The organism is Trinickia sp. (assembly GCF_051954495.1).
GTDB lineage: Bacteria > Pseudomonadota > Gammaproteobacteria > Burkholderiales > Burkholderiaceae > Trinickia.
In genome coordinates this window covers 1-57671 of the sequence record NZ_JBQCHR010000196.1, presented here as the reverse complement: position 1 = coordinate 57671, position 57671 = coordinate 1, and the positions used below count along the sequence as shown (strand labels likewise).

Below are 57671 nucleotides of genomic sequence, written 5' to 3'. Positions count from 1 at the left end.
AGACGTTGCCGGGCCTCGAAGTGTCGGTGCTCGTGCCGAATTTGAAAGGGGCGGAGCGCGCCTTCGAAGTCGGCGCGGATGCGTTGCTCGTCCCGCTATCGGCGAGCCACGCGCATAGCCTCGCCAATTTGCGCAGGACTCCTGATGAAGTGATTGCAGAGGTAGCGCGTATCCGGGCGGCGCGCGACGCATGCGGCGCTCATACGCGAATCGAAGTCGGCATCAGTACGGCTTTCGGCTGCACGATCCAGGGCGATGTGCCGCACAGCGAGGTGTTGCGGTGCGTGCAGGCCGTGCTCGATGCGGGCGTCGATCAGGTCGGGCTGGCCGACACCGTCGGTTACGCGGGGCCGGGCGACGTGCGCGATCTGTTCGAGAAGGCCCGGCGCGTGGCGGGTGAACGCCTGGCATGCGCGCATTTCCACGATACACGCGGGCTCGCGCTGGCCAATGCTTATGCCGCGCTCGAAACGGGTATCGTGCGGTTCGACGCTTCGCTCGGCGGCATCGGGGGCTGTCCGCACGCCCCTGGCGCGAGCGGGAATGCGTCCACCGAGGATCTCGCGTTCATGCTGGAGGAAATGGGCATCGACACCGGAGTCGATATCGCGGGCCTGCTCGCGCTGCGCGCCGAGCTCGCCGGCTGGCTGCCGAACGAAGCGCTGCATGGCAGCGTGGCGCGTGCCGGGCTACCCAAGACCTTCGTCGCTCGTTCGGGTCTCGTCGGCATGGCGGAGCGCGCATGAGCGCGCCTCTTTCGCTTCCGCTCGAGGGCATTCGCGTCGTCGAATTCACGCACATGGTCATGGGGCCGACGTGCGGCATGATTCTGGCCGACCTCGGCGCCGAGGTCATCAAAAACGAGCCGCCGGGCGGCGACAAGACGCGTCGCCTGCCGGGCCTAGGAATCGGGTTCTTTCGCTCGTTCAACCGCAACAAGAAGAGCGTCGTCATCGATATCGCAACGGCCGAGGGCCAGGCGACGGCAGTCGATCTGATCGGCGAATGCGACGTCGTGATCGAGAATTTTCGGCCGGGCCTCATGCGCGAGTTCGGGCTCGACTACGACACGCTGTCGCAGCGCTATCCGCGGCTCGTCTACGCATCGCATAAAGGCTTTCTACCGGGCCCCTACGAGAAGCGCCTCGCGCTCGACGAGGTCGTGCAGATGATGGGCGGCCTGGCGTACATGACGGGGCCGGTGGGGCGTCCGCTGCGCGCCGGCGCATCGGTGAACGACATCATGGGCGGCATGTTCGGCGCGATCGGCATTTTGGCCGCGCTGCGCGAACGCGACCGGACGGGCCGAGGGCAGGAAGTGCAAAGCGCGCTGTTCGAGAACTGCGTGTTCTTGTGCTCGCAGCACATGCAGCAGCACGCAATGACGGGCGAGCCGTTGCCGCCCATGCCGGCGCGTGTGTCCGCGTGGAGCGTGTACGACGTTTTCACGCTGGCCGAAGGCGAGCAGTTGTTCATCGGCGCGGTGAGCGACAAGCAGTTCGTCGCGCTATGCGGGGTGCTGCAGCGTCCCGACATCGCGGCCGATCCTCGTTTCGGCAGCAACGCACAGCGCGTCGCGACGCGGCCCGAGTTGATGCCGCTTTTGTCTGCGGCGTTGCAGGAGCAGCGCGTCGACGCGCTCATGCCGAAGCTCGAAGCAGCGGGCATCCCTTATGCGCCGATCGTTCGACCGGAGCAGTTGCTCGACGATCCGCACTTGAAAGCGAGCGGCGGTCTAGCGCCGATGACGACGGAAGACGGCGGTACGGCCGACGTCGTGCTATTGCCGCTTTCGATGGGCGGGCGCCGTCCGGGCGTGCGGCGAGCGCTGGCCAAGGTCGGCGAGCACACGCAAGAGATCCTTGGGCGGCTTGCGCGGCGCTCGCGCGGCTAGCGACTCGTTAGGCTTTGGCGACGACCCGGATCTGCAGCGCTTGTCCGCCTGCGGCGATGCCGAGCAGGCGGTCCACGTTCGGATGCGCACCGGGACGGGTGCGGGCGTCGGCCGTATGCTCGGCGAACACCGCTAGGCCGTGCTCGGCGGCCCGCGCATCGAGCGCGCCGAACGCCTGCTGAAGATAGTGATACACGGCAAGCGAGCCTTGCTTGCCAGGCATGTTTTCGATGCTTGCCACCACGGTGTGCTGGCCGTCGACGAGATCGATCCGCTCGACGGCGTCGATCGCGGGCAGCAGCGCGAGGTTCTCTTTGAATACGTTGGTCGGATCGATCACTGAAGGCTCCGTTTTCCTGATTGGCTTGGCGGGGCCGACATGTTAGCCGATCGTCGCGGGGAACTGGGCGAAGTCACGGCACGCTGCCTTCCATGTGCGCGGCCACGCCGAGGTCGGCCGCGCCGTTCGGCGTCAGGTAGCGCGGCAACGAAGACACCTGGTGCTTGAGCAGCGGCTTACTGTAGAGGAAGCCTTGCGCCACTTCGCAACCGTGGATGTCGAGGAACGCGGCCTGTTCGAGCGTTTCGACGCCTTCGGCCACGACGCGATGCCCCAGGCAGCGCGAGATGGAAAGAATCGCTTTCACGAGTTCGGCATGACGTGGATCGGTCGATACCTTTTGCACGAAGGATCGGTCGATCTTCAACGTATCGATCGGGAAGCGGGCGAGATAGCTCAATGCCGAGTATCCCGTGCCGAAGTCGTCGATCGCAATCGACACGCCCATGCTCTTGAAGGCCGAAAGCGTTCGCGTGACCGAATCGTCTTCCTCCAGCAGCAGGCTTTCGGTGATCTCGAACTCAAGCCATTCGGGCCTGCAACCGGTTTCGGCGAGCGTCTTTTCGACCAGCTGTACAAGGCCGCGCGCCTGAAACTGTCTGGGCGAAAGGTTGATCGCCACCGTGTGAGGCGATCGGCCTTGTGCGTTCCATTCCGACGCGGAGCGGCAGGCCTCGCGGAGCACCCACTTTCCGAGTTCGACGATGAGTCCCGTTTCCTCCGCGATCGGCACGAATTGATCTGGCGGGACATAGCCCGAGCCGGGCCGATTCCATCGCAGCAACGCTTCCGAGCCGATTACCTTGGCGTCGCGGAACGCCACCTGCGGCTGATAGCGCAGTTCGAGCTCGCCCTGATCGATGGCGCGTCGAAGATCGGATTCGAGCTGCAGGTTCGCGGCGGCTTCGACGGTCAGGTCGTTTGTGTAAAAGCGGAATCCGCGACGGCCCGAGCGTTTGGCCAGATACATGGCCGAATCGGCATACTTGAGCAAATCTTCGGGATCGGTGCTGTCGATCGGGCACAGCGCGATGCCGAGGCTGCACGATACAAACACTTCCTTGCCGTTCAGCACGAAGCGCTCGGCGAGCCGATTGAGGATCGTCGTCGAGATCTGCTCGAGCGTACGACGGTTCAGCGCGTCGGGCAGCAGCACCGCGAACTCGTCGCCGCCGAAGCGCGCAACGATGTCGCCCGGCCGCACGCTCTCGCGCAGTCGCGCCGCGGCTTCGCGCAGCAACTCGTCGCCCACCGCATGGCCCATCGTATCGTTGACGCACTTGAAGCGATCCATGTCGATCATCATCACGGCTGTCAAACGACCGTTCGCGCCCGCGGACGTCATGCGCCGCAGCGTCTCGTTGAACGTCGTGCGGTTCGGCAGCCCCGTGAGCGCGTCGAAATACGCCATGTGCTGGATCTTTTCTCGCGATGCATGCAGTTCCGTGATGTCCCGGCCCACGGCCAGCACGGTTTCCACCGTTCCGTCCGCGGCGAGTTCGGGCGTCAGGCGGATCAGATGGCATACGGGCTCGCCGGCGGCGGGCTGCCACTTCAATTCGAACTGACGGTCGGTCCCGGTGGCGAACACCGCTTCGATCTCGCGTTCATACAACAGCGCGTTGGGGCCGCCCGGATATTCGGAGGGCTTTTGACCGAGCATCGCAGCCGCGCCGCCCGGTGAAAATGCCGCGAACGTCGGGTTGACGTAGAGACGGCGTATTGCCTTGTCGTAGCGCGCAACCGTATCGGGCGAGTGTTCCACCAGCGTGCGGAATTCTCTTTCGCGTTGAGACAGTTCACGCGCCTTGTCTTCGAGGCTCTGATTGAGCTGAACGATTTTGTCGTATTGCTCGCGCAGTTCGGCTTCCGCCCGCTTGCGTTCGGTGATGTCCATGATCGCGCCGATCAGCCCAGCCTGACGGCCTTCGGCGTCGTGAAAAACCGCCTTGGTGAATTCGACGTCGCGGTCTTCCTTCCGCGCATTGCGCGCCCGGAATTCGTATCGCTGAATGCCTTCGTTCGCGAATAATTCTTCGTCCTTTTCGAAGTAGGTCTGCGCCAATTCGTAAGGGTTGATTTCGAACACGGATTTACCGACGAATTGCTCTTTCGGAATACCGAGAAAGTCTTGGAATGCCCGATTCAACTGGAGATAGCGTCCCCGCCTGTCTTTCGAAAAGACAGGGATCGGTATCGTATCGAGCAGCGATTCGAGGAACGACTCGCGCTCGCGCAACTTCGTTTCGGCATGTTTGCGCGCCGTCACGTTAAAACAGATCGCGAGCACGCCTGGATCGCCGTCGCGAACCGGATCGGCCGCCAGTTGAACGAGGTAATGCTGACGCTGCGCGGCGGGCATGCCGTCGAACGCTAGTTCGATCTCGCGTGCGACGCCATCGGCCGCCACCGCGGCGATCATGGTCAAAAAGCGTTCGAACGTCCCTGGGGAGAGCAATTCCGCTTCGGTCAACACGATGCGCGAACTGCCGAATAGGGCGCTCATCATGGCCGTCGCGGCGCGGTTCATGTAACGCCGCCGCCCACGTGCGTCATAACGGATGACGGCCGTGTGCAGATCGCCGACCGGCACGCGGTACTCGTCTTCACTTTCGATTCCAGGGTTTTCCATGCCTTCCAGGGCTGTTTTGTCGATGCATTGCCGCCCAGGTTCGGTTCTTGAACTCGGCGATGTCGTGCGCGCGCGCGAATGCGCGCCATCAATAGGGATAACGGCGGAAAGCGATGAATTCTGAAGGATGGGGTCGGACCGGATGGCGTAGCGCGGCGGTTTGGAGCAGGCGAAACCGCGAGGCGGAGCCCGCGGCGCGCCGGACTGCTAGAGGGGTGTCGACGCGGTGTCGATGCGGTGTCGATGCGGAGTCGGTAGGCGCTGGCCGTCGAACACAGGCTCTACGGCACGGCTTCTCATCGAGTTTTGGCTTGCGTCGTCCTCAGTTGTCGAACGTCCCGCGATATTCGGGCGCGGCATCGGAGCGCGTATTGAGCTCGAACATCAGGCCTTCCGCCGTGCGGCAAAAGAAGCGCGAACCGCGGCCGTTGTTGAACACGTCGGTCTCCATATGAACGCCGTCCGCTTTTAGCCGCTCGTAAAGGGCTTGCACCTCATCTAAGTTCGGCAATTCAAACCCTGCATGAAAACTGCGAGGCCACGACGGTGCGTCTTCGCCGATGTATTCGATTACCACGTCGAAGCCGGGGCGCTTGAGGATATAGGATCTTTCCCAATGGCCGGCGATCGTGAAGCCCAGGTGTCGCTCGAAGAAATCGGCGGTGGCAACGGGATTCGATGAGGGGAAGCTCAAATGATTGAGCTTCATGGTTTTCAAAAATGCAGTCATCTTCAGTCTCTCGGTGAGTGGCAACGGCCCCGTGCGGTGGCCGTTGGAGGACTTCAGAATATAAGTAAAAGCTCACATTCAACAACTCGCATTCTAAGGCTGGCCATTGCTCGCGAAACGCATGCACGGGTGGGGCGATCCGCGCATTGCGCCGCTTCCTGCCGATCGTTGCTCGCATTTGCGTGGGGCGCTTAGCCCTTCTTCACTCTAGACAGGTAGCCGAAAACGGCCGCCCGCAGGCGGTGCTCTAGGCTTTCGATGTCGGTTTCGCCTCGCTGGCCGGCCGCATCGACCATCCCGCGAACGATGGCAAATAAATCGGCCGCAGCGATGTCGGGATTCGGGTGCTTGGGGATGGCCCGTTTGACGATCGTGGTGCAAAGCTGCTCCAGCTCGGAGCCCCCGATCTCGCCGCGCATGGCCGGGCGGTCCTCCTCGATGTCGAGCAGCCGCGCCAGCATTGGCCGCCGCAGCTGTTGCCGCACGGCCGCGCTTATCAGATACTCCAGCGCCGCCTTTGCGCTTCTTTTCGTGAGCGCGACTGCCATGTCGTCATAGAAGCGCTTCGTTTCCCGATGAATGAGCGCGACGGTCAGCGCATCCTTGCTCGGGAAGTATTGGTAGAGTGACCCGATACTCACGCCGGCTCGCCGCGCGACCGCATTCGTATTGAACCCCTCGAACCCCTGCGTTTCGAGTGTCTGCGCGGCCGCTTCGATGATCGAAGCCACCGTCTCTTCAGAGCGGGATTGGCGTGGCGCTTTTCTGGGGCGAAGTTGTGTTTGTGGTGTACGTCGATCTGTCATGCTTGTTTTCCGCGGCCGAATCGACACGTCGTCGGGGGATGAAAGCGGGCGACGAAGCGCGTTACGGCTTAACTTTCTTCGGTTTGGCGGGTTTTGCTTTTGCTTTCGTCTTGACGTTGGCCGCATTGAGTTCGACCGCTTCGCGGATCAACGCCTTGAACGCGCTCGCGTCGATGAGCTCGCCTTCGCGGATATCGATCGCCCGTCGGGCATTGCCGTCGAGGCTCGAATTGAACAGTTTGGCCGGATCCTTCAATGAAGCTCCCTTCAGAAAGGTCAGTTTCACCACGGCCTTATACGATTCGCCGGTGCAGACGATCCCGTTATGCGACCACACGGGGGTTCCCATCCACTTCCATTCCTCGACGACATCCGGCTCGGCCTCTTTGATGAGCTGACGTACTTTGCCGAGCGTTTCGCCGCGCCAATCCGCTAAATTGGCAATGCGCTCGTCGATCAGTTCGGAGGCCGATCGCTGCCCGGGCAAGGTGGATTTGTCGTTCATTTTCTTGTGCGAACCCTACGAGTTGTAATGAGGTGCAACGTCGATGCTAGGGCGTATCTATACGTAAGAAGGTCTGGACTCGTCAAGCCGGGAACAGGGCGGATCATCAGCCGCCCGCTCTACCGCGCGTGCGGCTGACCGAGGGCTGCTGCGCCGCCTCTATCAGCCGCCGCACGAAGTCGAGCACCTCCGGCCGCGTTTCGCGCTTGGCCGTCAGTACGTGGTAGGCCACCGGCGACTCCACTTCGAACTGGCCGACCCGCACCAAGTCGCCGCGTGCTAGCCACGCATCGGAAAACGGCTCGCGCGCGAGTGCGATACCGAGCCCCGCCTGCGCGGCCGCCAGCACCGACCCGTAATCCTCGAATCGCTTGTCCTTCGGCCGAGGCTTCAACGTCACGCCTTGCGGCGCGAACCATGCGCGCCAACCCGCCAGATCGGAATCGTGCAGCAGCGGCCAATCGAGCAGCTCGATGCATTCGCGCGTCTTCAACTTGGCGGCGACAGCCGGAGCGGCCACGGGATACAGCGCTTCCGGCACCAGCGGCTGCGAGTCCAGGCGCGGCCAATAACCCGCGCCGCATCGCACCGCCACATCGACCTCGCCGGCCGCGACATCCGCATTGCGATGCGTGATGTCGAGTTGCACCGCGAGCGGCGGGGGGCCTGTCTCGATCGCGTTCAGGCGAGCAAACAGCCAAAGCTGAGCGAATGTGGGGGTCACGCTGACTTTGACGATGCGAGGCGCGCGCGCAGGACGCCACTGATCGGCGGCGCCGTCGATGATCGAAAACGCTTGTTCGATGCGACCCACGAGCCGTTGCCCATCCGGCGTCAAGCGCACCCCGCGCCCGTGACGCTCGAACAGAGGGTACCCGAGCCAGTTTTCGACAGCGCCGATCCGGCGGCTGATTGCGCCGTGCGTGACGCCGCACGCCTGCGCCGCGGCGCTGAACGAGCCTTCGCGAGCCACGATGCATACCGCCTCGAGGCTCGCCAGTGGCGGGCGAAGCGTTTCCGTGCTGTGATCCATGCTCACATCTCGATGTCTGTTTGTGCTGTAGCTTAACAGCACGAAAAGATCGATGATCAATCCTATGAACAGTTCCTCTTCCACTACCACGCGCTTGTTTCCGTTCTCTGCCTCCGCGCTGGCGGCAGCGGCGGTGGCCGTGACGATCGCCTCTTGGGCCAGCGCATTCCCGCTCATCCGTATCGCGCTGCAGGGTCTCTCGCCGTTGCATCTGGCGGCGGCGCGGTTCGCCACGGCCGCGCTGCTTGCCGGCGCATGGCTCGCCTATCGCCGGCCGAAGCGGCCAACGGCTCGCGATGCGCTGCGTTTCGCGTTGTGCGGTTTCTTCGGAATCGGCATCTACAACGCGCTGCTGAACACGGGAGAGATGACCGTGGCCGCCGGCGCGGCCAGCTTCATCGCCAACACGCTGCCGATCTTCACGGCGCTGCTGGCCACCGTGTTCTTGGGCGAACGGTTCAATCGATGGGGGTGGCTGGGGTCCATCTTCAGCTTCGCGGGGATCGGCGTCATTGCCAGCGGTCAGCCGGGCGGGATCGTGCCGGGCGCCGGCGCGAGCCTGATTCTGTGCGCTGCGATATGCGCGGCCGTTTTCTTCGTCATGCAGCGCCGCTTGATTCCGGTTTATGGCGCCCTAGCTTGTACGGCCTATACCTTGTTGGCCGGCGCACTCTGGCTGGCGCCCTGGTTGCCCGGCGCACTCATCGAACTTACGCACGCGCCGGCCCGGACGGTCCATGCCGTGGTCTTGCTGGGCGTGTTTCCCGCCGCGCTCGGCTATGCCACCTGGGCCTATGCGCTCGGGCACTTTGGGGCGGCGCGCGCGGCGAACTTCCTTTATTTGTCTCCGGCTGTCGCCACCGCGCTGTCCATGGTTCTGACGGGCGAGCAACTGAATATGTCGACGGTGGCGGGCGGCGCGATGGCGATCGCCGGCGTGGCGTTCGTTGCCTGGCGCGGTCGAACCTGATTTTTAGCCATTGCTTAGACTTTTTATTTTGTAGGCACGTATTGAATACGTCGGCACTACGAACTAACCCTCCCTGCAGAATTGCCGCTGCGCGCCGTTAATCAACGAGGAACTATTCGTTGATGACGTGCCGGTCGCATCGCTCGCTTAGCGAGCGGCCGAATTTGCTTGCGGGGGATGTGTGGATCGATTGACGCTCGGAAAAAAATTAGGATTGGCCTTGCTGGTCATGTGGCTGGGCTTATTGTCCTTCGGCGGATTCGCTGCTTGGCAGACGCGCGAGACGATGCTGGCAGGGCGCCAGGCGGCCGTGCGAAACATCGTGGAGGCCGGGGTCGGCGTCATCGCGCAGTTTCAGCAAATGGCCGAACGCCACGAGATTTCGGAGGACGAGGCCAAACATCGTGCGATGGCCCGCGTCGCGGCGATGCGCTACCCGGGCAATGGGTATCTGTTCATTACGGATGCCAAACCTGTCGTGATCATGCATCCGGTGTTGCCGGACTTGGTGAACAAAGACCAAAGCAACTACAAGGACGTCAACGGCAAGCTGCTGTTCGTCGAGATGGTGAAGGTCGCCAAGGCCGACGGTGCGGGCTTCGTCGATTACATGGCTCGGCTACCGGGCAAGTCGACCGAGGTTCCGAAGATTTCCTACGTGAAACGCTTCGAGCCGTGGGACTGGTACATCGCATCGGGCGTGTACATCAACGATATCAATGCAGCCTTTCGCGTACGTCTCGTCGGTTATCTGCTGACGATTCTGGCCATCGGCAGCATCAGCTCGTTCGTGCTGTTCATGATCATCCGCAACGTCCAGCGCAGTCTGGGCGGCGAGCCCGCCTATGCCGCGGCCGTGGCCGAATCGATCGCCGAGGGCGATCTGACGCGCGACGTCGACGTGCGGGAGGGCGATCACAGCAGCATGGTGTTCGCCATGCGGCGAATGCAGCATCGCCTGGCCGAAACGATGCATCGTATCCATGGCGGGACCGAAACGATCAAGGATGCCGCGCAGCAAATCGCGGCCGGCAACCTCGATTTGTCCTCGCGCACCGAGCAGCAGGCGGCCTCGCTGGGCGAAACGGCGGCAAGCATGGAGCAGCTGACGGCCACGGTGAAACAGAACGCCGACAACGCGCGTCAGGCCAATCAGATGGCGGCCGACACGTCGCGCATCGCGGGCGAGGGCGGCGAGGCGGTCCAGCAAGTCGTGGCGACGATGCAAAACATCGCGGCCAGTTCGACGCGCGTCGTCGACATCATCTCCGTCATCGAAGGCATCGCGTTTCAAACCAATATCCTGGCGCTGAACGCCGCCGTTGAAGCGGCGCGTGCGGGCGAGCAAGGGCGAGGGTTCGCGGTGGTCGCCGGCGAAGTGCGCAACCTCGCGCGCCGCAGCTCCGATGCGGCTAAGGAGATCAAAGGCCTCATCGAGGAATCGGTCGGCAGCGTCGAAGACGGCAAGACGCTCGTGGAAAGCGCAGGCGGCAAAATGCAATCGCTCGTGCATTCCGTCAAGCGCGTGACCGACATCATCAGCGAGATCTCGGCAGCCTCGGAAGAGCAAAGCCGCGGCATCGAGCAAGTCAATATCGCGATCGCGCAGATGGATCAGACGACGCAGCAAAACGCGGCGATGGTCGAGGAGGCAGCAGGCGCCGCGCAGTCGATGCAGGAGCAGGCGCGTGTGCTGGCCGAGGTCGTCAGCACGTTTCGCGTGCGCGGCGCGGGGCGTTGACCGGCGCGGGGCGCGGGCGCGGCCAGGCTCGGGTCGACGCCCGGGCCCGCCGCGCCTCGGGCTATCCGGTTTCGATATTCAAGCGCGCCAGTAGTGCGTGCGCCTGCTCGTCGATGTCCGCGTCGTTGGGACGCAGCGCGAAAGGCGTCGCGCGCGGCAACTCGGTGAAATGTCCGGCGCTGCTGCGCGCATAGGCCGGATCGTAATGCAGCTCGATGAGCTCGGTGAACAGCTGGGCCCGAGCATCTTCGTCGATGAATCGGCACCACCGGTTCACTCGCTCTCGGCTGTGCAGGCCGATCAGCTTCATCAGCTGTGCTTTGAACCCTTCGGGTGCGTCGAACAAGTGCCCATAGTCGTCGAGCAAGAACGCGATCCTCTCATCGCGTTGCGCCTCCACGGACACGCAGCGCCCGCGGTGCATCGCGCCGAGCAAGGCGTCGGGCAGCATGACACGGCCGATTGCGCGGCTTTCCGCTTCGATGAAGACGGGGCGATCGGGCGAGAACGCGCCAAGCGCCGCGACAAGCGCGGTGTCGAACGCCTTTTGCGAAGGCTGCGGCTCGCCTTGCAGCGCGCCGAGCAGCGAGCCGCGATGCGCCGCCAAGCGTTCGAGATCGAGCGCTTGCGCCCCCGCGCGACCGAGTGCGCGCAATAGACGCGTCTTCCCGCTGCCCGTCGATCCCGTCAATACGATGTACTTGAACCGTCGAGGCAGCACGGTCAACGTATCGAGCACCGAACGACGATAGGTCTTGTACCCGCCATCGAGCCGCCGCGCCTGCCAGCCCATGAGATTGAGCCAGACGGCCAGCGATTCGGAGCGCTTGCCGCCGCGCCAGCAATAGACGAGCGGCCGCCACCCGCGCGGGCGATCCGCGAACGTCGTCTCCAAGTGCCGCGCGATATTGCGGGCGACCATGGCCGCGCCCACGCGCGTGGCTTCGAACGCGGACGTTTGCACGTACAACGTGCCGACCACGACGCGCTCCTCGTTGCTGAGCACGGGCGCGTTGGTCGCGCCGGGGACATGGTCTTCGGCGAATTCGAGCGGGGTGCGCACGTCGACGACTTCGTCGAAATCGGTCAATCGCTCCAAGCCGACGCTGAGGTCTTTCAAGGCGAAATGAGAGTGCGGGATTGCGGCGATTATGACATGGGGCAGCCGCGAATTTCGGCTGCGCCGGTGGAATGACTGGCGAGCATGGCCTATGCTTAGCGGTTCGTGTGGGACGCCCGTATGGCGTCGCCTCGCAATCGGCCTTGAAAGGAGCAGCGATGCGCCAAGCGCTCGAACACTTACACGTCGACGTCCGCGGGCGCGGGCTCGTCGAAATTACCGACCGCGTGCGCGAATTCGTCGCGGCACAATCGATCGAGACGGGGGTGCTGACGCTATTTTGTCGACATACATCGGCTTCCCTGTTGATCCAAGAGAACGCCGATCCGTCCGTACGCCGCGATCTCGAACGCTACTTCGCCGAAATCGCGCCCGAGGATGCGCAGCGCTACGAACACGATACGGAAGGCATCGACGACATGCCTGCGCACTTGCGTACCGCGTTGACGCAAGTGCACATGTCGGTTCCGGTCGAAGACGGCGCGCTCGTGCTCGGCACGTGGCAAGGCATTTACCTGTTCGAGCACCGCCGTCAGGCGCATACCAGAGATATCGTGCTGCATCTGATAGGCGAGTGAAGCGCGCACGGCGATGACGGCGATATCGAAACCGATGATGAGCGATACCGCCGCCGTCGCATCAACCGAGGTCGAGCGCGCCGGTCAAATCGCCCGGTGGCGTTTCGCCTCGCGCGGCGAACGCTCGGTTACGTGCCGCCACGCCGTCCAAAGGCGCGAGACCGTGGACGCGATCGATGAAGCGCAAGATCGAGTTCGTGTCGTAGAACGTGTGATCGACGTAGCCCTTCTTGGCGAACGGTGCGATCACCAGCGCGGGAATGCGCGAGCCCGGCCCCCAGCGATCGCCCTTGGGCGGAGCGACGGGATCCCACCATCCCCCGTTCTCGTCGTGCGTCATGACGATGACGGTATCGGCCCATTGAGGGCCGTTGCGAATATGGTCGATCACGTTCGCGATGTGCCGGTCGCCCGATTCGATGTCGGCATAGCCGGCATGCATGTTCAGATCGCCTTGCGGCTTGTAGAACGTAACGGCCGGTAGGCGCCCCGCATCGATGTCGGCGATGAAGCGATTCGTCGACGCGTCGTTCCCCATGCCCGCGTCGCGCAAGTGCCGCGCGCGCGCCGCGGTGCCCGGCGCGTAGTTCGCGAAATAGTTGAATGGCTGATGATGGTATTGGAAGTCGGGCGACATGCCGGTGTCGCGATGCTCGAGCGCATATTGCCAGGCGCCGCTGTACCAGGCCCAGTCGACACCCTTCGCCGAAAGCCGATCGCCGATGGTGGCGTAGGCTTGCGGCGGCATGACGCGCGGGTTGGACGGGTCGGCCAAATTCGGGTCGCCGTTGGCGCTTGGTGCGACGTAGCTCGGCTGGTAGGGCGGCGCCATGGTGTTGACGGCATAGCCATCCGGCGTGAACAGACCGTCCCGCACGAATTTCGGGGGCGCGTCGAGCGCCGACGGCTTGCTGCTGGGCGCCACCTTGAGCCGTGTGCCGAGCGGATCGTCGCCTTCGAGCACCGAGATGAACTCCTTGGCCGGACTATTCGCGATGTTCGGATAGAACGGCGCCTGCGCCGAGATCAGGAAGATGTGATTGAGCCAAGACCCGCCGAATGCGGCCATGAAGAAGTTGTCGCACAACGTGTACTGCCGCGCGAGATTCCACAGCCGCAGCGTCTGCCCCGAATTGCGGTAATGCCCCATCACGAGTGCGCCGGAATCGGCCCATGCAACGAACTGATCGTTGCGCCCGCCGTTGATCTGCATTTGGTTTTGATAGAAGCGATGCCACAAGTCGCGCGTGATGACCGCGTTCGGCAGGGGCCGGCCCTGCGCATCGGACACGACGAACGGCCGATTCGGCAGCTTGGCGATGTCGTCCTGCCCGATCATGTAGCGCGTCACGCCGACTTGCTGCGCCTGAGGCACGAGACCGCCCCAGATTTTCGGGAGGTACGGCAATACCGTCTTGCCGTCGCGGTCCAACTGCGGGGGGGGCTCGGCCGATGCCGTGTCGATCGGATACTGCACGCCCGGGAAATGCCCGTACAGGTTCGCGAAACTGCGGTTTTCCGCGTAGATGACGACAATGTGGCGCACGCGGGCGCGTAACGCCGCATCGAGCGCTTCGGCGCGCGCCGATCGCGCCGTCGGCCCGGCGGTTGCGCCGTCGGCTCCCGTCGCCGTGGTACAAGCGGGCAGCGCGAGGCCCATCCCCATGGCGGCTAGGCCGCCCAGCACGCGGCGTCGTTCGGGGTTTTGCGGTTGATCGGAGTCGCTGCCCGGCAGCGCTTGGGTTTGCGGGACATGCGGCGCTTCTTTTTTCATAGGCTCGTCTCCGTCGTAGCTCGCGCAGACGCGCAAGCGCGCAGGCATGGCGTTGGCCATTCGCGCGGTGGTGGCTGCCGCGCGAAAGGGCGCGACCCTCGTCGTCACGCGCGACATGGTAACGCGGCGATTCGCTCGCGGCGGTATTTCTAGGCGGGGCCTATCAGTCTTGAGTGGGGCCGCGAAGGGGACGGGCCCGCGCGATGCTAATAAGCTTGTCTTAAGGAAAAGATGGCGATAATGCGACGCATTTTCATTCACCACCTCACTAGACAACCCGGAGGACCGACAGCATGACGGTACGCACCCCGATCGCCGCGCAGCAGGAACGCGACAACGATTTATGGCTCAGCAAGGTGCCGCAGGCCACGGCCGTGTTTTGGCTCGTCAAGATTCTGGCGACGACGGTCGGCGAAACGGGCGGCGATGCGCTGTCCATGACGCTCAAGCTCGGCTATGCCGTGGCGACGCTGATCTTCCTCGTTTTTTTCGTCGTGACGCTTGCCGTTCAGGTGCGCTCGCGCAGCTACCACCCGGCCGCCTACTGGGCCGTGGTCATTGCAACGACAACGGTCGGCACGACGACCTCGGACTTTCTCGATCGCACGGTCGGCCTCGGCTATGTGGTGTCCTCGGCGTTGCTGCTGCTGGCAGTGTTGATCGTGCTCGCGATCTGGCGCGCCGTGGCGGGGCGCATTGAATACGACCGCATCGTGAGGCCGCGCGACGAAGTGTTCTACTGGGTAACGATCTTGGTGTCGAATACGCTTGGCACGGCGCTCGGCGATTTCGCCGCCGACAACGCCGGTTTAGGCTTCGAGCGCGGCGCGCTCGCGTTCGCCGCGTTGCTGCTCGTGGTCGCTTTGGTATGGCGCTTGGCGCGTCGCGTGCCGGTAGGCGTGCTGTTTTGGGCGGCTTACGTGCTGACGCGTCCGCTCGGCGCGACGCTGGGCGACTCGCTGACCAAGCCGGTTGCCGACGGCGGACTGAATCTGAATCGCATTTCCGCATCGCTCGCGATCTTGGCCGCCATGGCGGTGGTCGTCGTCATTCAGCATGTTTCGGGGCGAGGCAACCGTCGCGCGGCGGTATCTTCATCGGCTCGATGACGGCCGCGACGATCAACGTTGCTTCGGGCGGCGGCGCGCGGACGGCGCCGTCTTTGTGGCGCGTGCAGTCTTCCGGGGCGCGGCTGGCTTTTCCGCGGGTTCTTCTATCACTGCTTGCCGTTTAGCCCGCGGCTTCGCGGCCGATGGCAGGGCGCCAGTCTTTCTCGCCTTCTTCGCCGCCGTCGCGCGGGCGGCGCCGGTTTTTGCGAGCGGCACGAACTCCGTCTGATCGTCGTCGAACAGCGGCAGCGTTCCCACCACGATCAACTCGGCCGCGCCGGGGCCGTCGTTCACCACGCGGTGGCGCTCCTGCGCATTGAAATGAAGCGAATCGCCCGCGGCCAACAGGTAGTCCTTCTTACGCAGCGTGTAGCGCACCTGTCCCGACAGGACATAGACGAATTCGTCGCCGCCGTGGGCGACCCATTCGGAACTGTACCCCTCCAGCATTTGCACTTTGACGGCGTTCAAGAGGCTGCCGTCGAACGTCGTCGACAACCGTTCGTAGCGTTGGCGCATCGGGCCCACTCGATACGATTCGCGCCGGCCTTCATGGGAATCGGGCTGCGCTTGCCGCGGGTGTTCGAGCAGTGCGCCGAGCGGCACGCCCAACGCCTTGGCCACATTGACGAGCGAAGAAATGGAAATGCCGGTGAGATTGCGCTCGACCTGCGATAAAAAACCGACCGACAAGCTCGATGCCGTCGCGACCTCGAGCAGCGTCATCTTCGATTCTCGGCGCAGGCGCCGTATGCGCTGGCCGATGTGATTGATATCCGAATCCATGAATCCTCTTGGGGGCGATCTCCACGGCGGGAGAGGGCCGACCCGGCGCGCCGGCGGGATCGACTCCCGGCGCGAACACCGGTATGCCGGCTGCGCGCATTGTACCGCGCCCCGTCGGCGGACGTTGCTAGCGCTTGAGCGGGTTCGCGCCGATTTTTTTAGTCCCACCTAAATTTTAGCTTGACGTAAATTCGGCTCGACGGTAGCTTTTGCGGAACATGGCACGAAGACCGCGTGCATCCAGAGAAACACAAAGAACGAGCGCATCCGATGATCGATCGACTCCGATACAACTTTTCCGACTTACCGCCCTACGAACCTTCGGTGGCGGATAACCACGCACGCTTGAGCGCGCTGCTCGAGCGCATCGAACTCGATGCGCTCGTGGTGACTTCGCAGGACGAATTCATCAGCGAATACGTGCCGCGGCGCAACAGTCAGCGCTTCGCGCTGTCGGGGTTCGACGGTTCGGCCGGATCGGGGATTTTCCTTAGCGAGGCCGCGGCTGCTCGTATCGGCGTGCCGCGGTTCGTCTTGTTCGTCGACGGCCGTTATCACTTGCAAGCGGAATCGCAGTGCGACGCGGTGCATGTGCGCCTCGAAAAGCTCGAACTCGGCACGCCGATCTGGTCGGCGCTCGTGGCGTGGCTGGCAGCGCATGCCGACGCCCTTCGCTCGGTCGGCTACGATGCGCAGCGCGTGAGCGTTGCTCAACGCGATCGGCTGTTCGAGGGCACGCGGCACGACGCGCTGCGCTGGAAAGCGCTGGCGGCGCGTGAAGTCGATCGCGCGATCGCGCTGCCGGGGTGGCAGGTTGTGCGGCCGATCTTCGAAGTGCCTGAAACATTGACGGGCGCATCGGCCGCGAGCCACATCGTCGCACTCGGCGATCGACTGCGCGCACATCTGCATGCGCCGGCGTCGAGCGTGTGCTGGTTCACCTGCGCGGCCGACGATATCGGCTATCTGTTGAACTGCCGCGGCTACCATATGCCGAACGCTTCCTCGCCCTTGGGCTACTTGTTCGTGATCGGCGATCAAGTCGCACTTTACCTGCCCGAAGGATGCGAAGACTGCCCGGTCGAACTCGACGCTTATCCGAAGCTGCAAGTGTTTCGAAACGATTTGGCGGCGCTGGGGCGCTTTCTCGCGCTGTTCGACGTCGATCACGTTTGCTATGGCGCCGATGTCGTCAACTGCGCGATGCCGGACGCGCTTCGCCGAGTCTGGCCCGTTGCGCGCCACACGAGCTTCAGCCCTGTCGAGGCGATGCGCGTGGCCAAGACGCCTCGAGTACTCGACCACTTCCGCGATGCGTTCGCGCGCAGCAGCGCGGCGATCGCGCAGACCATGCGATGGGCGAAATACGGCGAACCTGGGAAGCAGCATTCCGAATACGATCTCGCGCGCAAGATCAACGATGCCTACGCCGAACGCGGCGCCGTGGGCCTGACCTTTACGACGATAGCCGCGCATGGCCCCAATAGCGCATTGGCGCACTATGCCGCTGCAAGTCCGGAAGTCGCGCTCGACGACGGCGAGCTTGTGCTGCTCGACAGCGGCGCTTACTACGAGGGCGGTTTCGCCACCGACTGCACGCGCGTCGTTTTGCGCAAGCGCGATGCTTCGGTGAATGCGCAGCCGTGGCAGCGCGAGATCTACACGGTCGCGCTCAAAGCCTGCATCAAGGGACTCGTCACGCGTTTTCCCGCCGATTTCACGGGCGAGCAGGTCGACGATGCCGTGCGCGGCGTGTGCCGTTCGCACGGCTACGATTTCAATCATGGAACGGGCCACGGCATCGGCATCCATGTGCACGAAGGCGGCGTGCGTTTCGCGCCGGGTTCGACCTACGGCCTCGTGCCGAACGCCGTAATCTCGGTCGAGCCGGGCATCTACGTGGGCGGTAAGGGCGGCGTGCGGATCGAGAACGTCGTCATCATCCACCCGAGCGCCCATGAACTCGGAAAAATCGAATTCGAAAACCTCGTCACCGTCGGCTACGACTGGGATCTCATCGACATCGACATGCTCGACGATGCCGAGCGTTCCTACCTGCGCGACTACGAACGGCGGTGCGCGGAGCTTGGCAACGACGTGACGCCGTGTCCGCTGCTGTAAGACTTGAGCGACATGAGGAGTGCGAGGCGCTGACAGCGCACTGATGCAGTGCGCGCTGCACCACGTCGATTCGCGCCGTACGGCGCTCGCGGGCGAGGCACGGTGCGACCACGGCCGTATTGCCCAAGAATGATCCGACATGGCGAGCCATGCGCCTCGATCGCGCACATGGCATACCTATTGCGTAAGCAGGCAGGCGAATTCCGGCGAGGGCATAACCTTCGCCGACATCGCCATGCCGCGGCGCGAGCGAGGGACCGAAGCGGCGTGCCGTCAGTCAACGTACGGCGGTCGAGTCATCGGCCGCGTCATGCCATGATCAAATCGCAGCCGAACAGCGCGCATCGCGCGCACAACAATAAAACCGAAACCGTCTCTGGCGAAACGATAGGGGAACTCATCAATGTCGCGGGGCGCCAGCGTATGCTGTCGCAGCGCATCGTGCTGCATGTGTTGTTGGCCGCGCAAGGACAAAAGGCCGCCGCGGGCGTCGCTCAGGACTGCTTGACGACGTTCGCCGCCGCCCATGCGGATCTCGTCAACGGCAACGACCGTCTTCCGGGCGCGTTTTCCGACGCGTTGCGCGAGCTCTACTTTGGCGCTCACCGGGCCGACGAACGCATTCGTTCCTTCATCGACGATGCGGCGCGGGCCGTTTCCCTGATGTCCGCTCACGCGCACGACGCAGGCCGTGCGCAAGCGGCCGCCGATGCGCTCGTCTCGCAGGCGTCGCCGCTGCTCGAACTGCTGCAGGGCATCACGCTCGCCTACCAGAGCGAGATGCGCAATGTTGAACGTGCGGCCTCTGAACGCGACGCGCGGCTCGCCGAGCAGCTTGGACGTATCTCGATGCAAGCGAACATCGTGGCAATCAATGCGCGCATATCCGCTGGACGGGCCGGTCCGTATGGGCGCGAGTTCGCGGTCGTCACCTCGCTGCTCGCCGACATCGTCAAAGAGATGGAGCACATGATCCACGGCGTCGTCGCCGCGCGCGCAATGTCGCCGCGCTTGCGCTGAACCTTGCGTTGCGGGTGGGCCGCGCGTATCTTGGTTGGCCTTGTCACCGATGCGCGACCCACGCGTCGCGCCAAGCGCCATGACGACTCGCCCGCTTGCCGAACGCCGCACGATCGATTACGTCCCCGAAAGCGAACGGCACGGCACCCCGTTCAGCCAGTTCACGCTATGGCTCGGTGCGAATCTGCAAGTGACGGCCATCGTCACCGGCGCTTTGGCCGTGGTGCTCGGCGGCGATGTGCTTTGGTCGCTCGTCGGGTTGTGCATCGGCCAGATGCTCGGCGGGGTCGTCATGGCGCTGCACGGCGCGCAAGGCCCGAAACTCGGCTTGCCGCAGATGATCTCGAGCCGCGTGCAGTTCGGCGTGTTCGGCGCGATGCTGCCGCTTGTCCTCGTGTGCCTGATGTACATCGGTTTCTCGGCGGGCGGCGCCGTGCTCGCCGGCCAAGCCATCGCCCAGCTGACTGGGCTCACTGCTACGGCGGGCGTGCTCTCGTTCGCATCGCTCGTCGTCGTTTCGACCTTGCTTGGCTATCGCGTCATTCACGGGTTGGGGCGGGTGATGAGCGTCGTCGGCGTCCTCGCGTTCGCTTACCTGTTCGCGCGGTTACTGGTCGATCACGATATCGGCGCGTTGCTGGCGATGAGGCATTTCTCGCTCGCGCAGTTTCTGTTGGCCGTGTCGTTGTCGGCTTCTTGGCAAATCGCCTACGGGCCCTACGTGGCCGATTATTCGCGTTATTTGCCGCGCGACACGTCGGGCTTCACCACGTTTTGGGCCGTTTGGCTCGGCTCTGTCCTCGGCTCCCAGGCATCGATGACGTTCGGCGTGTTCGCGGCGGCGCTCGCGGGCCACGCATTTTCGGGGCACGAGGTGGCGTTCGTCGTGAGCCTTGGCGGCAGCGGCGTGGCCGCGGCGCTGCTGTACTTCGCGATCGCGCTGGGCAAGCTCACGGTGACGACGTTGAACGCCTACGGCTGCGTGATGTCGGCCGCGACGATCGCGACGGGGCTGGCCGGACGGCGCAGTATCTCGGCGCTCGCGCGCACCGCATGCATCGTTGCGATGGTCGCGATCGTCGCATGGCTCGCGCTGGCCGGGCAGCATGCGTTTCTCAAGGCGTTCTCGTCGTTCATCCTGTTCCTGCTTGCGTTCTTTACGCCCTGGAGCGCGATCAATCTCGTCGACTACTACTGCGTGACGAAGGAGCGCTACGACGTGCCGGCGCTTTACGATCCGCGCGGCCGGTATGGACGGTGGAACGCGGCCGGGCTCGTGGCCTACGTCATCGGAGTGGCCGTGCAGATGCCGTTCATTGCGACGGGCTTTTATACGGGGCCGCTCGTCGATGCGTTGGGCGGCGCCGATATTTCGTGGATCGTCGGGCTCATCGTACCCGCGGTGCTGTACTACGCCGCGGCGCGGCGCACTAGCGCGCATGCGCCACGGCAACTCGTCTTGCCGGGCGAGGACCGTCAGGGCGACGAGCAATCGTGGGCCGAGCAACCGTTAGCCGGACAATCTGTAACCGGGCCGGCCGGCGAGTCGCCGCGCTGATACGGCGGCGCGACGAAACGGACCGTCGATCGCCACGCGCGCCGCATGGCGGACGGTCACGCGTTCATGCCGTCCAGCGACGTCAAGAAGCGCCGGGTGTGCTCGGCGATTTCATCGCAAGCCTCGTCGAGCGCAAAGTGCCCGGCATCCAATATATGGACCTGCGCGCCGGGCACGTCGCGCCGGTAGGCGTGCGCGCCTTCGACGGTGAACGACGGGTCGTGCTTGCCCCACACGACGAGCATCGGCGGCCGATGCTCACGCAGATAATGCTGCCACTGCGGATAACGTTCGACGTTCGTGCGGTAGTCGTAGAACAGCTCGGTTTGAATATCGATTTGCCCGGGGCTCGACAGGAAAGCGAATTCGTCGTGCCACGCATCCGGATTGTAGCGTTCGGGATGCGGCGTGCGACCGACGTGGCGCAGCCGCGTCGCTTCAAAGGAAAGCAGATTCGTGCGCAGCGCAGCCTCATGACGGTGACGATCGGCCCAAAACGCCTTGCGTGTTTCCCACAGCGGGCCGAGTCCTTCTTCGTGAGCGACGGCGTTTTGCACGACGATCGCGCGAATACGGTGCGGCTGTGCTTGCGCGATGCGAAACCCCACCGGTCCCCCGTAATCTTGGACGAACAATGCGAATCGATCGAGTTCCAATCGGTCGACCAATCCCGTCATTACGTTTGCAAGACTATCGAACGTATAGGCAAATTCGTCGGGGGCGGGCGCGGCGCTATGGCCGAATCCCGGATAGTCGGGCGCGATGAGGCGGAATCGATCGGCAAGCGGCGCAAGTAAGGTTTCATACATGCGCGAGGACGACGGAAACCCGTGAAGGAGCAGTATGGCCGGTGCTTCGCGCGGGCCCGCTTCGCGGTAGAAGATCTCGAGGCCGTCTACATCGATGGTCCTATATCTGACGCTGGCGCGAGTCCAATTCATTTCGTTCTCCTAATGAATCGCATGTGGATCGGGACTGCGGTCGATCGCGATCCGTCTGATGAAACGGTGCGGCGACGACGAACGACGACATCTGTCACTCTACACACACCGAGCCGTGGTTTCATGAAGCAAGCCTCGGACCGGGCAGTGTCACGCAGCGGGCGCGTGCGCGGCGATCGGCGTAGAATGCGCGTCGTCGCCTTCCGCGGTTCCGGAGATCGCCTCGTTGTCGCGGTAAGCGGCAGCGTCGTACATCGCCGGCCTCGCTACAGGAGCTGCCCCACATCATGACCGAATCGTCCGTTTCGGTTCGATTGCCCGAGCCTTCGTTCGACGAGCCTGTGCCCGGTTCCGCCGCGCTGGATGCGCTGGTCGAATTCACCCGTCGGCACGAGCGGCTGTTCGTGCTGACGGGCGCCGGGGTCAGCGTTGCATCGGGCATCCCCGGCTACCGCGACACCAAAGGCGATTGGATGCGCGCGCAACCGATTCAATGGCAAGCGTTTCGCGATTCCGAGCATGCTCGGCGCCGATACTGGGCCCGCAGCATGGTCGGTTGGCCGATGCTCGCGGCCGCTCGGCCCAATGCTGCCCATCGTGCGCTGGCGCATCTCGGCGCGGCGGGGCGGATTGCGCGGCTGGTGACGCAGAACGTCGACGGGCTGCATCAGCGGGCCGGCAGCGCCGACGTGGTGGAACTGCATGGCAGCATCGACGATGTCCTGTGCCTCGCTTGTGGCGTTCGCCACGCGCGCGGTGCGATTCAAGCCCAGTTGCTGCATGACAATCCTGCCCTTGCGGACATCACGGCGGCGGTATCCGCCGACGGCGACGCGCACCTCGAGTGGGATGCGCTCGATGTGTTTCGCGTGCCGACCTGTTCGTTCTGTGGCGGCATGCTCAAGCCCGACGTCGTATTCTTCGGGGAGAACGTGCCGCGAGCGCGCGTCGAGGCTGCTTCGCAGGCGCTGAAAGGGGCGGACGCGATGCTCGTCGTCGGGTCGTCGCTGATGGTGTTTTCCGGCTATCGCTTTTGCATGTGGGCAGCGAGCGCTGGCACGCCGATTGCCGCGATCAACATCGGGTTGACGCGGGCCGATGCGCTGCTCTCGCTGAAAGTGGAGGCGCCATGCGGCGATGCGTTGACCGCATTGGCCGCGCGCGTGGCGCCTTCTTCCGGTTTTATCGTTGACGGCCGTCCCTTGTAGAGGCCGTCGTGACGCGGGCGGCGGGCCGTGCCGCCGTGTCGGTATCTTGGAGAAATTCTACAAATGAGCAAACCTGCCATCGGCGTGATCGGCCTTGCGGTGATGGGCCGCAACCTTGCCCTCAATATCGAGAGCCGCGGCTATAGCGTCGCGGTCTACAACCGCAGCCGCGAGAAGACGGACGAACTCGTCGCGCAGTGTCCCGATCGCAAGCTCGTACCCGCGCACTCGCTCGAAGCGTTCGTCGATTCGCTCGAAACGCCGCGCCGAATTTTGATGATGGTCAAGGCCGGCGCCGCGACCGATGCGACGATCGCCGCGCTCAAGCCGCTGCTCGACAAAGGCGACGTGCTGATCGACGGCGGCAACACGCATTTCACCGACACGATCCGCCGCAATCAAGAACTCGCGCAGGCCGGCCTGCATTTCATCGGCACGGGCGTGTCCGGCGGCGAGGAGGGTGCGCTCAAGGGGCCGGCGATCATGCCGGGCGGCCCGCGCGATGCCTACGAACTGGTGGCGCCGATTCTCACCCAGATTGCCGCGAAGGCGCCCGACGGCGAACCGTGCGTGGCCTACATCGGCCCCGACGGCGCGGGGCATTTCGTGAAGATGGTGCATAACGGCATCGAGTACGGCGACATGCAATTGATCGCCGAAAGCTACGCGGTGCTCAAGCAAGTGGCGGGACTGACGAATGCCGAGCTTGCCGACGTGTACACGCAATGGAACGAGGGCGAGCTCGATAGTTACCTCATCGACATCACAGCGAAAATTTTCCGCAAGCGGGACGACGAAACCGGGCGAGACCTCGTGGACGTCATCCTCGATCGCGCCGCCCAAAAGGGGACGGGCAAGTGGACGAGCCAAAACGCGCTCGACCTGGGCGTGCCGCTTCCCCTCATCACCGAATCGGTATTCGCGCGGGTGCTCTCTTCGCTCAAAACGCAGCGCGTGGCGGCCAGCAAGGTGCTCTCGGGGCCGCAAGGCAAGCCTTTGCCCGGCGATCGCGCGGCCTTCGTCGAGGCGGTGCGCCGCGCGCTGTATCTGAGCAAGGTCATTTCATACGCGCAAGGCTTCGCGCAATTGCGCGCGGCTTCGGAAGAATACGGCTGGCAGCTCGATTTCGGCGGGATCGCCAAGATCTTCCGCGCCGGCTGCATCATCCGTGCGCGATTCCTGCAGAAGATCACCGACGCTTACTCGCACGATCCGGCGCTCGCGAACCTGTTGCTCGACCCGTATTTCCGCAAGATTTCCGAGGACTATCAAAGCGCGCTGCGCGAGATCGTGGTGGCGGCCGTGAATGCGGGCGTGCCGGTGCCCGCGTTCGCTTCGGCCGTCGCGTACTTCGATGCGTACCGGTCGGAGCGCTTGCCCGCGAATCTCGTGCAGGCTCAACGCGACTTCTTTGGCGCCCATACGTTCGAACGCGTCGACCGCGAGGGCAGTTTTCACGCGAATTGGGCATAGTCCGAGCACGGGGAGTGCAAAAAAGGCGACGATTATCGTTTCTTTCAATGTGAAAGCTTCGTAACAAGCGGTGATTATTGCAGGTTCGGAAAATCATTTTGATCGAATTAGTGGTTTCCCCTAGGTGATCAGCTGACTAGACTGTGGTTAATCGCTGCGGCACATCGCATGCGGCGAATCACATCATCGGAGGTTCATCATGAAATCACTCGTTTATGCAATGGTTGCGGCTTCCGCCCTGTCGATCCCGCTCGCTTCGTTCGCCCAATCGTCGAACAACGGTCCTGTCACCCGTGACCAGGTGAAGCAGGAACTGATTCAGCTGGAGCAAGCAGGGTACAACCCGGCCGCGCACGACGATCCGTACTACCCGAACGACATCCAAGCGGCTGAAGCCCGCGTGCACGCGCAAGACGGTCAGGCGCTGGCCACAGCCGATACGAGCTCGGGCACGAGCACGAGCGGGTACGGCGGCGTCGCCCCGGGCTCGGTGCAATCGGGCTCGCCTAGCGAAGCGCATCCCATCAACGGTTCGCAATCGCTGTACTTCGGGAAGTAAGCCGCTGATCAAGGCGGTTCGATGGAACGCGATCGCGCACGCTTAGTCAGATAGTAGCGATCGCCTGGCTGGACCCGCTGGCCCGCGGCCCTCGCAAGAGGGCGCGGGCCAGTTTCGTTTTGCCTTTCGGCGCAGGTCTGTGCGATGCTCGGCGGATACAATCACGATCGACGAATGACATTCGACGTGAACCGACCAAAGAGTCGTCCGGGCGACCCGTGGCATGCCGCTTGATGGGCCTTGCGCGGGTTGATATTCGCAATGCAGCATCGCATCGATCGAGGGCCGAGAGTGAAGAAGCAGAGCATTCGTGCAGAACAACCACAACGACAGAGCCGAGCCTTAGCGCAGGCCGCTCTTGCATTGGCCGGCGCGGCGCTGCTCGGCGGCTGCGCCACGGGCGATTGGTTCGGCCAGTCGCAGTTCGGGTCGCAGCAGCCGTCGCCGCAGCAGCGCACGGGCGTGCCGGCCGGCTACTATCGCGTGAACCCGGGCGACACGCTACCCGGCATCGCGACGGCTTTCGGCCAGCGCGTCGACGATTTGGCGGCCTGGAACAACCTGCCACGCACGGCCATGCTCACCCCGGGGCAGGTGCTGCGCGTCGCCCCGCAACCCGTCCCCAACGCGGCGGCCGGCGATGGGCTGGTCGTACGCCCCGCCTGGCCGGCCTATGGGCAGGTCGTGCGAGTGACCGACGCGGGCAATGTCAAAGGCATCGTCATCACCGGCAAGCCCGATGAAGCCGTCAAGGCGTCGGCTGACGGCAGCGTCATCTACGTCGGCGCCGGCATGGATCAGTACAAGTCGCTCGTCGTCGTCAAGCACGGGGGCGATGTCGTCTCGGGCTACGCCGTGAACGGCGAGGTTCTCGTGAGAGAAGGCGACACCGTCAAGAAGGGCCAGCCCCTGGCCGAAATGGGCGTCGATTCCTCGGGGCGCGGCACGCTCGAATTCGAAATCCGCCGCGCGGGCAAGCCCGTCGATCCGCTCGCCTATCTGCCTCGTTGAACGGATGACGCGAGCCGGCTGCCGAACGTCGGCCGCCGGCTCGCGCCGATCGTTCGTCACTGCGTAGGTACGCTTAGCGCGTATCGGCTACCGCCTACCGCCCGCCGCGTCATCGCTCAGGATACCGAAGCAAGCAAAATCGCCAGCCGTTTCACATGCGCTCGGAATGCCTCGAGCGTCTCTCGCTCGGCGGGCGTACTCGGCTGCGGGTGCGTCGCGAGTTCCGCTTGAGCCTTCAATTCGTCGGCGATCGCGCCGCGTGTATCGGGCGGCAGGCAGCGGATCACGGACAGGGACAGCAACTCCTGCGCGTGCAGCATGCCGATGACCGCAGGAATGTTCGTTTGCGTGGTCATGTCGGGATCTCCGAAGGACGCCGGCGGTCTTTTCATACTAGGCCGCGATCGTCGGTAAGCCAACGTCGGGCGGGCACGCGATGTGCCGCCATATCGGCATCGCATTCGTTCAAAAAAAGCGTAACCTGCATATTCCGCGGTAGGCGCCAAGCGCCGCTCGACAGCAAAGCGCATGCCGCTCGCTTGCACGAGGAGGAGTTGATGACAGCCGTCGATCTGGATTTCGACCAGCTCAACAGTACCGTCGAAGCGCTACGGCGCTCCATCTCCAATCGGTTGATGTACGGGGTCGGCAAGGATGCCGTCACCGCCAGGCCGCAAGATTGGCTCAACGCCGCGGCGCTTGCCGTGCGCGACCGGCTCGTCGCCCGCTGGATGAAAACCACGCGGCAGCAGTACGAGCAAGACGTGAAGCGCGTCTACTACTTATCGATGGAATTTCTGATTGGCCGCACGTTCACGAACGCGTTGCTTGCGCTCGGCATTCACGATCAGATGAAGGAAGCGCTGGCGAGCCTTGGGGTGGATATGGAGGCGGTGACGGAGCTCGAGCCCGACGCCGCGCTCGGCAATGGCGGCCTTGGGCGCCTGGCCGCGTGTTTTCTCGATTCCATGGCGACGCTGGCCATTCCGGGGTTCGGCTACGGCATTCGTTACGAATACGGCATGTTCCGTCAGCAAATCGTAGGCGGCGAGCAGGTGGAAACGCCCGACTATTGGCTGCGCGCGGGCAACCCGTGGGAGTTTCAGCGGCCCGAGGTGCAGTACGTCGTTCATTTCGGCGGACGTACCATCGTGCGCGATGGACGTACGCAGTGGGTCGATACCGAGCATGTCAACGCGATGGCGTACGACACCGTGATTCCCGGGTATGGGACGAGCGCGACGAATACGCTGCGTCTGTGGTCCGCGCGCGCGACCGAGGAGCTCGATCTCTCCGCGTTCAACCAAGGCGATTATGGCCGCGCGGTGGAAGCGAAGGAGCATTCGGAAAACGTCTCGCGTCTGCTGTACCCCGACGATTCGACGCCGGCGGGGCGAGAGCTGCGATTGCGCCAAGAGTACTTCTTCATTTCGGCGACGATGCAAGACCTGATTCGCCGCTATCAGCGTACGCACAGCACGTTCGGGCGTTTCGTGGAGAAAGTGGCGATCCACTTGAACGACACGCATCCGGTGCTGGCAATTCCCGAGCTCATGCGGCTGCTCGTCGACGTTCATCACGTGCCGTGGGACCGCGCCTGGAAAATGGTGCATCAAGTGTTTTCGTACACGAATCACACATTGATGCCGGAAGCGCTCGAAACATGGGATGTCGACATGCTCGCGCGTTTGCTGCCTCGGCACTTGGAAATCATTTTCGACATCAACGCCGATTTCCTGAAGGAGGCCAGCGAGCATTTCGGACACGACATCGACGTAATCCGCCGCGTGTCGCTCGTCGACGAATTCGGGCAGCGGCGCGTGCGCATGGCTCATCTCGCGATCGTCACGAGCCAAAAAGTCAACGGCGTGTCGAAGCTTCATTCGCAACTCATGGAGCGCGAGTTCTTCAGCGAATTCGCGCGTGTCTTCCCCGAGCGATTCACGAACGTGACGAACGGGATCACGCCGCGGCGCTGGCTCTCTCAAGCGAACCCGCCGCTATCGGCGCTCATCGATAAGCACATCGGCACGCATTGGCGCACCGATTTGTTCGAACTCGGCAAACTGCGCGCGCTCAAGGACGATCCGGCTTTCACGTCGGCGTTTCGCGCGGCGAAGCGGCACAACAAGATCCGACTTGCGCAGCGCTTGCTGCACGAGACGGGCTGCACCATCCATCCCGATGCGCTGTTCGATCTCCAAGTCAAACGTATCCACGAGTACAAGCGGCAACTTCTGAACATTCTCCATGTGATCGTCCGCTATAACCGCATTCGTGCGCGGCCGAACGATGATTGGGTGCCGCGTGTCGTCATCTTTGCCGGCAAGGCGGCATCGGCCTACAAGATGGCGAAGACCATCATCAGGCTGATCGGCGATGTGAGCGCGAAGGTCAATCACGACCCGGTCGTGGGCGATCTATTGAAGGTCGTGTTCGTGCCGAACTATGGCGTGAGCGTGGCCGAGCTCATGATCCCGGCCGCGGATTTATCGGAGCAAATTTCGATGGCGGGCACCGAGGCGTCGGGCACGGGCAACATGAAGCTCGCATTGAACGGCGCGCTGACGATCGGCACGATGGACGGCGCCAACATCGAGATTTGCGAGGCCGTGGGGCGCGAGAATATGTTCATTTTCGGCCACACGGCCGACGGCGTCGGCGACTTGCGCGCGTCGGGGTATCGGCCGCGGGAGATCTACGAGCACAACGCGGAGCTGCGGCTCGCACTGGATCAGATCCGCACCGGATACTTCTCCGACGGCGACCCGCATCGTTTTTCCGACATCTTCCACACGCTTGTGGATTGGGGCGATCACTACATGGTGTTGGCCGATTTCGCCGAGTTCGCGGCGGCGCAGGATGCCGTGGACGCCCGTTTCCGCGACCCGCGCGCGTGGACGGCGAGTGCGATCGAAAACGTCGCGGGCATGGGGCGATTCTCGTCGGATCGTACGATCGCGGAATACGCGGAGCACATTTGGCGCGTCAAACCGCTGATCGTGGATTGATCGAGGCGGCCGGCCGCTATGGCTATTGCGCCGCGGTGCTTTCGAGCGCCGCGAGCGCGCGCTGCAGGGCCTGTTCGACGCGGCCGACGAAGTCGGGATCGGGGCTTGTAAACGCTTCTCGATCGCCGGTGGGCGTCGTGACCATGAGCCGATGCGCGATGTCCTGTGTGTACCACGCGAGGATGCCGACCACGATGAGCATGACGCCGATCGTCAGGGCGGCGCCCGAGGTCCAGATGCCGCCGGCGACCGCGACGGCCACCCCGGCCAGCGATAGCGAAAGCGGGAGGCTTCGGTTCTTTTGAATCGTCTCGACACGCGCGCCGCGTATCTCGCGCAATGAAAAAATCTGGCCGCCCGCGCTCAGCCCATTGCGCGTGATCATGACGCCACGCTCATTGAAAGTGTTGTCCATCGAGAAACGTCGAATTGGAAAGGATTGGCTCGTCAGCCTAGCAGAGAACGGGCCGACGCGTCACGAGACGCGTGGCCGCGGTTCACATTGTGGATCTAGCAGGCTTCGCTGACGTAAAGCCGACCCGGTACATGTGCCGCGACTAGACGGGCAATGTCGGTATCGGTGAATTCGGCGGGGACGACGCAGCGGTGGGATGGGGCATCTTTATGCATGGTCCATTCGACCAGCCGATAGGTGCGCCCCCAGGGACGCTGCACAGGCGTCGACACGCGGCAGCTTTGAACCGGCAGCGCGTGTTCGCGCTTGAGCATCGTGCGCAGATGCTTGAACACCGAATCTTCGATCATCGCCGTTTCCGTTTCCGGGGGCCGCAAGGGCCGCAGCCGCCACGTGAAGGAGAATAAAAAGGCGCCGCCGATGCTCCGGCGGCTCAACAGGGGTGGTATGGGTGCATAGTGGCAGGTCAGAATTAAGCCAAACTTAAGAGGGATGTTTCGGCGTGTTACGGCGCCTCGCCGCCGGCCGAAGATCAGAAAACATGCCGAATGCCGACGCCGTACGTGCTGCCCGACGGATGCGCGGACAGCTTGTCGTACGAGTACACCGCGTAGACATCGGTGCGCTTGGACAGGTCATAGTCATAGCCGATCGACGCGGTGCTGCGAGTCGTATCCTGCGACCGTGGTGCGCTTTGCTTCGTGAAGGCCCACTCCGCCAGCACTGCCGACACGGGGGTGACCGGCACGGAGACGCCGAGTTCATAGGTGTGCGAACCCACCTCGGTCGTGGTGTTGTCGGTCGTTTGCATGGCCGCGTAGAACTTCGCGAACGACGCTTTGTAGGTCGCCCCGGCCAAGTACAGATACTGGGACGAGGCGGGCGTCGTCGCAGCGGCGCGAACCCGCTGCGCGGACAACGCAATTTGGAGCGCTCCCGCGCGATAGTTCAGGTGCAAGCCCAGATTATCGCGTCCCTGATGCCCTGTTATGCCGCTGACGGAATACTGGACGGCGCCCGAAAATCCCCCGATAGATGGCGAGAAATAGCCGATCGCGTTGTCCCAGACGGTATCGCCGAGTTCCGTTCCGTTGTAGCCCGCCACGTACGACTGAACGATGAGCGGCGAGAACACCACTGACGATCCGAACGGGTTGAGCAGGATCTGGTTCACGTAGGTTTCGTTCGTCTGCAAACCGAATTTGACCGTGCCGTAGGCCTTGTTCGAGAGTCCCACATAGGCGTTGCGCGAGAAAAGCCCGTCCGTCGTGTTGCGTCCCATCTGCCCCGTGTTCGGGCGAAAGAAGCTTTCGAGTCTGAAGACGACCTTATTGCCGCCGCCGATGTCTTCTTGGCCGCGCACGCCCCAGTACGAGGTGGTCAAACCGCCGCCGCCCTCTTGGACAGTCCCCTGCTGTGCCGAACTCGTCTTCGCGTGATCGACATACATGCCGATCAGGCCGTACATCTGCACCGACGATGTCCCGGCGCCGGCTACCTGGGCGTGCGCGACCCCGCAGCAGAGGCACGCCGAAACGGCTGCGACGGCTTTCATTCGAACGGCTAAATTGGCTCCGAACCTGTGGGCATGCTGCATTGCCTGATCTCCTAAATTGGTTTTTGAGTGCGACATGTCCCACCGCGAGCATGCATGCGGGCATGCGCGGAGGGGGGCGTTGCGGGAAACGAGGGTGGGCAGTGAAATGCCCGATGCGCCTTATTCGCGCAAGGCGCTTTGGCCTTAGCGCATCACGCCCTTCGTTTCCGGCGTGAACAGGGCCGTGGCGAGATAGACGAGGCTGACCGCTGCATTGACGGCTGCCAGCGTCATCGGCAGGGTGCCGACTTGATTGGCGAGTAGGGAAACGAGCGTCGGCATCGAACCGCCGATCGCGAAGCCGATGTTCCAAGAGATCGCCGTACCGGTCGAACGGATTTCAGTCGGAAATCGTTCGTTGAGCACGATGAGCAGCGGCGCGTAGCAGAACGTGCCGATGGCGCTCAGTGCCGCCGTATAGAACGCGATCGCGCCGACGCCATGCGCGTCGCTGAGGCCGAGATACAGCGGAGGAATCGTCACTAGCGAAACGGCGCCGGACAGCAGCATGCCGCGACGGCGTCCGATGCGATCGGTCAGCGCGCCGGACAGCACCGACGCCACGATGACGCACAGGGCCGAGCCGCTCAGAATCAGGCCGAGCTCGGTGTGCGGGACATGGTTGACGATCTTGAGGAACGTCGGCAAGTAACCCGAGGTGAGATACGAGGAGCCGCCGCCGGTCAACGTCAGCAACACGCACCCGAGCGTCACACCGACAAAGCCGCCGCGGATCAGGCTGAGCGAGCCGCGGCGCGGGGCCTGCCCATGCTTGCGCTCGGCGGCCAGCGCAACCCATAGCGGCGATTCCTGCAACCGCGTGAACACGAACAAGCCGAGCAGCGAACTGGCGAGGCCCGAGAAGAACATGACGCGCCAGCCCCACTGTGCGAAATCCGGACCGGGAATCAAAGCGCTCACCAGCACGAAGACGAGCGAGGCGAAGAGCTTGCCGATGCCGGAGCCGCCGCCCGAAATGATGCCAGAGGCAAGGCCGCGGTGCGCGGGGCCGATCGACTCGGTGCCGAGGGTATGCGTCGCCGCGACCATGCCGCCCATGAATACGCCCTGAACCAGGCGCAGAAGAAGGAAGACCAGCGGCGCGGCGATGCCGATGGTCTGGTACGTCGGAATCAAGCCCATGAGGGCCGTCGAAAAGCCCACGCCTACCGAAGCGACGACCAGCGTCCGCTTGCGGCCGTGACGGTCCGAGTAGTGGCCGAAGACATAACCCCCGACCGGCCGCATCACCAAGGTGGCCGTGAAGGCGCCGTACACGGCCGCGAGCGAGAGCATCTGGTTGGACGAGTCGAAGAATGCATGGGCGAGGATTGGCGCGACGTAGAGCAGGATGAACAGGTCGAATAGATCGAACGCCCAGCCGAGGCAGGATACGGCGACAGCGTATGCCCTTTGCCGTGGCGCGAGGACAAGGCCGGATGCGTGAGCGGGCGGGGTTTGCACGAGGGGAGTCTCCTTATATTTTCGAATCGCTGAGCGGGAGCCCGATATGCGCTCCACGCCAATTTATGCCCGGCATCATCGCGCAACGGCGCTCGATATCCAAGGAAGTCGCCCATATAGCAGATATGCCGGACCGGCATATGCCCACGGCGCGCGACCGGGCAGGCCGCCGGGCGTCGATGCGGCGCTCCGGCCGCTTTCGCCCGTTCCTAGGCGAGGCGTCCGACCGCCTCGGGCCAGTACAGGCGCATCGGATTGTCCACCAGCAGCTTGCGCTGCAACTCGGCGGTCGGTGCGATGTGCGGGATGAAGTCCACCAGCAGGCCGTCGTCGGGCATGTGATCGACGAGATTCGGATGCGGCCAGTCGGTGCCCCACAGCACGCGCTCGGGAAATGCTTCGACGACGCGGCGCGCGAACGGCACGACGTCGCGATAGGCAGCGCTTTCGCCTTGGCGCGCGGGCGGTCCGCTGTGAGAAAGACGTTCAGGGCAAGTCACCTTCGACCAGACGTTCGTGTTTTCTTGCATGAAGCGCAGGAACAACCCGAACTCGGGGCCGTCGACCGGCTTGGTCACGTCGGGGCGCCCCATGTGATCGACGACCACGACGGTGGGCAAAGAGGTGAAGAAGTCCCACAGTTCTGGGAGATCGGGCGCCTCGAAGTAGATGACGACATGCCAGCCCAGCGGTGCAATGCGGGTGGCGATGTCCATCAACTCATCGGCGGGCGTGAAGTCGACGAGTCGCCTGACGTAGTTGAAGCGCACGCCGCGCACGCCGGCCGCATGCAGGCGCTGCAGCTGCGCATCGGTCGGTTTGCCGCGCAGTGTCGCGACGCCGCGGGCACGGCCCTCGGAACGTTCGAGCGCATCGACGAGCGCGCGATTGTCGGCGCCGTGGCAGGTGGCCTGCACGATCACGTTGCGCGCGAAGCCGAGATGGTCGCGCAGGGCGAACAGTTGCTCGCACGAAGCGTCGCACGGCGTGTATTTGCGCTCCGGTGCGTAAGGGAACCGCTCGCCTGGGCCGAACACATGGCAATGTGCGTCGACGCTCCCCGCGGGCAGCGCAAACCGGGGCTTCGACGGGTTCGCGTACCAGTCGAGCCATCCGGGGCTTTTTTCAAAAGGCATTGCTTTTCGTCCTTGTCGTTGCAGGCATCGGTCAATCGCGGTACCGATTATTGCGACGGCAAGGCCGTGATCCTAGGTGGCGGAGGCGCTAGCTGTTATGCCGGATCGTTATGGCGGCGCGCGCTCACGAGTTCGCGCAGCATAGCGCGGGCATGGCGCATGAGCGGCGTGGACGGCTTGAGCGCCGATGAGGCGAGGAACAGGCGGCTGCGAAGCTCCGGCCGCACTAGCGGCCGCACGCTGAAGGCCTCGGGGTTGCCGGAGCCGTGGACAGCGCCCGCGGGCAGCACGGCATGACCAAAACCGTGGCGCACGAGGTCGAGAATCGACGGCACGCCGGACACCTCCCAGTCGATCCGCAGGCGCAGTCCCGCCAAGGTGGCTTGGGCTTCCACGAGCTTGCGCACCGTGTGCGCGCGTTCGGGGATGATGAGTCGCAGATTTTGCAGGTCGGCAAAGACCACCGGCCCGCTCGGCTCGCCGGCGGGCCCGATGAGACACAGAGGCTCTTCCGACAACGGCTCGAGTTCGATGGCTTGATCTGCTTCGGCATTGAGCACGAGTCCCAGATCGACTCGGCCTGTCGTGATCCATTCGGCGATATGCGTCGATAGACCTTCGACGATGGCCAGCTTGGCTTTGGGCAGTTCGTCGCGGAAGCGTTTGACGAGCGGCAACGTTAGCAGACGCGCGGTGCTCGGCGGCAGCGCCAGCACGACGCGCCCCGTTGGCTCGTCGCGGCGCGCCTCGACATCGTCGACGGCCAGCGCGACGCGCTGCAGGATATCGACGCCGTGCTCGAACAGGCGACGGCCCGCCTCCGTCAAGGCTACGCCGCGCCCGTTGCGTTGCAGTAGGGAGCAGCGAAGCTCGGTCTCGAGCATGCGCACTTGGCGGCTTAGTGCGGGCTGCGCGATATCGAGAATGCGAGCGGCTTGGCTGAAGCTGCCGAGTTCGGCGACGCGGACGAAGTATTCGAGCTGCTTGAGGTTCATCGTGGCGGGCGGCTCAAGGGTAGCGCGGCGCGCAAGTGAGAGGCGGGCCGCCTGAGCCTAAGCCGCCGATGGTAGCCGAGCCGGATATGGGACGTCTAGCGTGGGCGGGTGGGGCGGGAGGAACGTATCCGGTTCAACGCGTCGCCTCATCAAGCCGACAACAAACTCCCGCTTCGCAACGGCGTGGCGCCGGCGATTCGCGCCACTTCCATGCCCGCCGTAGCGAAGCGCGTGCGATGGCGCGCGTATAAAACCCCCGCCGTCCCGCTCCTGATCGTTTCCACCCGATCGGTCAGCGGATCGACGATATCGGCCACTTCCTGGCCTTTTTCGATCCAAATACCGGCCGGCGTGCGAAATACGAGCACGCCCGAAATCGGTGCGATCAACGGCTCGGTGCCCGCCAGCGGCGTGGCTGGGAAAGCGAGCGGCGGCAGGTGCGCCGGTGTGCCGTCGATGAGCCCGCGTTGGGTCAGGTATTCGACGATCGCTTGCGAATCGTGTTCGGCGTGGGGGTACGACACGTCGGCTTGGCCGCGCAGTTCGACGGTGACCGAGATCGAACCGTTCGGAATCGGATAGCGGTGGCCGAAACGTGTACGCAACTCCGACCAGCAGAAGCTGTGAATTTCGTCGAACGGATTGCCGATCGAATTGAGCGCGAGCAGCGAGGCCTTTGCATCGAGGTAGCGGGCGAGCGGCTCCACGTCGTGCCACAGCTCGGGGTTCGTGTAGAGGTGCATGGCGCCTTCGAAGTCGCAATGCAGGTCGAGCACGATGTCGGCGTCGTACGAAAGGCGCTGCAGCGCCAAGCGCTGCGATTCGAGTTCGGTGCGCGGTTTTTGCGCATCGAGCGCTTCGCGCATGGCGCCGCGCACGGCGCGCAAATTGGCCTCGGGCTCGCCGGTCAGGAGACCTTCGACGCTCGGCATGACGAGCGCAGCCAGATCGTGGAAATTGCGGTTGAAGTTCGTTGCCGTGTTCGCTTCGAAGCGGCCGATCATCTGCCCGAGCACGTGCTGGTTGAGCCCGATCGGGTTCGGCACCGGCACGACCACGAATTCGGCGCGCAGTTTGCCGGCGGCTTCGAGCGCGGCCAGCTTACGGCGCAGCTCCCACGCGACGAGCATGCCCGGCAGTTCGTCGGCGTGCAGCGACGACTGCACGTAAACCTTCTGCCCGCCCGCGGGGCCGTAGTGAAAGCTCGTCAATGTGCGCTCGGTGCCGAGCGACGGGGAAATCAGAGGATGGAGCTTCTTTTGCATGGCGATTGGCGGCGCCGCTCAAGCACGCCGCGCAACGAGTGGACGATTTTCGATTGTACGTCCGCCGCCGCGTGGCGGCAGCCAAAACGTCATGGGGCGCACAAGTAAAAAAGCCCCGCTTCGTGCGAAGCGGGGCTTTCCGTATGACGGACGGGCGATAGACCCGTGGGCGATCAGCCCTTCGGTGCGACGTCGAAGTCGAAATACTTCTTCTCGATCTTCTTGTACGTGCCGTCCTTCATCATGCCGTCGATCGCGCCGTCGACTGCCTTCTTCAGGTCGGCGTCTTCCTTGCGCAGGCCCATGGCGGCGGCGCCGCTCTTGATTTCATCGCCTGCTTGCTCGAACTGCGCGCCACGCGGTTGCTTCAGGAAGCCGACTTCGGCCTGCACCTTGTCTTGCAAGGCGGCGTCGAGGCGGCCCGAGATCAAGTCTTGATAGACCTGGTCCTGGTTTTGATAGGGGACGACCTTCACGCCCTTCGATTCCCAGTTGTCCTTCGCGTATTTTTCCTGCGTCGTGCCTTGCTCGACGCCCACCGATTTGCCCTTGAGCGAATCAGCCGTCGGCTTCAAGCCCGAACCCTTCTTCGCGACCAGCGCGGTGGGCGTGTCGAACAGGGGCTTGGAAAAAGCGATTTGCTGCTCACGCTCCGGCGTGATCGTCATCGACGACAGCACGCCGTCGAACTTCTTGGCCTTCAGGCCGGGAATCATGCCGTCGAAGTCGTTTTCAACCCAGACGCATTTCGCGTGCAGGCGCTTGCAGATCTCGTTGCCGAGGTCGATGTCGAAGCCGACGAGCTTGCCGTCGGACGACTTGGATTCGAAGGGGGCGTAGCTCGCGTCGACACCGATGCGGATTTGTTTCCAGTCTTTGGCTTGCGCAACGCCGGCCGAAACAGCGAGCGTGGCGATGGTCACGGCGGCTAACAATTTTTTCACGTTGACTCCTCGAGTGGTTCGATCGACCCCGACACGACGGCTCGCGCGTCGAGGCGCCGTCCTGCCAGGCAGGCGGCCGGTGATTTTACAGGCTGCCGTAGGCCGGCAGCGCGGCGCACAGCATACCAAGCCAAAATAGGGCGTTGCTAGTAAAACACCGCTCGGCGACGAAATGCAACAGATCGATATTCACGCATTGCACGCTCAATCGAAGTCGCGGCATTGCGTCGCCGGTTTTCGAATCATTCCTCGAATGCCGATGGACGTTTCACATCGATTCAAAATGCTTCGACAAATCAATGTGTTAAATCGATTAACGACTTAAACGCCCATGCACAGGTACTTGACGACGACGTATTCGTCGATGCCGTAATGCGAGCCTTCTCGCCCGAGGCCCGATTGCTTCACGCCGCCGAACGGGGCGACTTCGTTCGAGATCAGGCCCGTGTTGATGCCCACCATGCCGTACTCGAGCGCTTCCGCCACGCGCCAGACCCGGCCGATGTCGCGGCTGTAGAAATAGGCGGCCAGGCCGAATTCGGTGTCGTTGGCGAGGCGCACGACTTCCTCGTCGCTGGAAAACTTGAACAGCGGTGCGACGGGGCCGAACGTCTCTTCCTTCGCGATCTTCATGGCCGACGTGACGCCGGTCAGCACCGTCGGTTCGAAGAAGTTATGGCCGAGTGCATGCCGCTTGCCGCCGGTAGCGATGCGGGCGCCCTTCGAAAGCGCATCATCGATATGCGATTCGACTTTCAGCAGGGCCGCTTCGTTGATGAGCGGGCCTTGCGTGACGCCGGGTTCGGTGCCTTTGCCGACCTTCAATTGCTGCTCGACGGCCGCGCGCAATTTGTCGGTGAAAGCTTCGTACACTTTTTCATGCACGTAGAAGCGATTCGCGCAGACGCAGGTCTGCCCGCTGTTGCGGTACTTCGAGGCGATGGCCCCCGTCACGGCCGCGTCGAGATCGGCGTCCTCGAACACGATGAAGGGGGCGTTGCCGCCCAGTTCGAGCGAGAGCTTTTTCACCGTCGACGCGCATTGCTGCATCAACAGGCGGCCGACACCCGTCGAACCCGTGAACGAAAGCTTGCGCACGAGCGCATTGCTCGTCATCTCGCCGCCGATCGCCTTCGGGTCGCCCGTGACGATGCTCAGCACGCCGGCCGGCACGCCCGCGCGCTCGGCCAGGACGGCCAGAGCCAGCGCCGAGAGCGGCGTGGCTTCGGCCGGTTTGACGACGATCGGGCAGCCGGCGGCCAACGCTGGACCGACCTTGCGGGTGATCATGGCGGCCGGGAAGTTCCACGGCGTGATGGCGGCGCAGACGCCCACCGGCTCTTTGACGACGACGAGCCGCTTGTCGGCGGTCGGGCTGGGAATCGTATCGCCGTAGACGCGCTTCGCCTCCTCGCCGAACCACTCGAGGAACGAGGCCGCATAGCCGATCTCGCCCTTGGCCTCGGCGAGCGGCTTGCCTTGTTCGGCGGTCATGATGGCGGCCAGATCATCGGCGTTGGCCATCATCAAGTCGAACCACTTGCGCAGCACCGCGGCACGCGCTTTCGCCGGCTGGGCGCGCCAGGCGGCCCATGCCTCGTTCGCCGCTTCGATGGCGCGGCGCGTCTCGGCCGCGCCCATTTGGGGTACGGTCGCCAGCACGCGGCCCGTGGCCGGATTGCGTACTTCGAAGGCGGCGCCGCTGTCGGCGTCCAACCAGTTTCCTGCGATGAATGCCTTCGTCTTCAGTAAAGACGGGTCTTTCAGGTCGATGGTTTCCACGTTCTGCATGTTCACTCCAACGGCGTCAATCGAAAGAATCGGAAGAATCGGAGAGCGTAAAAGCCAGCTTACGCCATCACGCCGACGCTTTCCTTCAACGCCTCTTCGAGCAGGCCCAGCGCTTCGTCGAATACCGCCGTTTCGATGGTGAGCGGAAACAGGAAGCGAATCACGTTGCCGTAGGTGCCGCAGGCGAGCAGCAGCAGGCCGCGCTCCAGCGCGCGCGCCTGCACGCGCTTGACGAACGCGGGGTCCGGCGTGCGCGTGCCGGGCTGCATGAACTCGGCGGCCACCATCGCGCCGGGGCCGCGCACGTCGGCCAGTTGCGGCACGTCGGCGCGCAGCGCTTCGAGGCGGGCCTTGAGCTGGTCGCCGAGCTGCGTGGCGCGCGCGCACAGGCCTTCTTCCTCGATCACGTCGAGCACGGCATGGGCCGAGGCGAGTGCGAGCGGGTTGCCGGCGTAGGTGCCGCCAAGCCCGCCGGGGGCCGCCGCGTCCATCAGATCGGCGCGACCGACGACGCCCGACAGCGGCATGCCGCCGGCCAGGCTTTTGGCCATCGTCGTCAGATCGGCGGCGACGTCATAGTGCTCCATGGCAAAAAGCTTGCCCGTGCGCGCAAAGCCCGTCTGCACTTCGTCGGCGATGAGGACGATACCGTGTTCGTCGCACAGCCGGCGCAGGCCGCGCACGAAATCGGCCGGCGCAACGTAGAAACCGCCTTCGCCTTGGACCGGCTCGAAAATGATCGCGGCGACGCGGCTCGCTTCGATATCCGCTTTCAGCAGCGTTTCGATCGCGCGCAGGGAATCGGCCGTCGACACGCCGTGGAGCGCGTTAGGGTACGGCGCGTGATAGACGTCCGCGGGGAACGGCCCGAAGCCGATCTTGTACGGGGCCACTTTCCCGGTCAGCGCCATGCCCATCAGCGTGCGGCCGTGGAAGCCGCCCGAGAAGGCGATGACGCCGGGGCGGCCGGTCGCGGCGCGCGCGATCTTGACGGCGTTTTCGACGGCTTCGGCGCCGGTCGTGAAGAACGCCGTCTTCTTCGGGAATGCACCGGGCGCCCGCGCATTGATCTTTTCGGCCAGCTCGACGTACGATGCGTACGGCACGATTTGATAGGCGGTGTGCGTGAAGCGCTCGAGCTGCTCGCGGATCGCGGCGACGACCCGCGGGTGGCGATGGCCGGTGTTGAGCACGGCGATACCCGCGGCGAAATCGATGAAGCGGCGGCCCTCGACGTCCCACAGCTGCGCGTTTTCGGCGCGCTGCGCGTAGAAGTCGCACATGACGCCCACGCCGCGCGGCGTGGCTGCGTTCTTACGGGCTTGCAGGTCGGCATTCTTCATGGGGTTCTCCTCGTCGTGCCTGATCGGTGATGGCGTGGAAGGCGGGAACGCCGTCCAACTCGGTTAGGGCGACTATAGCCAGCTTTGGCTCTTAGCTTCAGAGCCATTTTCGCTGCAACCATGGGGCCACTTTTGCTCGAGGAGAGTGGTGTGAAGGCGCTGAAGCCCCGGCGCTCATGGGCTCTTCGTCAAAGTCGAATCAAGACGGCGCCGGCCGTCACGAGCGCGCAAGCCGCGATACGACGGGCCGTCAACGATTCCCGCAGGCACAGCCAGCCGATCAGCACGGCGAAGATCGAACTTAGTTCGCGCAGCGCGGACACCATCGCGATCGGCAAATAACGGTAGGCGAAAACGATCAGCGTATAGGCGGCGAGGGCCAGCGCGCCGGCCAGCATGCCTTTGGCGGCCTCCGCCCGCGAGGCGAACAGCCCTCGCATACCGCCGCGAAGGGCCGCGACGAGGATGAACTGCGGCACGTTCCAGATCAGATAGACCCACGCGATGTACGAAAAGGCATTGCCGGCCGCGCGCACGCCCATGCCATCGACGACCGAGTAGGTCGCGATCAGAAGCCCGGTCAGCAAGGCGTAGGGCACGCTCTCTCCCGAGAAGCGCAAGTTGCGCTTGAAGGCGAGCGACATGATGCCGAGAGAAACGCAAGCGACGCCCGCGACGGCGGTCGGATGCAGCGTTTCGCCAGCGAATATTGCTGCGAGTAGGCAGACGACCAGCGGCGAGAGCCCGCGCGCGATCGGATAAATCTGGCCGAATTCGCCGGCGCGGTAGGCCCGGATCAAGGCGAGACAGTAAGCGCACTCGAGCACGGAAGAGGCGGCGATGTAGGGCCAGCTCGCCCGGGCGGGCGCCGGCAACAGCGCCACGCCCAGAAGGCCGACGGCAAGGTACGGAACCGACATCGCGCCGAGCAGCGACACGCGATCGCCGCTCAAATGAAGGAAGGCGTTCCAACTCGCGTGCATGAGCGCGGAGACGAGCACGAGGGCGATGACGGCAGCTTGCATTCGAAGCGGTTTCCTGCGTGAGAAGGAAAAAGAGCGCGAAAGAGCGGCGAATTGGCCGAGGGCGCAATCGAGCGCGCGATTATCTCAGACGTAAATGACAATCGTTGTGGGATTCACGTCGGCCCTTAGCCCGTTCGTACGCCGCATGAAAAACGTGCGGACGACGTCCTTCGAACGGCCGAAATCGGCCTATATTGAGTAAGTCTTCCGCCGTGCCGGCCGCACGCTCTTACCTCGACGCTCGGGTTGCAAGCGATGACCGCCGTTCTTCCTTCGTTGCCCGAGACCACCTTCGCAGAGTACGAAGCGCTCAAGACCATCCTGGATGCGGGCAGCCGACGCATGACGGTGCGCACCGTTTGCGAAGTCAGTGCGGGCGGCAATCGATTTCCGATTCACGTCGCTACCATCGGCTCGCTCGACCCGCAAGCGCCCGCCATCGGGTTTTTCGCCGGCATTCACGGCCTCGAGCGCATCGGTACGCAATTGCTGCTCGACTACATGCGCGCCTTGATCGGGCGGCTCGAGTGGGACGCGCTGCTGCACGATCAGCTCAGCTCGATTCGCCTCGTTTTCATGCCCATCGTCAACCCCGGCGGCATGTGGGCGATGACGCGATCGAATCCCAACGGCGTCGATCTCATGCGCAACGCGCCGCAAAACGCGGACGGCCGCGTGCCCTTTCTGGCCGGCGGACAGCGGATCGGGCCGTGGCTGCCTTGGTATCGCGGCGCGAGCGGGGCGCCCATGGAGGCCGAGGCCGCAACGCTCTTGCGCGTAGTCGAGGAGGAGCTGATTTCGCGGCCGCTCAGTTTCGCGCTCGATTGCCACTCCGGCTACGGCTTTCGTGACAGCATCTGGTTTCCTTACGCGAAGTCGACAAAACATATCCCGCACTTGCCCGAGATGTTCGTACTCAAGGCGATGTTCGAGCAAGCGCACCCGCACCATGGCTATTTGTTCGAACCGCAGAGCATGCAATATCTCGCGCATGGCGATCTGTGGGACTGCGCCTACGACAAGAGCCGCGCGCCTTCGATCTTTCTGCCGATGACGCTCGAACTCGGCTCTTGGCTTTGGATCAAGAAGAACCCTTTGCAGATCTTGCGGCGCGAAGGCATGTTCAATCCCATCAAGGCGCACCGGACCGAACGCGTCCTGCGCCGCCACACGAACTTGCTCGATTTTCTGGCGCGTGCGGCCTACGCCTCGCCGCGCTGGCTGCCGCGCGAGCCCAGCCGTCAGCAGATCATGACGCGCGCCGTCGAGCATTGGTACCGCAGGCGGCGTGCATGAGCGCATGGATTTTGCTGCGCGGTCTGACGCGAGAATCAGGACATTGGTCGCATCTTCGTGAGCATTTACGCGCTGCCGGCATCGAGGGCGATATCGTCTTTGCCGATTTGCCGGGCAGCGGTCGCCATGTGCTCGACCGTGCGCCGTTGGAGATGGGCCCGACGACCGACTTCGTTCGCGCCCGGTTGTCGGCGGCCGGGCACGCGCCGCCGTACCGCCTCATCGCGCTGTCGCTCGGCGCCATGGTGGCCGTCGACTGGGCGCAGCGCTTCCCCGAGGAGATCGAGGCGCTCGTGCTCATCAATACGAGTATGCGGCGCTATAGTGGGCCGTTCGAGCGTCTGCGGCCGGGCGCATGGCCCGCCATCGTGCGTATCGCTCGACATTGGGGGACGCGTTCCATCGAGGGCTCGGCGTCGGTCGAAAGGCGCAACGTCGAGACGATGATTCACGCTTTGACCTGTGCGCGCACCGATACGCGCGACACGGACGTGTCAGCATGGACCGAGATCTTCGAGCGCGCCCCGCCCGCGCGAGCGAATGCGCTACGACAGCTCTGCGCGGCCGCGCGGTTTCGGGGCGCGCCGCTTGCGCCGCATTGCCCGACGCTTTTATTGGCCTCGCGCGCCGACGCGCTCGTGCATCCCGCTTGCTCGGCGAAGCTCGCGGCTGCGTGGGGCGCGGCGATCAGGGAGCATCCCTGGGCCGGCCACGATCTTGCTCACGACGATCCGGTATGGCTTGCCGAAACGATCGCGGCGTGGGTGGGGAATGCCTTGGCTGTCGCCGCCCCGCCTACGAGCGCATAATCGCTCACGCGGCCGAGCAGGCCGAGCCGGTCTGGCTGCGCCGACCTGTGCACACAAAACATCCAAGCATCGTCACCCGCCGCGGAGGGCACCATGCTAGCGAATAACGAAGAAGCCGTCGCCCATCTGCTCGCCGACGTCGTCGAGTACGCACGAGGGCGATGGCCGCAAGCCTCGTTCGCGCCGCTCGAGTCGTTCCTGAGCTTCTACTACGAACTCGTCGACGCACAAGATCTGCAAAGCCGCGCCATTGCCGATCTGTACGGCGCCGCCATGGCGCACTGGCAGACGGCGCAGCGGTTCTCGCCGGGCACGGCGGCGCTGCGCGTCTACAACCCCGTGCTCGACGAACACGGATGGCATTCGGATCACACCGTCATCGAGATCGTCAACGACGACATGCCTTTCCTCGTCGATTCGGTGACGATGGAGGTCAATCGCTGCGGCCTCACGCTGCATTCGGCGATTCACCCCGTCTATCGCGTCTGGCGCGATGCGCAAGGCGCGATCGAGCGGATCGAGCCCGGCGGGGCGAACGGCGACGATGCCGCGATGGGCGCCTCGCGGCTCGAATCGTTCATTCACTTCGAGGTCGATCGCTGCAGCGAAGCTTCGAAATTGGCGCAGCTTCGGACCGGCATCGCGCGCGTCTTGGCCGACGTACGCGCGGCTGTGGAGGATTGGCCGAAGATGCAGGCCGTGGCCAAGGACACGATCAAGGCGCTCGCCGCGCGCGGCGAGTCCAGCGACGAAGCGTTCGAGGCGCGGGCCTTTCTCGAGTGGATGGTGGCCGATCATTTCACGTTTTTGGGCCTGCGCGACTACGCGCTCGTGCAGCACGAAGGCGAATTCGCGCTGCGCGGCGTGACGGGCACGGGCGCGGGAATCCTGCGCGAAAGCCAGCGCGATGCCGATGCGCAGGAATTGACGCCGTTGCCGCGCGCGGCGGGTGAGATCATCGATGAAGCCATGCCGATCTTTCTCACGAAGGCCAACTCGCGGGCGACGGTGCATCGGCCCGGCTATCTGGACTACGTGGGCGTCAAACTGTTCGGTCCGGACGGCAAGCTCGTCGGCGAGCGGCGCATTCTAGGGTTGTATACGTCCACGGCCTACACGGGCTCGATCAACGATATTCCGATCGTTCGACGCAAGTGCGCGAACGTGGTTCGGCGCGCGGGCTTTCTCGCGAAGGGACATTTGCACAAGTCGCTCGTCACGGTGCTCGAACAGTACCCGCGCGACGAGCTGTTTCAAACGAACGAGGACGAGCTTTACGACATCGCCCTAGGCATCCTGCGTCTGCAAGAGCATCAGCGCACGCGCTTGTTCGTGCGGCGCGATCGCTTCGAGCGTTTCGTCTCATGCCTCGTATTCGTCGCGCGGGAGAAGTACAACACCGACTTGCGGCAACGCATCGCCAAGCTGCTCGGCGGCGCATTCAACGGCACGAGCGTGGAGTTCACGCCACTGCTGTCGGAATCGCCGCTCGCGCGGATTCACATCGTCGTGCGCACGACGACAGGCGTGCTGCCGGAAGTCGATACGCAAGAGCTCGAAGCGCGGCTCGTGCAGGCGACGCGGCGCTGGCAGGACGACCTCGCCGATGCGTTGCTCGAGCGTTTCGGCGAGGAGGACGGCAACCGGCTGCTGCAGCGCTACGGCGATTCGTTCCCGGCCGGCTATCGGGAAGACTACGTTGCGCGGACGGCCGTGCGCGACATCGAGTTGATCGAAGCGGCCGAGCGCAGCGCATCGCTGTCGATGAACCTCTATCGGCCGATCGAAGCGTCTGCACGGGCGTTCCGATTCAAGGTGTATCGCGTCGGACAATCGATCGCGCTGTCGCGCAGCTTGCCGATGCTCGAACATCTGGGGGTGCGCGTGGACGAGGAGCGCCCCTACCTCATCGAGCCGCCGGGGGCGGCCCCCGCTTGGGTGCACGACTTCGGTCTCGAGCTGACCGATGATGTCGAGTTCGACATCGAGCGCGTGAAGGCGCTGTTCGAGGAAGCGTTCGCGCGGGTCTGGGCCGGCGAGGTGGAAAACGACGACTTCAATCGGCTCGTGCTGCGCGCCCAGCTAGCCGCGCGGGAAGTCTCGATTCTGCGTGCGTACGCCAAATATTTGCGTCAAGTCGGCTCGACGTTCAGCGATGCCTATATCGAGCGCGCGGTGACCGGCAATCCGGCGCTCGCGCGCGGGCTCGTGGATTTGTTCCTCACCCGCTTCGACCCAAGCCTGGGCCCCGCGCGCGCGACGCGCACGGATGAGCTTTTGCGCGGTATCGAAGCCGCGCTCGATCAAGTGCCGAATCTGGACGAAGACCGCATCTTGCGGCAGTTCCTCGGCGTGATCAGCGCCACGGTTCGAACGAATTACTTTCATCGCGACGGCAATGGACAGCCGTTGCCGTACCTTTCGTTCAAGCTCGATCCGTCGCGCGTGCCGGGGCTGCCCGAGCCCAAGCCGATGTTCGAGATCTGGGTGTATTCGCCGCGCGTCGAGGGCGTGCATCTGCGCGGCGGGCGCGTCGCGCGCGGCGGGCTGCGCTGGTCCGATCGGCGCGAGGATTTCCGCACCGAAGTGCTCGGGCTCATGAAGGCGCAGATGGTGAAGAACACGGTCATCGTGCCCGTGGGATCGAAGGGCGGATTCGTCGTCAAGAATCCGCCGGCGGGCGGTGATCGCGAAGCGGTGATGCGTGAGGGAATCGCCTGCTATCAGACGTTTTTGCGCGGGCTGCTCGATGTGACCGACAATCGCCAAAGCGGGGCGATCGTCGGTCCGCCCGACGTCGTGCGGCACGACGGCGACGATCCCTATCTCGTCGTCGCGGCCGATAAGGGCACGGCCACGTTCTCCGATTATGCGAACGCCATCGCGCGCCAATACGGCTTTTGGCTCGACGATGCCTTTGCCTCGGGCGGATCCGTCGGCTACGACCACAAGAAGATGGGCATCACGGCGCGCGGCGCATGGGAATCGGTCAAGCGCCATTTCCGCGAGATGGGCGTCGATACGCAGACGACGGACTTCACCGTGGTCGGCGTGGGCGACATGTCGGGCGACGTGTTCGGCAACGGCATGCTGCTCTCGCGCCATATCCGCTTGGTCGCGGCGTTCGATCATCGGCACATCTTCCTCGATCCCGATCCGGACCCCGCCGTGAGTTTCGCCGAGCGCGAGCGCATGTTTGCCCTGCCGCGCTCGAGCTGGGCGGACTACGATCACGCGAAGATTTCGGCGGGCGGCGGCATCTTTCCGCGCACGGCCAAGGCGATTCCTGTTTCGCCCGCCGTGCAGGCCGTGCTCGGGATCACGGCGACGTCGCTCCCGCCGAACGAGTTGATCCGCGCGATCCTGCTCGCGCCCGTCGATCTGCTCTATAACGGCGGCATCGGCACCTACGTGAAGGCGACGCGCGAAACGCACGCACAGGCGGGCGACCGCGCGAACGACGGCGTGCGCGTGAACGGCGCCCAATTGCGCGCGAAGGTCGTGGCAGAGGGCGGCAATCTGGGTCTCACCCAATTGGGGCGCATCGAGTATGCGCAAAAGGGCGGACGGATCAATACCGATGCGATCGACAACTCGGCCGGCGTCGATTGCTCCGACCACGAGGTCAACATCAAGATTCTGCTTGGACTCGTCGTGGCCGACGGCGAGATGACCGAAAAGCAGCGCAATGCGCTGCTCGCGGAAATGACCGATGAAGTGGGCTTGCTCGTGCTGCGCGACAACTATCAGCAGACGCAGGCGCTTTCGATTGCGGGGCGCCGAGCGCCCGAACTGCTGGAAGCCGAAGTGCGGCTCATGCGCTCGCTCGAGCGCGCGGGCCGATTGAATCGGGCGATCGAATTCCTGCCGAACGACGACGAGATCGCCGAGCGGCAGGCGGCAAAGCTTGGCCTCACGTCCCCCGAACGAGCCGTGCTCCTGGCCTACAGCAAGATGTGGCTCTACGACGAGCTGCTCGATTCGAGCCTGCCCGAAGATCCGCTCGTGGCCGACATGCTGCGCGATTATTTCCCGACCCCGCTGCAGACGCGCTTTGCCGCCGCGGCCGCGCGGCATCCGCTCAAACGCGAGATCCTCGCCACGCACCTGGCCAATGCGCTTATCAACCGCGTGGGCTGCGACTTCGTGCATCGTCTGCGGGAGGAGACCGATGCGAAGGCGAGCGACATCGTCCATGCGTGCATCGTGGCGCGGGACGTGTTCGACATCGACGACATCTGGCTGCGCATCGATGCGCTCGACAATCGCGTCGCCGATGACGTGCAGGCGCGGATGTTCGTCGACGTTGCGAGACTCATGGAGCGCGCGGCGCTTTGGTTTCTGCGTCAGCTTCAGACTGCCCAGATCGGGCGCGACAGCGAGGGCGTGCGCGCGCTCATCGAGCGTTGCCGCGACGCGGCCGCGCGGCTGGGCCCGCGCTTGCCGACGTTGTTGCCGAGCGCTGAACTCGAAGCGCTGGATGCGCGCCGGCGCGAGCTGGAGGAGGCGGGCGTCGATTCCGAGCTGGCCGCGCGCGTCGCGAGCGGAGACATCTCGGCGTCGATCCTCGACGTGGCCGACGTGGCGGCCAGCGCCGCGCGACCGCTCGAACTCGTGGCAAGCGTCTACTTCGAACTCGGCACGATGCTCGATTACGGCTTCATCGGCGAGCGCGCGAGCGCCTTGCCCACGCACACGCATTGGGACATGCTGGCGCGCGCCGCGGCGCTGGCCGAACTGGCGCGCCTGAAGCGCACGCTGACGGCGAGCGCGCTCGCGCACGGGCCGGAGCGGGCGAGCGCCGATGCGATCGCGGCGGCTTGGCGCGAGCATCGCGCTCCGCAGTTGGAGCGCTTCGCGCAACTGGTGGCCGAGCAACGTGCGTCGGGCGGCGCGAGCTTGTCGATGCTGCTCGTGCTCGTGCGTGAAATGGCCGTTTTGGAAAGAGGATGACGAAGGCATGAACGATCGAAACGACGGGGCCGCAGCGCCTTCACCGGCCGCCGCGGCCCCGCGCCTGACGAGCTTGTCCCATGGCGGCGGCTGCGGCTGCAAGATCGCACCGGGCGTGCTGGCCGAACTGCTGGCGACGCAGCCCGCGCATTCGCCGGTTGCCGCGTTCGCCGATTTGCTGGTCGGCCGCGAGACCGCCGACGATGCGGCCGTCTACCGCCTGAACGCCGAGCAGGCGATCGTCGCGACGACGGATTTCTTCATGCCGATCGTCGACGATCCCTACGATTTCGGTCGCATTGCGGCGGCCAATGCGCTGTCCGACCTTTATGCGATGGGCGCGCGCCCGATCCTTGCCCTCGCGCTCGTGGGCATGCCGATCAACGTATTGTCGCGCGAGACGATCGCGGCCATCCTGCGCGGCGGGGAAAGTATCTGCCTCGAGGCCGGCATTCCCGTGGCGGGCGGACATTCGATCGATTCGGTCGAGCCGATCTACGGATTGGCGGCGCTCGGCATCGTGCATCCCGAACGCGTGAAGCGCAATAGCACGGCGCGAGCGGGAGATGTGCTCGTGCTCGGCAAGCCGCTCGGTGTCGGCGTACTGTCCGCCGCGCTCAAGAAGGGCGAACTGGACGGTGCCGGCTATCGCGCGATGATCGACGCCACGACGCGGTTGAACCGGCCGGGCATCGCGCTCGCGGACATGCCCGGCGTGCATGCGTTGACGGACGTGACGGGGTTCGGGCTGCTCGGCCATACGCTCGAGTTGGCACGCGGAGCGAGTAGCGGCATTCGTCTACGTTATGACGAATTGCCCTGGCTGGCGGGCGTTGAGTCATTAGCGGCGCGAGGCATCGTCACGGGCGCGTCGGCGCGCAATTGGGCGTCGTACGGGGCCGAGATCGAACTCGACCCGGCGTTGCCGGCCGTGGCACGAGCATTGCTCACCGATCCGCAGACATCGGGTGGTCTGCTCGCCGCATGCGCGCCTGAGACAGTCGACGAAGTGCTCGCCTGCTTTCGCGCCGAAGGTTTCGATCGCGCCGCGGTCATTGGAGAAGTCATTGGCGGCGCGCCGCGCGTGGTCGTGACGTAACGATCGCTGCCGCATTCGGGCATATCGAGGGGATCGTTTGGGCGGGAATGAAGTCAGATGGGGATCGAGCGAGCGGCGGCACGACTGCTAAGCTCGCGATTCGTCATGGCCGTTTCTTGCTTACGTCTCTATGCGCAAATTTTTGCTCGCAAGTCTCCTATTGTTGTCGTTTTGCTTCTCTACCGCGCAGGCGGCGCCGGCCTCGGCGCCCACCGCGCCCGAGCCGAGTTCCAACCCCTCCACCGTCGTTTTGACGCCCGAGCAGGCTAAACGGGCGCTGCAGGTGCTGGGCGACCCGAAATCGCGCGGGCAAATGGAGGATACGCTTCGGGCCATCGCGGCCGCGGGCGCGCTCGCGACGCCGCCCGCAGCGAGCGCGCCCGCGGCCGCTCCGGCCAGCGGCGCGTCGGCGGTGCTGTCGGCCATCGCATCGAACGGGCTCGTTTCACAGGTGTCGCATCAAATCGTCCACACGCTTCGCGAGGTCGGCACTTCATTGCGGCGCTCCGCGGGCGCTTTGCTCGACGTGCGTTCCGTGCGCGCCTGGTGGCGCTACGAAATGACGAGCAACGAGGGGCGCGCCCAACTCGAGCATCTCACCTGGACGATCGTGGCGACGCTGATGCCGGCCTGGCTCGTCGCCTGGCTTTTGGCGTGGCTGCTGCGTAAGCGGATCGCGGCGCTGGCGACGGGGCGCACCGAGGATGGAGCCGCGATCGATGCGAATGCGGGTAGCGGGGGCGCCAACGCCGATGCCGGAACCCCTTCCGATGCCAGCACCAATGCTCAGGCCGATGCAGCCGTCCGGCAGCTCAACGCAAACGTGCCCGCGACGAGCATCGACGAGGCCGCATTGCGCGCCGCACGCAGTCAACGCAATGCAGCGCACGCTGGGCAGCACTGGTCGCTGCTGCAGCGTTTGCCGTTCGCGTTGCTGCATACCTTGCTGAAGACGCTGCCGCTGGCGGCGTTCGTCGGCGTGGCGTTTCTGGCCATGTCGTGGTTGACCGACGACGGGACGCCAGAGGCCGATGTCATCGAAACCATCATCGAAATCTTCGCGGTTGCGCGGGCCGTCGTGCTCGCTAGCGGGTTCTTGTTCGCTTGCGAAGCGCCCAGACTGCGGATGCTGCCGCTCGGCGACGTGTGGGCATGCTTCGGCGAGCGCTGGGTGATGCGCCTCGCTGTCGTGCTCGGCATCGGCGTCGCATTGGCGGAGACGCCCGTGCCGCTCGGCCTGACCGATGCCGCCCATATGGGCATCGCAAAGGCTGTTGCGCTGGTCGGTCATTTGATGATCGCGGCGCTCATCTTGGAGATTCGCCGGCCTGTGCGCGATTGGATCAGATCGAAGTGCGCGCAATCGCGCGCGTTCCGGTTCCTGATGAACTGGCTTGCGGACGTGTGGGCCGTGGTGGCCGTGTTCCTCGTCATGGCGCTCTGGTTCATTTGGGCGCTCGACGTGCGCAACGGCTACCAGGCGCTGCTCGAACATGGCGGTTTGTCGCTGCTGATTCTCGTCGGTGCGCGGGTTGTCGCCATCGTTACGTTCGGCGTGCTCGGCCGTATCTTCAAGCCGCGCGAGGGCGAAAAGGCCTCGATCGCGTTGCTGCGCGCGCAGCGTTACTACTCGGTGCTGCGCCGCTTGGTGTGGCTCGTCATTCTCCTGGCGGCGGCCGCGCTGATCCTGCGGGTTTGGGATATTCACGTTTGGCGTTTCTTCTCCGGCAGCTTCATCGGCCGCCGGCTCGTATCGGCGTGCGCGACGATCGCGGTCGCGGCGTTCATCGCGCTGCTCGTTTGGGAGGTCATCAACGTATCGATCGAACGCCGTCTGCATCGATGGACGGATGCCGGCGATCTCATGCGCGCGGCGCGCCTGCGCACCTTGCTGCCGATGCTGCGCACGACGCTGCTTGTGGGCATCGGGCTGGTCGTCGGGCTGACCGGGCTGAGTCAACTGGGCGTCAACATCGGCCCGTTGCTCGCCGGCGCGAGTATCTTCGGCGTGGCGCTCGGCTTCGGCTCGCAAAAGCTCGTGCAGGATTTCATTACGGGGATGTTCCTGCTGATGGAAAACGCCATGCAGGTGGGCGATTGGGTCACGCTCGCAGGCGTATCCGGAACCGTCGAGTATTTGTCGATTCGCACGGTGCGCTTGCGGGGCGGCGACGGTGCGCTCCATACGGTGCCGTTCAGTTCGGTATCGACGGTGACGAATTCGAACCGCGGGCTCGGTAATGCGGCGGTCAAGGTCAGCATCGCTTACGGGCAGGACATCGAACTCGCTGTCGGCACGCTGACCGAGATCGGGGCGCAACTGCGCCAAGACCCGAAGTTCAAGGACGGCATCGTCAACGATTTCAGCTTCTGGGGCGTCGATCAGGTGGACGGCTCGATGGTGACGCTGCTCGGCCAGCTTCAATGCCGCGATACGGCACGTTGGCCGATTCAGCGAGAATTCAATCGGCGTATCGCTGAAACGTTCCGCGAGCGCGGCATCGTTATCGCCAATCCGCTGCGCAATGTCCTCGTTCCGGGCGAAGGCGCCAAACCGGGCGATGTCGAAGATAAAAGCAACGAGGGCGAAGCGAAGGTACGCGAGGACGGCGACGAGCACGCCGTAAAAAACGAGCAAGCGAACGAAAGGGCCGAGCCCGGCAAGCCTTCCGCCGAAAAATGACGACTCGATGACGGGCGATGGGCGTCCCTCTATACTGACGCGCGCAGTACCAGCATCAGCGAGCGGTTCTCTTAAACAAGTTATTACGAATCAAAGGAACGCCCATGCTTACTCGCACCATTTTGTCGATCGGCGCCGTCGCGCTGACGGCCTGCGCGGCCACGGCCTCGAGCGCGCAGGACAACGACGCCGCCTTTGCCGAATCCGGCGTGCACGGCCGGCACGTCAAAGTCATGATCATTTCGATGTTCGCGCCGGAAGGGCAAGTTTGGCTCGATCATCTCGGCCCATGGCAATCGATTCCCGTCGCCGGGCTTTCCCCCGACTATCCGGACGTCCACTGCAACAAGCAGGATATTTGCGTGATGACGACGGGCATGGGCCACGCGAACGCGGCCGCCTCGACCATGGCGCTGACGTTCTCGCCGCGCTTCGACCTGCGTCATACCTATTTCATGATCGCGGGCATCGCCGGCATCGACCCGGCTCAAGGCACGCTCGGCTCCGCGGCCTGGGCGAAGTACCTCGTCGATTTCGGGATTCAATGGGAACTCGACGCGCGCGAAATTCCGCCGGGTTGGACCACCGGCTATCTCGGCATCAATACGACGAGTCCTGACCAAAAGCCGCCGCTCGACTACAAGACGGAAGTGTTTCAACTCAACGCGAAACTGGCCGATGCGGCCTACGCATTGTCGCGCAACGTCGTGCTGACCGACAGCGCGCAAGCGCAAGCGGCACGCGCGAAGTTCAGCTACGCGCCCGCGAATCAGCCGCCTTCGGTCATCCAATGCGACACGCTGGCCGGCGACACCTGGTTCTCAGGCACCGATTTAGGCCAGCGCGCACGCGACTGGACGAAGATCATGACCGACGGCAAAGGCACCTACTGTACGACGCAGCAGGAAGACAACGCGACGTTCGAAGCATTGACGCGCGCCGCGAATGCGCACCGCGTCGATCTTTCGCGCGTGGCCGTATTGCGCTCGGGCTCGGATTTCGATCGGCCGTACGCCGGCCAGACGAGCGCCGACAATCTGCTCAATTACCAAGCGCAGGGCGGCTTCCCGCTGGCGATCGCGAACTTGTACTTGGCGGGCAACCCGCTCGTGCAGGAAATTGCGACGCATTGGGGCGAGTGGCGCAGCGGCGTGCCGCAGCACTGATCTCGTCAGCCGCGGCGGCGCTCGGCCGCCGCGGTTCGAACGGCATCCAAACTGGCGTGTCGCTGTCCCAATGATCGAGCACGGAAGTCGATACGTCGAACATTTAGGTGTCCTCAGTTTTGACGTGCGGCTTAATTACTGTCCGGCGCGAGCCAGCTCGACGCGAGCGCCGGCGGCGTCGCTCAGCGCCACGCGCGCTGCTTGCGTCTGGCCGGCCAAGCTCAGGGCGGGATAGCTTTGCTTGTTCATCGAGGGCAAGCTGCCGTCGCGTTGCGCGGCGACGATCTCGGCGCGAACTTCCGCGCGCGTCTTGGTGCTCTTGCCTACCCAGGAAGAATCTTGATACGTGCCGTTATGGCCGATGCCGCCGTCGGCAAATGCGGCCGTGCTGGCGAAAAGGGAAACGAAAAGGGCGGCTGCGAGAGTGCGCTTCATGATGTGCTCCTGTCTTTATCGGTGCGACGCCGGTGATCGGCGTCGCGACAGGAGCAAATGTAGGCTTCCGCGAAATCAGGATAAACCCGCGTTTCGCGAAATGATTTGTCGCCGTGGCAAAACAATCGAAATCAGGCGACCCACTCGGTGAGCACGGGCGTGTCGAGCATCGGCGCGCTCTCTCGATCTTCCGGCGTTCGCTTGCTGCACGGCGTGTCCAGACTCTGCCGTCCGCTGAGCAGCGGGCAGCGATCGAACACTTCAGCCACCCAATCGACGAACACGCGCACTTTCGGCGACAGATGGCGGCTATGCGGGTAGACCGCCGAAATCGGCATCGGCAGCGGCTTCCATTCGGGCAGCACCTCTTTGAGCGCGCCCGAACGCAGATGCTGCAGCACCATGAACAGCGGCGGCTGGATGAGGCCGAAACCTTCCACGGCGCAGGTCACGTAGGCATCGGCGTCGTTGACGGATACCGAGCCCGGCATTTTCACCTCGACTTCCTTGCCGTCGACGAGGAACGACCAATTGATGATCCGGCCCGTGCGGCTCGAGAAGTAATTGATGGCCTGGTACTGCATCAATTCTTCGAGCGTGCGTGGGACGCCCGCTCGCTCGAGGTATTCGGGAGAAGCACAGGTGACGCCTTCGAACAGGCCGATGCGTCGCGCGACGAGCGACGAATCCTGCAGCGCGCCGACGCGAATGACGCAATCGACGCCTTCCTGGAGCAAGTCGACAGGCCGATCGGAGAAACCGAGCTGCAGGTCGATATCCGGGTAGCGCGAATGGAATTCGCACAGCGCGGGAATGACGATCGTGCGGCCGATCGAGCCCGGCATATCGACGCGCAGTTTGCCGTGCGGTTTCTTGCTGCCGTTTTGCAGGCTGCTTTCCGTCTCGTCGACATCCGCCAAAATACGTACGCAGCGTTCATAATAAGCGGCGCCGTCGGGCGTCAAACTGAGCCGCCGCGTCGTGCGGTGCATGAGCCGCACACCCAGGTACGCCTCGAGGTTCTGAATGATGGTCGTGACCGATGCGCGCGGCAGATCGAGCGTCTCCGCGGCCTTCGTGAAGCTGTTCGTGTCGACCACACGCGTGAACACTTGCATGGCCTGAAGCCGATCCATTGCCGTTCTCCGAAACAAAATGATCCACTGCTCGCCGGCGCCAACGCTTGCGCCGAGCATCCCAACTAATGAGAACAGAACAATTGTTCGGGCGCAGTGAATTGTGTTGCCGGATTATAGGCATTTATCCGAAAGTCTGCCGAACCGACAATTCGCACCATCGTGAAACTGTCGCGCCTTGCGCGTTCGATCATGCGAACTACGCATTCCCGTGGGCTTTCCGCGGGGTCGCCTTGGGCCACTTCGTCGCTCGAGGTCAACGAACTGCAGATTGCAGGATATGAGAGCAATATCCGGTTACGGCTTTATCGCCGGGCCGGCTTACGCTCATTGCCGGTCATGCTTTATTTTCATGGGGGCGCATTCGTAGGCGGATCGCTCGACGATGCCGATATTGCCGCTCGGCATTTCGCCGAACATCTTTCGGTATTGGTCATATCCGTAGGTTATTCGCTCGCGCCCAAGCATCCGTTTCCGGCCGCGCTCGAAGATGGCTATCGGACGGCGCGCTGGGCCGAAGGGGCGGGCCGCGCAATCGGCGGCGACGGCAAGCGGGTACTGCTGGCCGGCCACTGCGCGGGCGGGCACGTCGCCAACGGTCTGGCATTCGTTGCGCGCGATCGCGGCGACGTGCGCATCGCCGCGCAGGCGCTGTTCAGTCCGATGCTGGACCCGAGCATGACTTGCTTGGCCGACGAACGCGTGGTGGATTCGGATATTTCGCCGCGTCAGTGCCTGGCGAGCTATCGGGCGTACCTGCCGCAAGCCTCGCAGCGCATGCATCCGTATGCGGCGCCGCTGGAATCGTCGCGCCTGGCGGGGCTGCCGCCGTCGTTCATCGCCACGGCGCGCAACGACGTGCTGCACGTCGAGGCGGAAACCTACGCCGCGCGGCTGATCGGCGCGGGTGTGCCGACGCAAGTGATGCGCTACCCGAATGCGACTCACGAGCGAATCGCGTACGATCCTCAAGCTTTGCAAGACGCAGTGCGATTTTTCGAGTGCCATCTCGAACCGCGCGCTGTCACAGTCGGTTGATCTCGAACGTCATACAACAACACCACACCGGAGCCTCGTCATGCCAAAGAAGCAATTTACTCGTAGCCGTATCGCCTACGCGGTGCTGGCGGTCGCCGCGATCGCGGGCATCGGCGCGTTCAGCGCGATCCGCGTGAACGCGAGCGCGCCCGCGCAAGCCGCGCCGATGGCGCCCGAGGTCGACGTGGCCTCGGTGCTGAACAAAACCGTCACCGATTGGCAGAGCTATTCGGGCCGGCTCGAAGCCGTCGATCGCGTCGACATTCGTCCGCAGGTGTCCGGAACGATCGTGTCGGTCAATTTCAAGGACGGCGCGCTCGTGAAAAAGGGCGAGACGCTGTTCGTGATCGATCCGCGTCCGTATGCGGCCGAAGTCGATCGCGCCAAGGCGCAGCTCGCCGCGGCCAAGGCGCGCGAGAGCTACGCTCAAACCGACTGGCAGCGCGCGCAGCGCCTGATGGCCGACAACGCCATCGCCAAACGCGACTACGACGAGAAGCAGAACAATGCGCTGGGCGCCGCGGCCGACGTGAAGGCGGCGCAGGCCGCGCTGGAGGCGGCCCAAATCAACCTGGGCTACACGACGATCGTCGCACCTGTGGCCGGTCGTGTTTCTCGTGCTGAGATCACAGTTGGCAATGTCGTCTCGTCCGGGGCGAATGCAACGCCGCTGACCACGCTGGTATCTGTCTCGCCGATCTACGCCTCGTTCGATGTCGACGAGCAAACGTACCTCCAGTACATCGGACGTGCGCGCAGCGGCACGAACGTCCCGGTCGAACTGGGCCTGGCGAACGAAACGGGCTACTCGCGCAAGGGCACGATCGCGTCGATCGACAACCGGCTCGATACGACGTCGGGCACGATCCGCGTGCGCGCGCGCTTCGACAATCCGGAAGGCACGCTCGTGCCGGGCCTATACGCGCGAGTCAAGGTGGGCGGCGGCGAGCCGCACCCGGCGCTGTTGATCGACGAAGCCGCCATCGGCACCGATCAGGACAAGAAATACGTCCTCGTAGTCGACAAGCAGGGCGCGGTGGCATATCGCGAAGTCAAGCTCGGTGCGCAGCACGGCAACTTGCGCGTCATTACGGCGGGATTGAGCGCGGGCGACCGCATCGTCGTGAACGGCGTGCAGCGCGTGCGTCCGGGCCAAACGGTTCGCGCGCACATGGTGCCGATGACCGACGATCCGGCGGGCGGCAACAACGGCAGCGCGAGCGCCGATGCCGGCCAAGGCGCGGGCCAATCGACGAATTCCTGAGACACCGCTTCGAGACCCTATTCGAGAAGCGTCAAATCACTCAGAAAGCGACATGAATATTTCAAAATTTTTCATCGACCGACCTATCTTCGCGGGGGTGCTGTCGGTCCTGATCCTGCTGGCCGGCGTGATCTCGCTGTTCCAGCTGCCGATCTCCGAGTACCCCGAGGTCGTGCCGCCGTCGGTCATCGTTCACGCGCAGTATCCCGGCGCGAACCCGAAGGTGATCGCGGAGACGGTGGCGTCGCCGCTCGAAGAGCAGATCAACGGCGTCGAGAACATGCTCTACATGCAGGCGCAGGCGAACAGCGATGGCAACATGACGCTGACCGTCACGTTCAAGCTCGGCACCGATCCCGACAAGGCGCAGCAGCTCGTGCAGAACCGCGTGTCGCAAGCGCTGCCGCGTCTGCCCGACGACGTGCAGCGCCTGGGCGTGACGACGATCAAGAGCTCGCCCACGCTGACGATGGTCGTGCACTTGACGTCGCCCGATCACCGCTACGACATGACCTATCTGCGCAACTACGCGCTGCTTAACGTCAAGGATCGGCTCGAGCGGATCGCCGGCGTGGGCCAGGTGCAGTTGTGGGGCGCGGGCGACTACGCGATGCGGATCTGGCTCGACCCGAACAAGCTTGCCGAACGCAATCTGACCGCGAGCGACGTGGTGAACGCCATTCGCGAGCAGAACGTTCAAGTGGCGGCCGGTGTGATCGGCGGTTCGCCGTCGCTGCCTGACGTGCCGCTGCAGTTGTCGGTCAATGCGCGCGGCCGCTTGCAGACCACGGAGCAGTTCGGCGCGATCGTGATCAAGACGGCGCCGGACGGCGGCGTGACCTATCTGCGCGACGTCGCACGGGTCGAGCTCGCCGCGTCTGAGTACGGCTTGCGTTC

The 57671-nt window shown here is 64.1% G+C and carries 47 protein-coding genes (1 of these 47 running past the window's edge); 23 read left to right on the top strand and 24 right to left on the bottom strand.

What is annotated here, in order from left to right; genetic code table 11:
- A protein-coding gene (locus tag ACTHNR_RS27755) for a hydroxymethylglutaryl-CoA lyase (protein ID WP_440552270.1) crosses the window boundary here: on the top strand, nucleotides 1–746 show its 3' portion. The gene continues 211 nt to the left of window position 1, outside the view; the window shows 746 of its 957 coding nt (coding positions 212–957); its start codon lies off the left edge, out of view; its stop codon occupies nucleotides 744–746.
- Entirely contained in the window at nucleotides 743–1894 is a 1152-nt protein-coding gene (locus ACTHNR_RS27750) for a CaiB/BaiF CoA transferase family protein (protein ID WP_440552267.1), read from the top strand. Before ACTHNR_RS27755 ends, ACTHNR_RS27750 begins: the two co-directional genes overlap by 4 nt.
- A gap of 7 nt (nucleotides 1895–1901) precedes the next feature.
- Here the strand turns inward: ACTHNR_RS27750 and ACTHNR_RS27745 are convergent, their stop codons facing one another.
- From ACTHNR_RS27745 to ACTHNR_RS27720, 6 genes are all read right to left on the bottom strand, one after another.
- A complete protein-coding gene (locus ACTHNR_RS27745) occupies nucleotides 1902–2234 on the bottom strand; it encodes a DUF2322 family protein (RefSeq protein ID WP_440552264.1) in 333 nt (110 codons plus the stop codon).
- A 73-nt stretch (nucleotides 2235–2307) separates the two neighbouring features.
- Nucleotides 2308–4866 (bottom strand): sensor domain-containing protein, encoded by a 2559-nt coding sequence (locus ACTHNR_RS27740; RefSeq protein WP_440552262.1) that lies wholly within the window; start codon nucleotides 4864–4866, stop codon nucleotides 2308–2310.
- 322 nt (nucleotides 4867–5188) lie between these two features.
- Nucleotides 5189–5596, bottom strand: a complete 408-nt coding sequence (locus ACTHNR_RS27735) for a VOC family protein (RefSeq protein WP_440552260.1) — start codon at nucleotides 5594–5596, stop codon at nucleotides 5189–5191.
- A 191-nt stretch (nucleotides 5597–5787) separates the two neighbouring features.
- Entirely contained in the window at nucleotides 5788–6402 is a 615-nt protein-coding gene (locus ACTHNR_RS27730) for a TetR/AcrR family transcriptional regulator (protein ID WP_440552286.1), read from the bottom strand.
- Nucleotides 6403–6463: 61 nt separating this feature from the next.
- Nucleotides 6464–6907, bottom strand: coding sequence for a DUF1801 domain-containing protein (locus ACTHNR_RS27725; protein WP_440552259.1), 444 nt, complete (start codon nucleotides 6905–6907; stop codon nucleotides 6464–6466).
- Between the two features lie 106 nt (nucleotides 6908–7013).
- Nucleotides 7014–7940, bottom strand: a complete 927-nt coding sequence (locus tag ACTHNR_RS27720; protein WP_440552257.1) for a LysR substrate-binding domain-containing protein — start codon at nucleotides 7938–7940, stop codon at nucleotides 7014–7016.
- A 64-nt stretch (nucleotides 7941–8004) separates the two neighbouring features.
- On the opposite strand from ACTHNR_RS27720, the gene ACTHNR_RS27715 reads away from it, so the two are divergent.
- Both ACTHNR_RS27715 and ACTHNR_RS27710 read left to right on the top strand, forming a co-directional pair.
- Nucleotides 8005–8910: a DMT family transporter gene (locus ACTHNR_RS27715; protein WP_440552284.1), complete on the top strand. Its 906-nt coding sequence runs from the start codon at nucleotides 8005–8007 to the stop codon at nucleotides 8908–8910.
- 229 nt (nucleotides 8911–9139) lie between these two features.
- Complete coding sequence (locus tag ACTHNR_RS27710) at nucleotides 9140–10651, top strand: methyl-accepting chemotaxis protein (RefSeq protein ID WP_440552282.1); 1512 nt, start codon at nucleotides 9140–9142, stop codon at nucleotides 10649–10651.
- Between the two features lie 61 nt (nucleotides 10652–10712).
- Here the strand turns inward: ACTHNR_RS27710 and mnmH are convergent, their stop codons facing one another.
- Nucleotides 10713–11771 carry a tRNA 2-selenouridine(34) synthase MnmH gene (mnmH, locus tag ACTHNR_RS27705; RefSeq protein ID WP_440552255.1) on the bottom strand — a complete coding sequence of 353 codons (1059 nt, stop codon included), beginning with the start codon at nucleotides 11769–11771 and terminating at the stop codon, nucleotides 10713–10715.
- A 158-nt stretch (nucleotides 11772–11929) separates the two neighbouring features.
- On the opposite strand from mnmH, the gene ACTHNR_RS27700 reads away from it, so the two are divergent.
- Complete coding sequence (locus tag ACTHNR_RS27700; protein ID WP_440552253.1) at nucleotides 11930–12349, top strand: secondary thiamine-phosphate synthase enzyme YjbQ; 420 nt, start codon at nucleotides 11930–11932, stop codon at nucleotides 12347–12349.
- Nucleotides 12350–12410: 61 nt separating this feature from the next.
- Here the strand turns inward: ACTHNR_RS27700 and ACTHNR_RS27695 are convergent, their stop codons facing one another.
- On the bottom strand, nucleotides 12411–14123 hold the full coding sequence (locus ACTHNR_RS27695; RefSeq protein WP_440552251.1) for an acid phosphatase: 1713 nt from the start codon (nucleotides 14121–14123) through the stop codon (nucleotides 12411–12413).
- 293 nt (nucleotides 14124–14416) lie between these two features.
- Between ACTHNR_RS27695 and ACTHNR_RS27690 the strand changes: the two genes are divergently transcribed.
- The gene (locus ACTHNR_RS27690; protein WP_440552250.1) at nucleotides 14417–15232 is read left to right on the top strand and encodes a COG4705 family protein; all 816 of its coding nucleotides are present in this window, start codon (nucleotides 14417–14419) and stop codon (nucleotides 15230–15232) included.
- A gap of 12 nt (nucleotides 15233–15244) precedes the next feature.
- Here the strand turns inward: ACTHNR_RS27690 and ACTHNR_RS27685 are convergent, their stop codons facing one another.
- Nucleotides 15245–16018, bottom strand: a complete 774-nt coding sequence (locus tag ACTHNR_RS27685; protein ID WP_440552249.1) for a helix-turn-helix domain-containing protein — start codon at nucleotides 16016–16018, stop codon at nucleotides 15245–15247.
- Between the two features lie 270 nt (nucleotides 16019–16288).
- Between ACTHNR_RS27685 and ACTHNR_RS27680 the strand changes: the two genes are divergently transcribed.
- The 3 genes from ACTHNR_RS27680 (at nucleotide 16289) to ACTHNR_RS27670 (ending at nucleotide 20717) form a co-directional block, all read left to right on the top strand.
- Nucleotides 16289–18139: a M24 family metallopeptidase gene (locus tag ACTHNR_RS27680; RefSeq protein ID WP_440552248.1), complete on the top strand. Its 1851-nt coding sequence runs from the start codon at nucleotides 16289–16291 to the stop codon at nucleotides 18137–18139.
- Nucleotides 18140–18454: 315 nt separating this feature from the next.
- On the top strand, nucleotides 18455–19159 hold the full coding sequence (locus ACTHNR_RS27675; protein ID WP_440552247.1) for a type IV pili methyl-accepting chemotaxis transducer N-terminal domain-containing protein: 705 nt from the start codon (nucleotides 18455–18457) through the stop codon (nucleotides 19157–19159).
- Nucleotides 19160–19238: 79 nt separating this feature from the next.
- Entirely contained in the window at nucleotides 19239–20717 is a 1479-nt protein-coding gene (locus ACTHNR_RS27670) for a purine-cytosine permease family protein (protein WP_440552246.1), read from the top strand.
- Between the two features lie 56 nt (nucleotides 20718–20773).
- Here the strand turns inward: ACTHNR_RS27670 and ACTHNR_RS27665 are convergent, their stop codons facing one another.
- Nucleotides 20774–21658 (bottom strand): alpha/beta fold hydrolase, encoded by an 885-nt coding sequence (locus ACTHNR_RS27665; RefSeq protein ID WP_440552244.1) that lies wholly within the window; start codon nucleotides 21656–21658, stop codon nucleotides 20774–20776.
- Between the two features lie 287 nt (nucleotides 21659–21945).
- Here ACTHNR_RS27665 and ACTHNR_RS27660 point away from each other — a divergent pair, with 287 nt between their 5' ends.
- The 4 genes from ACTHNR_RS27660 to ACTHNR_RS27645 all read left to right on the top strand — a co-directional run bounded on the left by ACTHNR_RS27660 (nucleotide 21946) and on the right by ACTHNR_RS27645 (nucleotide 25909).
- A complete protein-coding gene (locus tag ACTHNR_RS27660) occupies nucleotides 21946–22866 on the top strand; it encodes an NAD-dependent protein deacetylase (protein WP_440552243.1) in 921 nt (306 codons plus the stop codon).
- A 63-nt stretch (nucleotides 22867–22929) separates the two neighbouring features.
- Nucleotides 22930–24339: an NADP-dependent phosphogluconate dehydrogenase gene (gndA, locus tag ACTHNR_RS27655; RefSeq protein ID WP_440552242.1), complete on the top strand. Its 1410-nt coding sequence runs from the start codon at nucleotides 22930–22932 to the stop codon at nucleotides 24337–24339.
- A 199-nt stretch (nucleotides 24340–24538) separates the two neighbouring features.
- Nucleotides 24539–24898 carry a DUF4148 domain-containing protein gene (locus tag ACTHNR_RS27650; RefSeq protein WP_440552241.1) on the top strand — a complete coding sequence of 120 codons (360 nt, stop codon included), beginning with the start codon at nucleotides 24539–24541 and terminating at the stop codon, nucleotides 24896–24898.
- Between the two features lie 291 nt (nucleotides 24899–25189).
- The gene (locus tag ACTHNR_RS27645) at nucleotides 25190–25909 is read left to right on the top strand and encodes a peptidoglycan DD-metalloendopeptidase family protein (RefSeq protein WP_440552239.1); all 720 of its coding nucleotides are present in this window, start codon (nucleotides 25190–25192) and stop codon (nucleotides 25907–25909) included.
- A gap of 116 nt (nucleotides 25910–26025) precedes the next feature.
- On the opposite strand, the gene ACTHNR_RS27640 is transcribed toward ACTHNR_RS27645, so the two are convergent.
- Nucleotides 26026–26265: a hypothetical protein gene (locus tag ACTHNR_RS27640; RefSeq protein WP_440552237.1), complete on the bottom strand. Its 240-nt coding sequence runs from the start codon at nucleotides 26263–26265 to the stop codon at nucleotides 26026–26028.
- Between the two features lie 201 nt (nucleotides 26266–26466).
- On the opposite strand from ACTHNR_RS27640, the gene ACTHNR_RS27635 reads away from it, so the two are divergent.
- The gene (locus ACTHNR_RS27635; protein WP_440552235.1) at nucleotides 26467–28920 is read left to right on the top strand and encodes a glycogen/starch/alpha-glucan phosphorylase; all 2454 of its coding nucleotides are present in this window, start codon (nucleotides 26467–26469) and stop codon (nucleotides 28918–28920) included.
- A gap of 22 nt (nucleotides 28921–28942) precedes the next feature.
- Here ACTHNR_RS27635 and ACTHNR_RS27630 read toward each other — a convergent pair whose 3' ends face one another.
- The 11 genes from ACTHNR_RS27630 to ACTHNR_RS27580 form a co-directional block, all read right to left on the bottom strand.
- Nucleotides 28943–29335: a DUF6232 family protein gene (locus ACTHNR_RS27630; RefSeq protein ID WP_440552233.1), complete on the bottom strand. Its 393-nt coding sequence runs from the start codon at nucleotides 29333–29335 to the stop codon at nucleotides 28943–28945.
- Between the two features lie 95 nt (nucleotides 29336–29430).
- Nucleotides 29431–29685: a DUF2866 domain-containing protein gene (locus ACTHNR_RS27625; protein ID WP_440552231.1), complete on the bottom strand. Its 255-nt coding sequence runs from the start codon at nucleotides 29683–29685 to the stop codon at nucleotides 29431–29433.
- A gap of 182 nt (nucleotides 29686–29867) precedes the next feature.
- Complete coding sequence (locus ACTHNR_RS27620) at nucleotides 29868–30890, bottom strand: porin (protein WP_440552229.1); 1023 nt, start codon at nucleotides 30888–30890, stop codon at nucleotides 29868–29870.
- Between the two features lie 186 nt (nucleotides 30891–31076).
- On the bottom strand, nucleotides 31077–32396 hold the full coding sequence (locus ACTHNR_RS27615) for an MFS transporter (protein WP_440552227.1): 1320 nt from the start codon (nucleotides 32394–32396) through the stop codon (nucleotides 31077–31079).
- Between the two features lie 209 nt (nucleotides 32397–32605).
- Nucleotides 32606–33532, bottom strand: coding sequence for an amidohydrolase family protein (locus tag ACTHNR_RS27610; protein ID WP_440552225.1), 927 nt, complete (start codon nucleotides 33530–33532; stop codon nucleotides 32606–32608).
- Nucleotides 33533–33627: 95 nt separating this feature from the next.
- Nucleotides 33628–34527 (bottom strand): LysR substrate-binding domain-containing protein, encoded by a 900-nt coding sequence (locus tag ACTHNR_RS27605; protein ID WP_440552223.1) that lies wholly within the window; start codon nucleotides 34525–34527, stop codon nucleotides 33628–33630.
- 149 nt (nucleotides 34528–34676) lie between these two features.
- Nucleotides 34677–35792, bottom strand: a complete 1116-nt coding sequence (locus tag ACTHNR_RS27600) for a succinylglutamate desuccinylase/aspartoacylase family protein (protein ID WP_440552220.1) — start codon at nucleotides 35790–35792, stop codon at nucleotides 34677–34679.
- A gap of 173 nt (nucleotides 35793–35965) precedes the next feature.
- Complete coding sequence (locus ACTHNR_RS27595) at nucleotides 35966–36736, bottom strand: ABC transporter substrate-binding protein (RefSeq protein ID WP_440552218.1); 771 nt, start codon at nucleotides 36734–36736, stop codon at nucleotides 35966–35968.
- Nucleotides 36737–37057: 321 nt separating this feature from the next.
- The gene (locus ACTHNR_RS27590) at nucleotides 37058–38527 is read right to left on the bottom strand and encodes an NAD-dependent succinate-semialdehyde dehydrogenase (protein ID WP_440552216.1); all 1470 of its coding nucleotides are present in this window, start codon (nucleotides 38525–38527) and stop codon (nucleotides 37058–37060) included.
- A gap of 59 nt (nucleotides 38528–38586) precedes the next feature.
- The gene (locus tag ACTHNR_RS27585) at nucleotides 38587–39870 is read right to left on the bottom strand and encodes a 4-aminobutyrate--2-oxoglutarate transaminase (protein ID WP_440552215.1); all 1284 of its coding nucleotides are present in this window, start codon (nucleotides 39868–39870) and stop codon (nucleotides 38587–38589) included.
- 188 nt (nucleotides 39871–40058) lie between these two features.
- Nucleotides 40059–40895, bottom strand: a complete 837-nt coding sequence (locus ACTHNR_RS27580; protein WP_440552212.1) for an EamA family transporter — start codon at nucleotides 40893–40895, stop codon at nucleotides 40059–40061.
- Between the two features lie 255 nt (nucleotides 40896–41150).
- Here ACTHNR_RS27580 and ACTHNR_RS27575 point away from each other — a divergent pair, with 255 nt between their 5' ends.
- From ACTHNR_RS27575 to ACTHNR_RS27550, 6 genes are all read left to right on the top strand, one after another.
- On the top strand, nucleotides 41151–42191 hold the full coding sequence (locus ACTHNR_RS27575; RefSeq protein WP_440552210.1) for a M14 family zinc carboxypeptidase: 1041 nt from the start codon (nucleotides 41151–41153) through the stop codon (nucleotides 42189–42191).
- Nucleotides 42188–43000: an alpha/beta fold hydrolase gene (locus tag ACTHNR_RS27570; protein ID WP_440552207.1), complete on the top strand. Its 813-nt coding sequence runs from the start codon at nucleotides 42188–42190 to the stop codon at nucleotides 42998–43000. The genes ACTHNR_RS27575 and ACTHNR_RS27570 overlap by 4 nt, the downstream gene beginning before the upstream one ends.
- A gap of 93 nt (nucleotides 43001–43093) precedes the next feature.
- The gene (locus ACTHNR_RS27565) at nucleotides 43094–47953 is read left to right on the top strand and encodes an NAD-glutamate dehydrogenase (protein ID WP_440552204.1); all 4860 of its coding nucleotides are present in this window, start codon (nucleotides 43094–43096) and stop codon (nucleotides 47951–47953) included.
- Nucleotides 47954–47960: 7 nt separating this feature from the next.
- Nucleotides 47961–49052, top strand: coding sequence for a selenide, water dikinase SelD (gene selD, locus ACTHNR_RS27560; protein ID WP_440552203.1), 1092 nt, complete (start codon nucleotides 47961–47963; stop codon nucleotides 49050–49052).
- Between the two features lie 130 nt (nucleotides 49053–49182).
- Nucleotides 49183–51735, top strand: coding sequence for a mechanosensitive ion channel domain-containing protein (locus ACTHNR_RS27555; RefSeq protein ID WP_440552202.1), 2553 nt, complete (start codon nucleotides 49183–49185; stop codon nucleotides 51733–51735).
- Between the two features lie 104 nt (nucleotides 51736–51839).
- Nucleotides 51840–52901, top strand: a complete 1062-nt coding sequence (locus ACTHNR_RS27550; RefSeq protein WP_440552200.1) for a purine-nucleoside phosphorylase — start codon at nucleotides 51840–51842, stop codon at nucleotides 52899–52901.
- Nucleotides 52902–53036: 135 nt separating this feature from the next.
- Here the strand turns inward: ACTHNR_RS27550 and ACTHNR_RS27545 are convergent, their stop codons facing one another.
- Together ACTHNR_RS27545 and ACTHNR_RS27540 are read right to left on the bottom strand one after the other, a co-directional pair.
- Complete coding sequence (locus ACTHNR_RS27545) at nucleotides 53037–53336, bottom strand: DUF4148 domain-containing protein (RefSeq protein ID WP_440552198.1); 300 nt, start codon at nucleotides 53334–53336, stop codon at nucleotides 53037–53039.
- A 131-nt stretch (nucleotides 53337–53467) separates the two neighbouring features.
- Nucleotides 53468–54472 (bottom strand): LysR family transcriptional regulator, encoded by a 1005-nt coding sequence (locus tag ACTHNR_RS27540; RefSeq protein ID WP_440552196.1) that lies wholly within the window; start codon nucleotides 54470–54472, stop codon nucleotides 53468–53470.
- A 192-nt stretch (nucleotides 54473–54664) separates the two neighbouring features.
- On the opposite strand from ACTHNR_RS27540, the gene ACTHNR_RS27535 reads away from it, so the two are divergent.
- The 3 genes from ACTHNR_RS27535 to ACTHNR_RS27525 form a co-directional block, all read left to right on the top strand.
- The gene (locus tag ACTHNR_RS27535; RefSeq protein ID WP_440552193.1) at nucleotides 54665–55510 is read left to right on the top strand and encodes an alpha/beta hydrolase; all 846 of its coding nucleotides are present in this window, start codon (nucleotides 54665–54667) and stop codon (nucleotides 55508–55510) included.
- A gap of 40 nt (nucleotides 55511–55550) precedes the next feature.
- The gene (locus ACTHNR_RS27530) at nucleotides 55551–56774 is read left to right on the top strand and encodes an efflux RND transporter periplasmic adaptor subunit (RefSeq protein ID WP_440552191.1); all 1224 of its coding nucleotides are present in this window, start codon (nucleotides 55551–55553) and stop codon (nucleotides 56772–56774) included.
- A 52-nt stretch (nucleotides 56775–56826) separates the two neighbouring features.
- Nucleotides 56827–57671: efflux RND transporter permease subunit (locus ACTHNR_RS27525; protein ID WP_440552189.1), on the top strand; the 845-nt coding region annotated here is incomplete at its 3' end.

Bases quoted from the DNA above. Each gene is read 5' to 3' on its own strand.
- ACTHNR_RS27750 (WP_440552267.1), top strand. From the start codon at position 743: ATGAGCGCGCCTCTTTCGCTTCCGCTCGAGGGCATTCGCGTCGTCGAA.
- ACTHNR_RS27740 (WP_440552262.1), bottom strand. From the start codon at position 4,866: ATGGAAAACCCTGGAATCGAAAGTGAAGACGAGTACCGCGTGCCGGTC.
- ACTHNR_RS27735 (WP_440552260.1), bottom strand. From the start codon at position 5,596: ATGACTGCATTTTTGAAAACCATGAAGCTCAATCATTTGAGCTTCCCC.
- ACTHNR_RS27730 (WP_440552286.1), bottom strand. From the start codon at position 6,402: ATGACAGATCGACGTACACCACAAACACAACTTCGCCCCAGAAAAGCG.
- ACTHNR_RS27725 (WP_440552259.1), bottom strand. From the start codon at position 6,907: ATGAACGACAAATCCACCTTGCCCGGGCAGCGATCGGCCTCCGAACTG.
- ACTHNR_RS27720 (WP_440552257.1), bottom strand. From the start codon at position 7,940: ATGGATCACAGCACGGAAACGCTTCGCCCGCCACTGGCGAGCCTCGAG.
- ACTHNR_RS27715 (WP_440552284.1), top strand. From the start codon at position 8,005: ATGAACAGTTCCTCTTCCACTACCACGCGCTTGTTTCCGTTCTCTGCC.
- ACTHNR_RS27710 (WP_440552282.1), top strand. From the start codon at position 9,140: ATGTGGCTGGGCTTATTGTCCTTCGGCGGATTCGCTGCTTGGCAGACG.
- ACTHNR_RS27700 (WP_440552253.1), top strand. From the start codon at position 11,930: ATGCGCCAAGCGCTCGAACACTTACACGTCGACGTCCGCGGGCGCGGG.
- ACTHNR_RS27695 (WP_440552251.1), bottom strand. From the start codon at position 14,123: ATGAAAAAAGAAGCGCCGCATGTCCCGCAAACCCAAGCGCTGCCGGGC.
- ACTHNR_RS27690 (WP_440552250.1), top strand. From the start codon at position 14,417: ATGACGGTACGCACCCCGATCGCCGCGCAGCAGGAACGCGACAACGAT.
- ACTHNR_RS27685 (WP_440552249.1), bottom strand. From the start codon at position 16,018: ATGGATTCGGATATCAATCACATCGGCCAGCGCATACGGCGCCTGCGC.
- ACTHNR_RS27680 (WP_440552248.1), top strand. From the start codon at position 16,289: ATGATCGATCGACTCCGATACAACTTTTCCGACTTACCGCCCTACGAA.
- ACTHNR_RS27675 (WP_440552247.1), top strand. From the start codon at position 18,455: ATGATCAAATCGCAGCCGAACAGCGCGCATCGCGCGCACAACAATAAA.
- ACTHNR_RS27670 (WP_440552246.1), top strand. From the start codon at position 19,239: ATGACGACTCGCCCGCTTGCCGAACGCCGCACGATCGATTACGTCCCC.
- ACTHNR_RS27665 (WP_440552244.1), bottom strand. From the start codon at position 21,658: ATGAATTGGACTCGCGCCAGCGTCAGATATAGGACCATCGATGTAGAC.
- ACTHNR_RS27660 (WP_440552243.1), top strand. From the start codon at position 21,946: ATGACCGAATCGTCCGTTTCGGTTCGATTGCCCGAGCCTTCGTTCGAC.
- gndA (WP_440552242.1), top strand. From the start codon at position 22,930: ATGAGCAAACCTGCCATCGGCGTGATCGGCCTTGCGGTGATGGGCCGC.
- ACTHNR_RS27650 (WP_440552241.1), top strand. From the start codon at position 24,539: ATGAAATCACTCGTTTATGCAATGGTTGCGGCTTCCGCCCTGTCGATC.
- ACTHNR_RS27640 (WP_440552237.1), bottom strand. From the start codon at position 26,265: ATGACCACGCAAACGAACATTCCTGCGGTCATCGGCATGCTGCACGCG.
- ACTHNR_RS27635 (WP_440552235.1), top strand. From the start codon at position 26,467: ATGACAGCCGTCGATCTGGATTTCGACCAGCTCAACAGTACCGTCGAA.
- ACTHNR_RS27630 (WP_440552233.1), bottom strand. From the start codon at position 29,335: ATGGACAACACTTTCAATGAGCGTGGCGTCATGATCACGCGCAATGGG.
- ACTHNR_RS27625 (WP_440552231.1), bottom strand. From the start codon at position 29,685: ATGATCGAAGATTCGGTGTTCAAGCATCTGCGCACGATGCTCAAGCGC.
- ACTHNR_RS27620 (WP_440552229.1), bottom strand. From the start codon at position 30,890: ATGAAAGCCGTCGCAGCCGTTTCGGCGTGCCTCTGCTGCGGGGTCGCG.
- ACTHNR_RS27610 (WP_440552225.1), bottom strand. From the start codon at position 33,532: ATGCCTTTTGAAAAAAGCCCCGGATGGCTCGACTGGTACGCGAACCCG.
- ACTHNR_RS27605 (WP_440552223.1), bottom strand. From the start codon at position 34,527: ATGAACCTCAAGCAGCTCGAATACTTCGTCCGCGTCGCCGAACTCGGC.
- ACTHNR_RS27600 (WP_440552220.1), bottom strand. From the start codon at position 35,792: ATGCAAAAGAAGCTCCATCCTCTGATTTCCCCGTCGCTCGGCACCGAG.
- ACTHNR_RS27590 (WP_440552216.1), bottom strand. From the start codon at position 38,527: ATGCAGAACGTGGAAACCATCGACCTGAAAGACCCGTCTTTACTGAAG.
- ACTHNR_RS27585 (WP_440552215.1), bottom strand. From the start codon at position 39,870: ATGAAGAATGCCGACCTGCAAGCCCGTAAGAACGCAGCCACGCCGCGC.
- ACTHNR_RS27580 (WP_440552212.1), bottom strand. From the start codon at position 40,895: ATGCAAGCTGCCGTCATCGCCCTCGTGCTCGTCTCCGCGCTCATGCAC.
- ACTHNR_RS27575 (WP_440552210.1), top strand. From the start codon at position 41,151: ATGACCGCCGTTCTTCCTTCGTTGCCCGAGACCACCTTCGCAGAGTAC.
- ACTHNR_RS27570 (WP_440552207.1), top strand. From the start codon at position 42,188: ATGAGCGCATGGATTTTGCTGCGCGGTCTGACGCGAGAATCAGGACAT.
- ACTHNR_RS27565 (WP_440552204.1), top strand. From the start codon at position 43,094: ATGCTAGCGAATAACGAAGAAGCCGTCGCCCATCTGCTCGCCGACGTC.
- selD (WP_440552203.1), top strand. From the start codon at position 47,961: ATGAACGATCGAAACGACGGGGCCGCAGCGCCTTCACCGGCCGCCGCG.
- ACTHNR_RS27555 (WP_440552202.1), top strand. From the start codon at position 49,183: ATGCGCAAATTTTTGCTCGCAAGTCTCCTATTGTTGTCGTTTTGCTTC.
- ACTHNR_RS27550 (WP_440552200.1), top strand. From the start codon at position 51,840: ATGCTTACTCGCACCATTTTGTCGATCGGCGCCGTCGCGCTGACGGCC.
- ACTHNR_RS27545 (WP_440552198.1), bottom strand. From the start codon at position 53,336: ATGAAGCGCACTCTCGCAGCCGCCCTTTTCGTTTCCCTTTTCGCCAGC.
- ACTHNR_RS27540 (WP_440552196.1), bottom strand. From the start codon at position 54,472: ATGGATCGGCTTCAGGCCATGCAAGTGTTCACGCGTGTGGTCGACACG.
- ACTHNR_RS27535 (WP_440552193.1), top strand. From the start codon at position 54,665: ATGCGAACTACGCATTCCCGTGGGCTTTCCGCGGGGTCGCCTTGGGCC.
- ACTHNR_RS27530 (WP_440552191.1), top strand. From the start codon at position 55,551: ATGCCAAAGAAGCAATTTACTCGTAGCCGTATCGCCTACGCGGTGCTG.